44 protein-coding genes (2 of these 44 only partly in view) are annotated in these 52,804 nt (G+C 71.1%); 29 read left to right on the top strand and 15 right to left on the bottom strand.

From position 1 onward, the window contains the following. A protein-coding gene (locus tag ACQ0O7_RS21115; protein WP_430783855.1) for a YbjN domain-containing protein crosses the window boundary here: on the bottom strand, positions 1 to 409 show its 5' portion. 68 nt of this gene lie to the left of the window's left edge; only the first 409 of its 477 coding nucleotides appear in the window; it begins with the start codon at positions 407 to 409; its stop codon lies off the left edge, out of view. A gap of 86 nt (positions 410 to 495) precedes the next feature. Between ACQ0O7_RS21115 and ACQ0O7_RS21110 the strand changes: the two genes are divergently transcribed. Next, positions 496 to 3,027 carry a DNA translocase FtsK 4TM domain-containing protein gene (locus ACQ0O7_RS21110; RefSeq protein WP_430783854.1) on the top strand — a complete coding sequence of 844 codons (2,532 nt, stop codon included), beginning with the start codon at positions 496 to 498 and terminating at the stop codon, positions 3,025 to 3,027. On the opposite strand, the gene ACQ0O7_RS21105 is transcribed toward ACQ0O7_RS21110, so the two are convergent. After that, positions 3,014 to 3,481, bottom strand: a complete 468-nt coding sequence (locus ACQ0O7_RS21105; RefSeq protein ID WP_430783853.1) for a DUF3291 domain-containing protein — start codon at positions 3,479 to 3,481, stop codon at positions 3,014 to 3,016. The genes ACQ0O7_RS21110 and ACQ0O7_RS21105 overlap by 14 nt on opposite strands. A gap of 31 nt (positions 3,482 to 3,512) precedes the next feature. Then, on the bottom strand, positions 3,513 to 4,160 hold the full coding sequence (locus ACQ0O7_RS21100) for a helix-turn-helix transcriptional regulator (protein WP_430783852.1): 648 nt from the start codon (positions 4,158 to 4,160) through the stop codon (positions 3,513 to 3,515). Positions 4,161 to 4,248: 88 nt separating this feature from the next. Between ACQ0O7_RS21100 and rimO the strand changes: the two genes are divergently transcribed. The 9 genes from rimO to ACQ0O7_RS21055 all read left to right on the top strand — a co-directional run bounded on the left by rimO (position 4,249) and on the right by ACQ0O7_RS21055 (position 12,022). Further along, positions 4,249 to 5,709 (top strand): 30S ribosomal protein S12 methylthiotransferase RimO, encoded by a 1,461-nt coding sequence (gene rimO / locus ACQ0O7_RS21095; protein WP_430783851.1) that lies wholly within the window; start codon positions 4,249 to 4,251, stop codon positions 5,707 to 5,709. Beyond that, on the top strand, positions 5,706 to 6,293 hold the full coding sequence (gene pgsA / locus ACQ0O7_RS21090) for a CDP-diacylglycerol--glycerol-3-phosphate 3-phosphatidyltransferase (RefSeq protein WP_430783850.1): 588 nt from the start codon (positions 5,706 to 5,708) through the stop codon (positions 6,291 to 6,293). The genes rimO and pgsA overlap by 4 nt, the downstream gene beginning before the upstream one ends. After that, the gene (locus ACQ0O7_RS21085; protein ID WP_430783849.1) at positions 6,293 to 6,904 is read left to right on the top strand and encodes a CinA family protein; all 612 of its coding nucleotides are present in this window, start codon (positions 6,293 to 6,295) and stop codon (positions 6,902 to 6,904) included. Before pgsA ends, ACQ0O7_RS21085 begins: the two co-directional genes overlap by 1 nt. Positions 6,905 to 7,063: 159 nt before the next feature. After that, complete coding sequence (locus tag ACQ0O7_RS21080) at positions 7,064 to 7,441, top strand: helix-turn-helix domain-containing protein (protein ID WP_430783848.1); 378 nt, start codon at positions 7,064 to 7,066, stop codon at positions 7,439 to 7,441. A gap of 234 nt (positions 7,442 to 7,675) precedes the next feature. Further along, positions 7,676 to 8,536: a PspA/IM30 family protein gene (locus ACQ0O7_RS21075; RefSeq protein WP_430783847.1), complete on the top strand. Its 861-nt coding sequence runs from the start codon at positions 7,676 to 7,678 to the stop codon at positions 8,534 to 8,536. A 30-nt stretch (positions 8,537 to 8,566) separates the two neighbouring features. Then, on the top strand, positions 8,567 to 9,337 hold the full coding sequence (pspM, locus tag ACQ0O7_RS21070) for a phage shock envelope stress response protein PspM (protein ID WP_430783846.1): 771 nt from the start codon (positions 8,567 to 8,569) through the stop codon (positions 9,335 to 9,337). A 230-nt stretch (positions 9,338 to 9,567) separates the two neighbouring features. Next, entirely contained in the window at positions 9,568 to 9,879 is a 312-nt protein-coding gene (locus ACQ0O7_RS21065) for a hypothetical protein (protein ID WP_430783845.1), read from the top strand. Further along, complete coding sequence (locus ACQ0O7_RS21060; protein WP_430783844.1) at positions 9,876 to 11,564, top strand: alpha/beta hydrolase; 1,689 nt, start codon at positions 9,876 to 9,878, stop codon at positions 11,562 to 11,564. Before ACQ0O7_RS21065 ends, ACQ0O7_RS21060 begins: the two co-directional genes overlap by 4 nt. Continuing rightward, positions 11,561 to 12,022, top strand: coding sequence for a hypothetical protein (locus ACQ0O7_RS21055; protein ID WP_430783843.1), 462 nt, complete (start codon positions 11,561 to 11,563; stop codon positions 12,020 to 12,022). The genes ACQ0O7_RS21060 and ACQ0O7_RS21055 overlap by 4 nt, the downstream gene beginning before the upstream one ends. Here ACQ0O7_RS21055 and ACQ0O7_RS21050 read toward each other — a convergent pair. Continuing rightward, a complete protein-coding gene (locus ACQ0O7_RS21050; protein WP_430783842.1) occupies positions 12,005 to 12,808 on the bottom strand; it encodes a DNA-formamidopyrimidine glycosylase family protein in 804 nt (267 codons plus the stop codon). The genes ACQ0O7_RS21055 and ACQ0O7_RS21050 overlap by 18 nt on opposite strands. A 406-nt stretch (positions 12,809 to 13,214) precedes the next feature. Beyond that, a complete protein-coding gene (locus ACQ0O7_RS21045) occupies positions 13,215 to 14,144 on the bottom strand; it encodes an LLM class F420-dependent oxidoreductase (protein WP_430783841.1) in 930 nt (309 codons plus the stop codon). Positions 14,145 to 14,217: 73 nt separating this feature from the next. Between ACQ0O7_RS21045 and ACQ0O7_RS21040 the strand changes: the two genes are divergently transcribed. Continuing rightward, positions 14,218 to 15,006, top strand: coding sequence for an SAM hydrolase/SAM-dependent halogenase family protein (locus ACQ0O7_RS21040; RefSeq protein ID WP_430783840.1), 789 nt, complete (start codon positions 14,218 to 14,220; stop codon positions 15,004 to 15,006). A gap of 173 nt (positions 15,007 to 15,179) precedes the next feature. Here ACQ0O7_RS21040 and ACQ0O7_RS21035 read toward each other — a convergent pair whose 3' ends face one another. Beyond that, complete coding sequence (locus ACQ0O7_RS21035) at positions 15,180 to 19,727, bottom strand: ATP-dependent helicase (RefSeq protein WP_430783839.1); 4,548 nt, start codon at positions 19,725 to 19,727, stop codon at positions 15,180 to 15,182. Between the two features lie 120 nt (positions 19,728 to 19,847). On the opposite strand from ACQ0O7_RS21035, the gene ACQ0O7_RS21030 reads away from it, so the two are divergent. Continuing rightward, the gene (locus tag ACQ0O7_RS21030; protein WP_430783838.1) at positions 19,848 to 22,613 is read left to right on the top strand and encodes a protein kinase domain-containing protein; all 2,766 of its coding nucleotides are present in this window, start codon (positions 19,848 to 19,850) and stop codon (positions 22,611 to 22,613) included. A gap of 474 nt (positions 22,614 to 23,087) precedes the next feature. On the opposite strand, the gene leuE is transcribed toward ACQ0O7_RS21030, so the two are convergent. Both leuE and ACQ0O7_RS21020 read right to left on the bottom strand, forming a co-directional pair. Beyond that, positions 23,088 to 23,741, bottom strand: coding sequence for a leucine efflux protein LeuE (gene leuE, locus ACQ0O7_RS21025; RefSeq protein WP_430783837.1), 654 nt, complete (start codon positions 23,739 to 23,741; stop codon positions 23,088 to 23,090). Positions 23,742 to 23,770: 29 nt separating this feature from the next. Continuing rightward, positions 23,771 to 25,009, bottom strand: a complete 1,239-nt coding sequence (locus tag ACQ0O7_RS21020) for a bifunctional pyridoxamine 5'-phosphate oxidase family protein/GNAT family N-acetyltransferase (protein ID WP_430783836.1) — start codon at positions 25,007 to 25,009, stop codon at positions 23,771 to 23,773. Positions 25,010 to 25,081: 72 nt separating this feature from the next. Here ACQ0O7_RS21020 and ACQ0O7_RS21015 point away from each other — a divergent pair, with 72 nt between their 5' ends. From ACQ0O7_RS21015 to rny, 6 genes are all read left to right on the top strand, one after another. Continuing rightward, positions 25,082 to 26,428 carry an aminotransferase class I/II-fold pyridoxal phosphate-dependent enzyme gene (locus ACQ0O7_RS21015; protein WP_430783835.1) on the top strand — a complete coding sequence of 449 codons (1,347 nt, stop codon included), beginning with the start codon at positions 25,082 to 25,084 and terminating at the stop codon, positions 26,426 to 26,428. 64 nt (positions 26,429 to 26,492) lie between these two features. Beyond that, on the top strand, positions 26,493 to 27,155 hold the full coding sequence (locus ACQ0O7_RS21010; protein ID WP_430783834.1) for a UdgX family uracil-DNA binding protein: 663 nt from the start codon (positions 26,493 to 26,495) through the stop codon (positions 27,153 to 27,155). A 51-nt stretch (positions 27,156 to 27,206) separates the two neighbouring features. Then, complete coding sequence (locus ACQ0O7_RS21005; protein ID WP_430783833.1) at positions 27,207 to 27,407, top strand: DUF3046 domain-containing protein; 201 nt, start codon at positions 27,207 to 27,209, stop codon at positions 27,405 to 27,407. A gap of 195 nt (positions 27,408 to 27,602) precedes the next feature. Next, positions 27,603 to 28,655 (top strand): recombinase RecA, encoded by a 1,053-nt coding sequence (gene recA, locus ACQ0O7_RS21000; RefSeq protein ID WP_317797347.1) that lies wholly within the window; start codon positions 27,603 to 27,605, stop codon positions 28,653 to 28,655. A gap of 437 nt (positions 28,656 to 29,092) precedes the next feature. Further along, entirely contained in the window at positions 29,093 to 29,710 is a 618-nt protein-coding gene (locus ACQ0O7_RS20995; RefSeq protein ID WP_430783832.1) for a regulatory protein RecX, read from the top strand. 1,981 nt (positions 29,711 to 31,691) lie between these two features. Next, positions 31,692 to 33,416, top strand: a complete 1,725-nt coding sequence (rny, locus tag ACQ0O7_RS20990; RefSeq protein WP_430783831.1) for a ribonuclease Y — start codon at positions 31,692 to 31,694, stop codon at positions 33,414 to 33,416. A 4-nt stretch (positions 33,417 to 33,420) separates the two neighbouring features. On the opposite strand, the gene ACQ0O7_RS20985 is transcribed toward rny, so the two are convergent. The 4 genes from ACQ0O7_RS20985 to ACQ0O7_RS20970 are packed head-to-tail and all read right to left on the bottom strand — an operon-like array spanning position 33,421 to position 36,789. After that, positions 33,421 to 34,365 carry an amino acid ABC transporter permease gene (locus ACQ0O7_RS20985; RefSeq protein ID WP_430783830.1) on the bottom strand — a complete coding sequence of 315 codons (945 nt, stop codon included), beginning with the start codon at positions 34,363 to 34,365 and terminating at the stop codon, positions 33,421 to 33,423. Beyond that, a complete protein-coding gene (locus ACQ0O7_RS20980) occupies positions 34,362 to 35,072 on the bottom strand; it encodes an amino acid ABC transporter permease (protein WP_430783829.1) in 711 nt (236 codons plus the stop codon). The genes ACQ0O7_RS20985 and ACQ0O7_RS20980 overlap by 4 nt, the downstream gene beginning before the upstream one ends. Before the next feature lie 32 nt (positions 35,073 to 35,104). Further along, entirely contained in the window at positions 35,105 to 35,992 is an 888-nt protein-coding gene (locus tag ACQ0O7_RS20975) for a glutamate ABC transporter substrate-binding protein (protein WP_430783828.1), read from the bottom strand. A 53-nt stretch (positions 35,993 to 36,045) separates the two neighbouring features. Further along, on the bottom strand, positions 36,046 to 36,789 hold the full coding sequence (locus ACQ0O7_RS20970; RefSeq protein ID WP_430783827.1) for an amino acid ABC transporter ATP-binding protein: 744 nt from the start codon (positions 36,787 to 36,789) through the stop codon (positions 36,046 to 36,048). A 129-nt stretch (positions 36,790 to 36,918) separates the two neighbouring features. Here ACQ0O7_RS20970 and ACQ0O7_RS20965 point away from each other — a divergent pair, with 129 nt between their 5' ends. From ACQ0O7_RS20965 to ACQ0O7_RS20955, 3 genes are all read left to right on the top strand, one after another. Further along, positions 36,919 to 37,392, top strand: a complete 474-nt coding sequence (locus tag ACQ0O7_RS20965; RefSeq protein WP_430783826.1) for a hypothetical protein — start codon at positions 36,919 to 36,921, stop codon at positions 37,390 to 37,392. Positions 37,393 to 37,413: 21 nt separating this feature from the next. Then, complete coding sequence (gene miaB / locus ACQ0O7_RS20960; RefSeq protein WP_430783825.1) at positions 37,414 to 38,901, top strand: tRNA (N6-isopentenyl adenosine(37)-C2)-methylthiotransferase MiaB; 1,488 nt, start codon at positions 37,414 to 37,416, stop codon at positions 38,899 to 38,901. A gap of 166 nt (positions 38,902 to 39,067) precedes the next feature. Further along, positions 39,068 to 39,544, top strand: a complete 477-nt coding sequence (locus tag ACQ0O7_RS20955) for a hypothetical protein (protein ID WP_430783824.1) — start codon at positions 39,068 to 39,070, stop codon at positions 39,542 to 39,544. Between the two features lie 99 nt (positions 39,545 to 39,643). On the opposite strand, the gene ACQ0O7_RS20950 is transcribed toward ACQ0O7_RS20955, so the two are convergent. Then, complete coding sequence (locus ACQ0O7_RS20950) at positions 39,644 to 40,852, bottom strand: DUF349 domain-containing protein (RefSeq protein WP_430783823.1); 1,209 nt, start codon at positions 40,850 to 40,852, stop codon at positions 39,644 to 39,646. Between the two features lie 180 nt (positions 40,853 to 41,032). On the opposite strand from ACQ0O7_RS20950, the gene miaA reads away from it, so the two are divergent. Genes miaA through ACQ0O7_RS20935 form a run of 3 tightly spaced genes read left to right on the top strand, consistent with a single transcriptional unit; the run spans position 41,033 to position 43,514 of the window. Beyond that, positions 41,033 to 41,938: a tRNA (adenosine(37)-N6)-dimethylallyltransferase MiaA gene (miaA, locus tag ACQ0O7_RS20945; RefSeq protein WP_430783822.1), complete on the top strand. Its 906-nt coding sequence runs from the start codon at positions 41,033 to 41,035 to the stop codon at positions 41,936 to 41,938. 8 nt (positions 41,939 to 41,946) lie between these two features. Further along, positions 41,947 to 42,792 (top strand): diaminopimelate epimerase, encoded by an 846-nt coding sequence (dapF, locus tag ACQ0O7_RS20940; protein WP_430783821.1) that lies wholly within the window; start codon positions 41,947 to 41,949, stop codon positions 42,790 to 42,792. Next, positions 42,792 to 43,514 carry a glycerophosphodiester phosphodiesterase gene (locus tag ACQ0O7_RS20935; protein ID WP_430783820.1) on the top strand — a complete coding sequence of 241 codons (723 nt, stop codon included), beginning with the start codon at positions 42,792 to 42,794 and terminating at the stop codon, positions 43,512 to 43,514. Before dapF ends, ACQ0O7_RS20935 begins: the two co-directional genes overlap by 1 nt. 46 nt (positions 43,515 to 43,560) lie before the next feature. Here ACQ0O7_RS20935 and ACQ0O7_RS20930 read toward each other — a convergent pair whose 3' ends face one another. Continuing rightward, a complete protein-coding gene (locus ACQ0O7_RS20930; protein WP_430783819.1) occupies positions 43,561 to 45,060 on the bottom strand; it encodes an NAD-dependent malic enzyme in 1,500 nt (499 codons plus the stop codon). A gap of 125 nt (positions 45,061 to 45,185) precedes the next feature. Between ACQ0O7_RS20930 and hflX the strand changes: the two genes are divergently transcribed. After that, on the top strand, positions 45,186 to 46,598 hold the full coding sequence (hflX, locus tag ACQ0O7_RS20925; RefSeq protein WP_430783818.1) for a GTPase HflX: 1,413 nt from the start codon (positions 45,186 to 45,188) through the stop codon (positions 46,596 to 46,598). Between the two features lie 254 nt (positions 46,599 to 46,852). Beyond that, positions 46,853 to 48,664 carry a hypothetical protein gene (locus ACQ0O7_RS20920; protein WP_430783817.1) on the top strand — a complete coding sequence of 604 codons (1,812 nt, stop codon included), beginning with the start codon at positions 46,853 to 46,855 and terminating at the stop codon, positions 48,662 to 48,664. A gap of 191 nt (positions 48,665 to 48,855) precedes the next feature. Here the strand turns inward: ACQ0O7_RS20920 and lexA are convergent, their stop codons facing one another. Beyond that, positions 48,856 to 49,629, bottom strand: coding sequence for a transcriptional repressor LexA (lexA, locus tag ACQ0O7_RS20915; RefSeq protein ID WP_430783816.1), 774 nt, complete (start codon positions 49,627 to 49,629; stop codon positions 48,856 to 48,858). A 250-nt stretch (positions 49,630 to 49,879) separates the two neighbouring features. On the opposite strand from lexA, the gene ACQ0O7_RS20910 reads away from it, so the two are divergent. From ACQ0O7_RS20910 to ACQ0O7_RS20900, 3 genes are all read left to right on the top strand, one after another. Next, on the top strand, positions 49,880 to 50,017 hold the full coding sequence (locus ACQ0O7_RS20910) for a hypothetical protein (protein WP_430783815.1): 138 nt from the start codon (positions 49,880 to 49,882) through the stop codon (positions 50,015 to 50,017). A gap of 330 nt (positions 50,018 to 50,347) precedes the next feature. Next, positions 50,348 to 50,866, top strand: coding sequence for a transcriptional regulator NrdR (nrdR, locus tag ACQ0O7_RS20905; RefSeq protein ID WP_430783814.1), 519 nt, complete (start codon positions 50,348 to 50,350; stop codon positions 50,864 to 50,866). Between the two features lie 68 nt (positions 50,867 to 50,934). Continuing rightward, on the top strand, positions 50,935 to 52,804 hold the 5' portion of the coding sequence (locus tag ACQ0O7_RS20900) for a vitamin B12-dependent ribonucleotide reductase (RefSeq protein ID WP_430783813.1). It continues 1,028 nt past the right edge of the window; only the first 1,870 of its 2,898 coding nucleotides appear in the window; its start codon is at positions 50,935 to 50,937; the stop codon falls past the right edge of the window.

Here is a 52,804-nt window from a genome sequence, read left to right as displayed (position 1 = left end):
ACCCCGATTTGAGTTCGCCCAGGGCCTCGCCCAGGCGGCAGCCGGTCGCGACCCCGCAGAGCAGCACCTGGTCGAGCTGGTCCAGGGTGACGCCGTGCTCCCAGTCGGTCGTCACCTCGCCCACCACGATGGCCTGGCCCTCGTCGGTCACCTGCACATACGCCTTGGGCCAGAGCTGGTCCCGGTTCCAGGTGTTGCAGAACTCGTAGAGTCTCGTCACGTCCTCGACCGAGAAGACGTGCTGCATCATGGCCCGCACCTGGAGGATCTCCTGCCGCTCACCGAGGCGGAAGAAGTAGATGAGGTTGCCCTGGAAGTTGCCGGCGATGTCGCCGTCGGCATCGACGAAGTACGAGAAGCCGCGCTTGTCCAGCGCGGCCTTGATCAAGTCGTTGCTGAGAGGTTGCACCGTACGATGGTAAATGCCGGGAAAGTGAAAAGCAGTCGCGGTGCGCCTTCTCGGCAGAGCGGCCCCGTCCGGCTACGGTGACATCCATGGCGGGCCGAACTCCTCCGGCGGGCCGGAGCCGCGCCGCGTCCACTACCCGGGGCGCGGCTGTCAGCCGTGCCCGTCAACCGGCGCCTCGCAAGAGCACCGGCAAAGCCGCCGCGCGTAAGCCCGCGGCCAAACGTCCAGCCGCCCGCAAAGCGGTGCCCCCGGCAGTCGCGCCCAGCATCGCACGCGGCATCGGCGGCCTCTGGCTCGGTCTGGCCGGCAGTGTCGGCTGGCTGGCCCGCGGAGCCGGACGGCAGGCGGCCACCGCCCGCAACATCGCTCCCGAGCACCGCCGCGACGGTGCCGGGCTGTTCCTGCTCGGTGTCTCCATCCTGATCGCGGTCGCGGTCTGGGCGGGCGGCGCCGGCCCGGTCGGCATCTGGGTGGCCGACATGGTGCGGCTGTTCCTCGGCAGCCTGGCGGTGCTGCTGCCGCTGCTGATGTTCTACGGCTCGATCCGGCTGATGCGCCAGCCGGCCGACCCGGAGCACCGCGGGCGCACCCTGGTCGGCTGGTCGGCGATCATCATCGCCACCGCCGCGCTGCTGCACATCTCCGGGCCCGACTCGCAGGCGCCCAACCCGACCGTCGACCAGTCCGGCGGGCTGCTCGGCTTCGGCATCGGCGGGCTGCTGGAGCGGGCGGTGAGCGCCTGGGTGGCCGTACCGCTGCTGTTCCTGCTCTTCGCCTTCGGCCTGCTGGTGATCACCGCCACCCCGATCGCCAAGATCCCGGAGCGGGTCGCCCAGCTGACCGACCTGGTGTCCGGGCGGTCCGGGCAGCACATCGAGCGCCCCGAGCCCGAGCCGGAGTACGACGAGGACGAGCCGGCGGAGGAGGCGCCGAAACCGCGGCGCCCGGCCCGGCGACGGCAGGCCGCCGCGGTCGCGCCGTCCCCGCTGGACCAGGATCCGCCGGACGACTTCGACGAAGAGCTGATCCTGCACGACACGGTCGCTCTGCCGAAGATGACGAACGTGCCGAAGAGCCGCAAGAAGCCGGCGCCCGAGCACACCCCGATGCCGCCGACCCGGGCCGAGCAGCTGGAGATCTCCGCGGTCAGCGGCGACTACCGGCTGCCCCCGGCGGACATCCTGGCCATCGGCTCCCCGCCGAAGGCCCGCAGCCGCGCCAACGACGAGATCATGGCCGCGCTGACCGGGGTGTTCGAGCAGTTCAACGTGGACGCGGTGGTCACCGGGTTCACCCGCGGCCCGACCGTCACCCGGTACGAGGTGGAGATCGGCCCCGGCACCAAGGTCGAGCGGATCACCCAGCTGTCCCGCAACATCGCGTACGCGGTGAAGTCCCCGGACGTCCGCATCCTCAGCCCGATCCCGGGCAAGAGCGCGGTCGGCGTGGAGATCCCCAACACCGACCCGGAGAATGTGTCGCTCGGTGACGTGCTGCGCTCCCGGGCCGCCGCGGCCGACCACCACCCGATGCTGGTGGCGCTCGGCAAGGACATCGAGGGCGGGTTCGTCGTCGCCAACCTGGCGAAGATGCCGCATATCCTGATCGCCGGCGCGACCGGCGCGGGCAAGAGCTCCTGCCTCAACTCGCTGCTGGTGTCCCTGCTGACCAGAGCCACCCCCGATGAGGTGCGCCTGCTGCTGGTCGACCCCAAGCGGGTCGAGATGACGGCGTACGAGGGCATCCCGCACCTGGTGACGCCGATCATCACCAACCCGAAGAAGGCCGCGGACGCCCTGGAGTGGGTGGTCCGCGAGATGGACATGCGGTACGACGACCTCGCCGCCAACGGGGTCCGCCACATCGACGACTTCAACCGCAAGGTCCGCAACGGCGAGATCGTGGCGCCGCCGGGCAGCGAGCGGGAGATGAAGCCCTACCCGTACCTCCTGGTGATCATCGACGAGCTGGCCGACCTGATGATGGTCGCGCCCCGCGACGTGGAGGACTCGGTCGTCCGGATCACCCAGCTGGCCCGGGCCGCCGGCATCCACCTGGTGCTGGCCACCCAGCGCCCCTCGGTGGACGTGGTCACCGGCCTGATCAAGGCCAACGTGCCGTCGCGGCTGGCCTTCGCCACGTCGTCGCTGGCCGACTCCCGGGTCATCCTGGACCAGCCGGGCGCGGAGAAGCTGCTCGGCCGGGGTGACGGCCTCTTCCTGCCGATGGGCGCCTCCAAGCCGACCCGCATCCAGGGCGCCTGGGTCGACGAGTCGGAGATCGCGGCGGTCGTCCAGTTCTGCAAGGACCAGCGCGAGCCGGAGTTCCGTGAGGACGTCACCGAGGTCCCGCAGAGCAAGAAGAAGGAGATCGACGAGGAGATCGGCGACGACCTCCAGCTGTTGATCCAGGCCATCGAGCTGGTGGTGACCAGTCAGTTCGGCTCGACGTCGATGCTCCAGCGCAAACTGCGTGTCGGTTTCGCCAAGGCCGGCCGTCTGATGGACCTGATGGAGACCCGCGGCATCGTCGGCCCGTCCGAGGGCTCGAAGGCACGTGACGTGCTGATCAAGCCGGACGAGCTGGAGGAGTCGCTGGCCGCCCTCAAGGTCGACTGAGTGCCGCCTGCGGCGCCGGGAACGGCCGCCGGAAGGTGAACGCGCCCGGCCCCGGCCCCTCCGCGCCGAGCAGCGTCAGCCGCTGGAGGCCGTCCCGCAGCGTCGGGACGCGGCCGGCCTCCACCCACCACAGGACCATCGCGGACCGGCCCGGCACGAACCACTCCCGGCGGCGGCGCAGATAGTCCAGATGGCCGGACTGGTAGACGTAGCCCCGGAGCGCCTCCAGCGACTCCCAGAGCGACAGCGTGGCGATCTGCTCCGGTGGCGCCGGCTGGAGGCCCAGCGCGGCCAGATCGACGTCCTCCTCCTTGAGCCGCCAGATGAAGCCCGGTGAGCGGTCGGCCAGGTCGTTCATCAGGTCGACGCCGGCGGTGAACTCGGCGACCAGTGGATCACCCTCGGGGGCGCGGAGCTGGGCGACATTCATCTGAGCCAGGTGGAAGTCCGTCATACGGTCACTTCACCAGCCCGTACATCTAAAGTCAATCGATTTTGTTTTTAGAAAGCGTGACGCAGCAGCGGCCGGGCGCCGCCTCCATCCGGGCGGTCCACTCCGTGCCCTCCAGCAGCCCGTCCAGCATCGCCAGGCTCATCCCGCAGATCAGCGGTGGGAACTGCTCGGCGAGCCGGTGGAAGGGGCAGTTGCGCAGGACCACCCGGCCCTCCTCGGCCACCGGCGCGTACCCCATCCCGGTGAGCAGCTCCACCGGATCGGACCGATCCTCCGGGGCGAGCCGGCCCTGCTCCCGGGCCACCTCGTAGAGGATCTGCTCGGCGCCGCTGCGCTCGATCGTCTCGGCCAGCATCTCGGCGGCGCCCCGGTAGTGCCGCGGCGGCACGCTCACCGTGTGCTCGCCGGGGGACACCTGGTACAGCTTGGCGGGCCGTCCGGCGCCCGGCCCGGTCCGGCCCGAACGCCGCTGGTAGGACACCGCGAGCAGCCCCGCGTCCACCAGCTTGTCCAGATGGAACGCGGCGAGGGTGCGGCCCACCCCGAGCGTCTCGGCCACCTGATCCCGCCCGACCGGGTCGCCGCCCGCGTCGGCGACCGTCTGGTACGCGGCCCGGCGCACCCCGTCGGCCAGCGTCGCCACCGAGGCGAGATCGTCCAGATTCTCCGAGGTAGTCACCCGTCGATCGTATTACCAACGAGGCTTGGCGCTAGAAGCTGGACGAGTGGAGGAACGCCCCGCTCCGGGAGCCCGCTAACCTTGTCGGGTGTCTGGAACTCCTCCCACCCGCCGTGTCGCTCTGCTGACGCTGGGCTGCGCCCGTAACGAGGTCGACTCGGAAGAGCTGGCCGCCCGCCTCGACGCCGGCGGCTGGGAGGTCGGCACCGACGCCGAGGGCGCCGACGTGGTCGTGGTCAACACCTGTGGCTTCGTCGAGAAGGCGAAGCAGGACTCGATCGACACCCTGCTCGCCGCGGCCGACACCGGGGCCAAGGTGGTCGCCGCCGGGTGCATGGCCGAGCGCTACGGCAAGGAGCTGGCCGACAACCTGCCCGAGGCCAACGCGGTGCTCGGCTTCGACGACTACACCGACATCACCGACCGCCTGGAGAGCGTGCTGCGCGGCGAGGACCACATCTCGCACGTGCCCCGCGACCGGCGCGAGCTGCTGCCGATCACCCCGGTCGAGCGGCACGCCGCCAAGATCGTGGTGCCCGGGCACGCCACCGTGGACGAGCACACCCCCGCCCACCTGCGCAAGGTGCTGCGCCGCCGGCTCGACTCCGGCCCGGTCGCCTCGCTCAAGCTGGCCAGCGGCTGTGACCGGCGCTGCGCGTTCTGCGCGATCCCGGCGTTCCGCGGCGCGTTCGTCTCCCGCGACCCGCAGGAGCTGCTGGCCGAGGCCGAGTGGCTGGCCAAGTCCGGGGTGCGCGAGCTGGTCCTGGTCAGCGAGAACAGCACGTCGTACGGCAAGGATCTGGGTGACCCCCGCCTGCTGGAGAAACTGCTGCCGCAGCTGGCCGCGGTGGACGGCATCGTCCGGGTCCGGGCCAGCTACCTGCAGCCCGCCGAGACCCGCCCCGGCCTGGTCGAGGCGATCGCCGGCACCCCGGGTGTGGCCGCCTACTACGACCTGTCGTTCCAGCACTCCAGTGAGCCGGTGCTGCGCCGGATGCGCCGGTTCGGCTCTACCGAGCGCTTCCTGGAGCTGCTCGACTCGGCGCGCAAGCTGGCGCCCGCGGCCGGTGCCCGGAGCAACTTCATCGTCGGCTTCCCCGGCGAGACCAAGCAGGACGTGGACGAGCTGATCCGCTTCCTCACCGAGGCCCGCCTCGACGCCATCGGCGTCTTCGACTACAGCGACGAGGACGGCACCGAGGCCGCCGGCCTGGACGGCAAGATCAAGGACGCGACCATCAAGCGGCGGTACGACCGGGTCGTCGCCCTCGCCGAGGAGCTCTGCAACCAGCGGGCCGAGGACCGGCTCGGCGACCTGGTCGAGGTGCTCGTCGACAGCACCGACGACGGCGAGGTCGAGGGCCGCGCCGAGCACCAGGCCCCCGAGGTGGACGGCTCCACCACCCTGGTCTCCTCCGAGACCGAGGGTGTCGACCTGTCCGTGCTGCGCCCCGGTGACCTGGTCCGTGCCCGCGTCACCGGGACCGAGGGCGTGGACCTGATCGCGGTGCCGGTGGAGATGATCTCGGCCGCCCCGGTGACCCGGTGACCGACGAGCCGGTGCCCGCGCCGCGCGTGGTGTCGCTCTACAACGCGGCCAACGCGCTCACCGTGGTCCGGATCGTGCTCGTCCCGGTCTTCCTGGCCCTGGTCGTCGTCTCCGGGATGAACGACCCGGACTGGCGGATCCTGGCCTGCCTGGCCTTCTGTATCGCCTCGGCGACCGACTTCGCGGACGGCTGGATCGCCCGCCGCTGGTCGCTGATCACCTCGTTCGGCAAGGTGGCCGACCCGATCGCGGACAAGGCCCTGACCGGGACGGCGCTGGTGCTGCTCTCCGCGTACGGCCCGCTGTCCTGGTGGGTGACCGCGGCCATCCTGATCCGCGAGTGGGGTGTGACCGCGCTGCGGTTCTGGGTGATCCGCTACGGCATCATCCCCGCCTCCCGGGGTGGCAAACTCAAGACCGGGCTGCAGACCGTGGCGATCGCGTGGTATCTGTGGCCCGTTCCGGAGCCCTTCCACCTGGTCGGGGTGGCCCTGATGGGCGCCGCCCTGGTGGTGACCTTGGTCACCGGCGCGGACTACGTGATGCAGGCGCTCCGGTTGCGGCGCTCGCGGACGGAGGCGTGATGGGGCCCTCGGTGGCCGCCGCTGATCCCGAGCCGGTCGCCGCCGCTGGCCCCGAGGCAGTCGCCGCCGCTGGCCCCGAGCCGGTCGTCGCTGGTGACCTCGAACCGCTCGCCGCGGCGAGTCAGCCCGCGTCGGTCGCCTCCGCGGTGTTGCGCGCGCTTCGGGATCGCCGGGAGACCCTGGCCGCCGCCGAGTCGCTCACCGGTGGTCTGGTGGCCGCCACGATGGTCGAGATCCCCGGGGCCAGCGCGGTCTTCCGGGGCGGCCTGGTGGTCTACGCGACCGAGCTCAAGGCGATCCTGGCCGGGGTGCCGCGGGCGCTGCTCGACGAGCGCGGGCCGGTGGACGCGCAGGTGGCCGGCGCGCTGGCCCGGGGCGCCCGGGAGCGCTGCGGCGCCGACTGGGGGGTGGCGACCACGGGGGTGGCCGGCCCGGATCCGCAGGACGGCAAGCCGGTCGGGCTGGTCTACGTCGCCGTCGCCGGCCCGGCCGGGACCGAGGTGCGGGAGTTGCAACTCGCCGGAAATCGATCGGCCATCCGGATCGAAAGTGTGACGGCCGTCCTGCAATTGCTCACCGACTCTCTCCGTGCCCATCCGGTAGCCGTCTGAGCTGCACTTTTCGCCGTGAGTGCGCCTCGTGACCGGTTCTGGTGGCGCCGGGGCGCCCGCTAAATTCGGCGGGGCGGGATGTCGCTGCGGCTCGGGCCAGGTACGGTTGCGGGAAGCCTCCGGCGTCAGCCGGCGGCCTCGCCCGCAGGAGGAGGTGCCATGGTCCTGCTACGCCGTGTTATCGGCGACGCTCTTCGTGCGCGCCGGCAGGGGCAGCACCGCACGCTACGCGAGGTGTCGACCGCCGCGAACGTCAGCCTGGGATATCTGTCCGAGATCGAGCGTGGTCAGAAGGAAGCGTCCAGCGAGCTGCTGGCGGCCATCTGTGACGCCCTCGGCGCCCGGCTCTCCGAGTTGCTCAGCGAGGTCAGCAACACGCTGTCCCTGGCGGAGAACATGGAGGGTGTGCTCGTCCCGATCGACGAGAAGGCGACCGACGGCGGTGACGTCTCCGTCTCGGTGCGCCAGGACTCGCCGCTGAAGGCCACGCTGCACGCGACCCGTAAGCCGAAGCGGGACATCGTCTACGCCGCCTGATCATGAATACGTGGGTGCCGGGCCGCTCCAAGGGAGCGGTCCGGCCCTTTCATGTCTCGCTGCGCCGCTCAGGGGGGCGTAGCCTCGTAGGCCAAGGGACAACCCTGAGATCCCCCGGAGGACCAGTGACGCCGGTGGCGTCCGGCTGTCACGATGGGTTTCGCATTACCCGCATTAGCGTTGGCGACGGCGGTGAAGCATCCGATAGAGCGACATTTGAGGGGACACCACGAGATGGCGAATCCGTTCGTCAAGGGCTGGCACTACATGATGGCGCTCTTCGGCGCGAAGATCGATGAGTACGCCGACCCGAAGGTCCAGATCCAGCAGGCCATCGAGGACGCCCAGCGTCAGCATCAGGCTCTCGTGCAGCAGGCCGCCGCCGTCATCGGCAATCAGCGGCAGCTCGAGATGAAGCTGTCCCGGCAGATGTCCGAGGTCGAGAAACTGCAGGGCATGGCCCGTCAGGCACTCGTGCTCGCCGACCGCGCCCGAGCCGCCGGAGACGAATCCGAGGCCCAGAAGTACGAGTCGACCGCGCAGACGCTGGCCACCCAGCTGGTCTCCGGCGAGCAGTCGATGGAGGACCTGAAGACTCTCCACGACCAGGCGCTCGCCGCGGCCGGCCAGGCCCGCAAGGCGGTGGAGAACAACGCGATGCTCCTCCAGCAGCGCATCGCCGAGCGGTCCCGGCTGCTCAGCCAGCTGGAGCAGGCCAAGATGCAGGAGACCGTCGCCCAGTCGCTGGAGTCGATGTCGCAGCTGGCCGCGCCGGGCAACACCCCGTCGCTGGACCAGGTCCGCGACAAGATCGAGCAGCGGTACGCGAGCGCCATGGGCCGGGCCGAGCTGGCCTCCAACTCGGTCGAGGGCCGCATGCTCGAGGTGCAGAAGTCCAGTCTGGACCTGGCCGGCTCGTCCCGGCTGGAGCAGATCCGGGCCAGCATGGCCGGCGACAAGCTGAGCGCCGCGCCGGCCCAGCCCGCCGTCGAGCAGCCCGGCACGGCCGCCGCCGACGCGGCCGGTGTCGCCCGTCTCGACGAGATCCGGGCCAGCCTGAACCAGAAGCGCGGCGACACCTCGGCCGCCGGCTGACAGCTGACGTGACGTAAGGGGGAGCGGACGGTGGACGAGCGGGCCAGATACTTCCGGCGCCTCAAGCGGCTGCGGGGCTCCGCACGACGGTGGAGTGTTCTAGGTGGGGGCCTGACCGCCGCGGCCGCCGTCCTCACCCCCTATGCCGGGATCGGCCTGGCCGATGCCGCCTGGGCGGCCGGGGCCGGTGCCTCGGCGGTGCTCGCCTGGTGGCGCTGGAGCGATCTGCGCGAGCTGGCCGCCACTCCGGCGCCGCCGCCCGCGATCCCGCAGGACAAGCTCACCCAGGCGTTGCAGCGTTTCCCGGCCGGGCAGACCGTGCTGCGGGAGGTCCGCCGCCAGCGCGACCGATACCAGTTGCGCGGTTCGGCCATCGCCGACGGGTGGGAGCGGCTGGACCGGGCGTCCACCACGATGACCGGGCTGGCCGGCCGGCTCACCGGTTCCGGTGAGGCGGCGCTGCTGGAGGCCGCGTCGGCCGAGCAGTGGCTGCGCGATCTGGGGCAGCGGGCGGCCAGCGTGGAGCGGGCCATCCCGATGAGCGGTCCCGGCAAACGGGACACGCTGTCCGAGTCGCACGCCGGGCTCACCGAGCAGTTCATCGAGGGCGTGGGGGCCTACGAGGAGCTGGTGGTGGCCGCGGCGAGTTATGTGGCCGAGGACGGGCATCCGGTCACCGACACCCGGCATCCCGGTTATTTCGCCCTGATCGACGCGACGGACCGGCTGCGGGGCATCGCCGACGGCCTGGCCGAGTTGCGCACCACCCAGATCCCGCGGCCCGCGGCCGAGGCCGGCTGACGCCCTCGCTGCGGCAGAGGCGCGCACCACCCGGATCCCGTGGCCCGCGCCCGAGGCCGGTCGACGCCCTCGCTGCGGCCCCTCACCGCTCGACGCCGGGCCCGATCTGCCGTTCTGTCTGCTGTGTGCCTGTCTAGGTGCGGGGTGGCCGGTCTGATGGCGGGGCAGTGCAGGTTTCCCGATTCGCCTAATCTGAGCCTCCGGCGCTCCGGCAGGAGGAGGAATCGGCGATGGGTCATCCCACGGCACCGCTCTCGGTCGATGTTCCGGCGCTGACCGCGTGTGGCTCGGGTGCCGCCGAGGCGGGCGAGACACTCCGGGCCGCGGCGGCCGCGGCCGCGTTCCGGCTGGCCGTCACCGAGCAGCCCGGCTGGTCGTCGGCGACCGCGATCCGGGCCGCCGAGAGCCTCTGGGACACCCATGTGCGCGCGCTGGCCGACGAGGTCCGCATCTTCGGCGAGGGCCTGACCGCGTCGGCCCGGGAGTTCCAGGCCGCCGACCGCGCGTCCGCCGACGGCATCCGCGCCGCCGGGCCACGATGAGCTCGCTCACCCTGGAGCAGCTGCTCAAGGCGTACGACACCCCCTGGCACCAGGCCGCCGAGGCGTGGCGCGGGCTGGCCGACCAGGTCGACGAGGCGGCTGAGCAGCTGATCCGTGGCACCCGTGACCTGCCGGACGCCTGGCCGTCGGGGGAGGGTTCCCGGGCCGCCCACGCGAGGGCGACGATGTTGCGGGCCGAGGTCAGCAACACCTACAACCCGGCCCGGCGGATCCACCAGGCGCTGGCGGATCTGGCGTACGGCGTGCGTGGTTTCCGCACCCGGGCCGAGCAGATCGTCGCCTCGGCGCGTCAGGCCGGCTACACGGTGGACGCGGTGACGGGCACGGTGACCGGCCCGGCCGTGATGGTCGTCGGCGACAGTGCCCGGATCGCCGCCGACGGTGCCCGGATCGCCGCCGAGAGCGCCCGGATCGCCGCCGACCTGGCCGAGGAGCTGGCCGGGGCGCGGGCCCTGGACGACGCCACCGCCAACGTGATCACCGTGAACCTGCCGTCCGCGGAGGCCGGTTTCGGGTGGTCCCGGATGCGCGACGTCAGCGCCGCCGAGCTGCGGGCGCAGGCCGGCCGGCAGCCGCGGGAGATCGGCGAGTGGTGGGCGTCGCTCACCCCGGAGCAGCAGGAGCAGGCCATCCTGGCGCACCCGGAGCTGGCCGGGCGCCTGGACGGGCTGCCGGCCACCGACCGGGACACCGCGAACCGGATCGTGCTGGACCGGGAGGTGACCGCGCTGAACCAGGAGCGGCAGGATCTCGACGCCCGGGAGAGCCACCTGCGGTCGATGGCCGAGCAGGGGCGGATCGCCGAGGTCTACCCGGACGCGGCGAACCCGGGCGGCCGTCTCCTGGACGAGCTGGGCCGGATCGAGGACCGGCGGGAGAGCCTGGCCGGGCGGTCGGCCGGCCCGCTCGCCCTGCACCAGCGTCTCCGCGATCCGAGTCAGCCGCCCGCCTTCCTGCTCGGCTATTCGTCGGCGGACGACGGCCGGGCGATCGTGGCGGTCAACAACCCCGACGAGGCGGACAACGTGGTCACCTACGTGCCGGGGACGATGGCCGACCTGGCCGGCATCAAGGGTGATGTGGAGCGGGCCGACAAGATGGTGCTCGACGCCACCCGCCTGGATCCGTCCGGCCGGACCACGTCGGCGATCACCTGGCTCGGCTACGACGCGCCGGACTTCTTCCACAACGCGGGCTCCTCGTCGTACGCGGAGAACGCCTCGGCCGACCTGTCCCGCTTCCAGAACGGTCTACGCGTCAGTCACGACGGTGACGCCTCGCACAACACCGTCCTGGGCCACAGCTACGGCACCACCACGGTCGGCATCGCGGCCCGGGACAAGGGTCTGGCCGTCGACGACGTGATCTTCGTGGGCAGCCCGGGAGTGGGTGCCGGTTCGGCCTCCGAGCTGAACATCCAGGGTGACGCGAGCAACGTCTGGTCCAGCACCGACGCCAACGACGTGATCCGGCACACCGGTTTCGACGACACCATGCGGTTCGGTGAGAACCCGTCCGGTGCGGCGTTCGGCGGGCGGATCTTCACCAGCGACTCCGACGAGTGGAGCCCGGTGGCCACCCACTCCGGCTACTGGGACGCCAACAATCCGTCCCGGCGCGGCATCGCCTACATCGTCACCGGGCAGGAGGGAAGAGTGTCATGACATCACCGGTCCGGATCGCCCTGACCGTCGCCGCCGGCCTTCTCCTCACAGGATGTGGACTCATGAACCCCGCACCGGACATCAGCCGGACCGACGCCGCGGAGCGGGTCGCCCGGCAGGCCGAGGAGGCCTTCGCCCAGCTGCCGCCGGGGGCCACCCTGCGGACCCTGCTGGACCATCCGGAGTCGAAGTGCGACGAGGGTGATCTGGTGTTCGCCGAGCGGCAGTACCAGATCGACTATCCGCAGGGCTGGCCGGTCGCGCGGGCGGTGCCGACCCTCGCCGGGTATTGGACCGGCGCCGGCTGGGAGACGCTGCGCGACGAGCGGGCCGATCCGAAACTGCCCAACTTCGCGGCCCAGGACCCGGACGGCTTCCGGATCAGCATCGAGATCACCAACCGGGACTCCGGAGTGGTCGACGCGTACCTGGTCAGCAGCTCACCCTGCGTCGCCTGACCGTTCCGGCTGGCAGCGCGGGCACCAGAAGGTGATCCGTTCACCCTGGTCGGCCTTACGGATCGCCGAACCACACCGTCGGCACGGCTGGGCTCGACGCCCGTACACATAATTGGCCTCGCCTTTGAAAAGCGAACCGGTGGTGGTCTGCAGCCAGCGGCCGCGGTTGGACGCCACCAGCCGCTGGGCCAGCTCCACGGTGGCCGGCAGATCAGGCACGTCGGCGACCGCGGTCCACGGCCAGAGCCCTCGCAGGAACAGCGTCTCCGCCTTGTAGAGGTTGCCGACCCCGGCCAGGTTGCGCTGATCCAGCAGCGCCTCGGCGATGCTGACCGACGGTCTCGCGGCGATCCGGCGGACCGCCTCGGCCGCGTCCCAGTCGTCGCCCAGCAGGTCCGGGCCCAGATGGCCGACCAGCGAACCCTCCTCGGCGGTCGGCGTCAGGATCACCTCGTGCAGGTGAAAACCGACGGCCACCGACCGGGCGGTCCGCAGCACGACACGGATCAGGTGGGCCGGGCGGCCGGACCAGCGTTCCCTCGGGGCGTAGGTCCGCCAGGCCCCCTCCATCCGCAGATGCGAGTGCAGGGTGTGCGGCGGCCGGCCCTCCCGGGTCAGCCGCAGCAGCAGATGCTTGCCGCGGCTCGCCGACTCGGCCACCGTCCAGCCGGTCAGGTCGGTGGTGGCCAGCCTCGGCACCCGGAAATCACAACCGGTCAGGGTCTCGCCGGTCAGCGCCTTCTCCAGAACCCGGGCGGTGTTCCAGACGGTGTCCCCTTCCGGCATGCCCTCCATTCTGCCCACCGTCCGGCCGGGAAAACGTCCCGCCGCCCGGCGATCTGGTCACGGCGGTGCGCCCCATCGGCAAGATCAAGATCAATGAGCCGATTGACGTGTACGCCCGGAGCACCCGCCCCGACGGCCTCCCCGTCGATCCGTGGTCACGCGTCCACGTGCGGGCCGGCCTCCATGGCGTTTCCGCAGGTGGGCAGCTTTCCTTCAGCAACCGTCGGGGTCGGCCCCACCCACGGCGAACGCGCACACCGCCCGGCTCGAACGCAGCCGTCCGGCATCACACCCCGCCGGCGTCACACACGCCGGACGGTGAGCACACGCCGGGCCCGGGACGCCGACACGAGCCATGTCGTCTTACCTCGGCCACGGAAGCCCGCGTCGGCCCGGCCGTGTTCGCTCAGAGCTGCGGCGCCACCGCGGAGGCGACCAGGTCCAGATGATCCAGATCGGACAGGTCGAGCACCTGGAGGAAGAGCCGGGACGCGCCGGCGTCGGCGTACCGCTTGATGGTCGCGACAGCCTCGTCCGGGGTGCCGACGATGCCGCCGTTCTCGCGCATCTCGTCGGCTTCCCGCCCGATGGCGGCGGCCCGGCGGCCGACCTCAGCCTGGTCCCGGCCCACGCAGAGGACAGCGGCCGCGGAGAAGGCCGGGTGCTCGGTGCGGCCGAGCGCGTCGGAGGCGGCACGGACCCGGTCGTACTGGGCGGGAATGTCCTCGATCTTGGAGAACGGGACGTTGAACTCGGTCGCGTAGCGGGCCGCCAGGTAGGGCGTGCGCTTCTTGCCGTGGCCGCCGACGATGACCGGCGGGCGCGGGGACTGGGCCGGCTTGGGCAGCGCGGGCGAGTCGCTGACCTGGTAGAACTTGCCGGCGAAGTCGTAGGTGGAGCCGACCGGCGTCTCCCACAGCCCGGTGATGATCTCCAGCTGCTCCTCCAGCCGGTCGAAGCGCTCACCGACGGCGGGGAACGGGATCCCGTACGCGGTGTGCTCGCTCTCGAACCACCCCCCGCCGAGGCCGAACTCGATCCGGCCACCGCTCATCTGGTCGACCTGGGCGACGGCGATCGCCAGCGGGCCGGGGAGCCGGAAGGTGGCCGAGGTGACCAGGGTGCCGAGGCGGATCCGGGACGTCTGAACGGCCAGTGCGGCGAGGGTGATCCAGGCGTCGGTGGGGCCGGGCAGGCCGGAGCCGTCGCCCATCTTGAGGTAGTGGTCGGAGCGGAAGAACCCGTCGTATCCGCCGTCCTCGGCGGCTTTGGCGACCCGCAGGAGATCGTCGTGGGAGGCACCCTGCTGGGGTTCGGTGAAGATCACGAGACGCATGGCTCAACACTGCCATGCCGCCTCGGCGTGCCCGCGCCGCATCGAACAACGACAGGCAGTAACCTTGCGCACCATGGCCGGTTATGGATGGATCAGTTTCACGACCGATTACGGCACGTTTGATGGCTTTGTCGCCGCCTGTCATGGCTCGATCGCCCGGGTCGCCCCCGACGTTCGCGTGATCGACGTCACCCACCATGTGCCGCCGGCCGATGTCACCCGGGGCGCCGCCGTCCTCGCGCAGACCGCCCCGCACCTGCCCGCGTCGGTGCACCTGGCGGTCGTCGACCCGGGTGTCGGCACGGCCCGTCGCGGCGTGGTCCTGACCACGCCGAACGGTCTGCTGGTCGGCCCCGACAACGGCCTGCTGATCTGGGCGGCCGAGGCGCTCGGCGGGGTGACCGGGGCGTTCGAGCTGGAGAACGAGGACTGGCGCCTGGGCGATGTGTCCCGGACCTTCCACGGCCGTGACCTGTTCGCTCCGGCCGCGGCCCGGCTGGCGGCCGGCGCGGATCCGGCCGAGGCCGGCCCGGCCGTCGACCCGGCGACGCTGATCCGCCTGCCGGATCCGGCGGTCACGGTCGGCGACGGCTGGATCGAGGCGGAGGTCCTCACCGTCGACCGTTTCGGCAACGTGCAGCTCGCCGCCGACGCCGCGGCGCTCTCCGGTCTCGGCCCCGACCTGCTGATCAACGGCGGCGTCCGGGCCCGCCTGGGCACCACGTTCGCCGACGTCAGCGTGGGCGAACTCCTGGTCTTCCCGGACTCGGCCGGCCGCGTGGCGATCGCGGTCAACAACGGCCGCGCGGTCGTCCTCCTCTCGGTGGTCCCCGGCGACACGGTCCGCATCACCGCACGCTGACCCCTTTCCGGTACGGACCACCGAACGGTCCCGCGCCCACGGCCGGCCAAGGCGCCCGTCCCGTCCCGGCCGTCCCCGGCCGCCGGCTCATGCATGCCCCGGACGGCCACCGCGTCCCCGTCTCCCATAGTCGTCACCCCGTCTCGCCGCGCCCGTGATCCGGGCCGTTGTCCTTACGCGCGGAGGCGCAAGCCTCGCGGCGTGGCCCGGAAGCCGGCTGCCGTCAGTGCCTCCCGCAGCGGCGACGTGTGCACGGACTCGCCGTCGGCCCGTTCCACCGACATCGCGCCCATCGCCCCCGACCGCACCGCCCCCGCCAGCCCGTGTGCCGCCCGGGTGAGCGCCTCGATGTCATCGGTGAACGACAGCAGGGTCCGCCCGCCCCGCTCCACGTAGAGCACCAGGTCACCGCCGGCCAGCACGACCAGCGCCCCGGCCTTGCGCCCGGCCCGGTGCCCGGACTTGGCGCCCGGCTCCCCGTCGCCGCTGTCGACAATCCGGTCCGGCCAGGGGAGGGCCGCGCCGTACGGATTGGCCGGATCGGTGGCCGCCAGCACCACCGCCGGTGGCCCGGCCCGGCGGTCCTCGTCGGGTTCGGCGAGGGCCCGCAGCCGGTCGACGGCGCCCGGCACCGCGAACTGTGCCGCGCCGAGCCCTTCGACGAAGTAACCGCGCCGGGCCCCACCGCGCTCCTCCAGCGCGGCCAGCACCGGGTAGACCGCCGCGAACCCGCCGGTCACCCCCTCGGCCACGGCCGCGCCCCGGGTCACCACACCGTGCCGTTCCAGCAGCAGGTCGGCGGTGGCGGCGGCCCGCCGGGTCGGGTCGAGGTCCCGCTCGGGCAGGCGTGACCAGCGCCCGGCCATGTTGGGTGGCCCACCGCGGGCGGGCATCGCCGGGCGGCCGGGGCGACGGTACCGGGATCGGGCCGGGACGGCCTTGGCCCGGTGCGCCCCACTGCCCCCGAGCAGCGCCCGGAGCGGGGCGAACGTGTCGTTGGTCAGATGCCCGGCCCACACCAGATCCCACACCGCTGCGGAGAGCTCGGTGTCGTCGGTCGAACCGGCCCGGTCGGACAGGGACCGGAAGAACAGGGCCTGACCGCCGTCCAGCGCGGCCAGCACCGCCTGATGCAGCGGCCCGGCCGCGAACTCGTCGTCCGGGGGCGGCAGCAGGAGCGGGGCGCTGTCCGCGTATGCCAGAGTGACCCACCCGTCCCCGCCGGTGATCGACCCGGAACCGGCCCACAGCACCTCGCCGGACGCGCACAGCTCGTCGAGTTGCGGGGCCGCGTAGTCGGCCACCCGGGCGGGCAGCACCAGCCGCTCCCACGCCGACGCCGGCACCGCGACACCCTGCACCTGCTCGATGGTGGCGGCCAGCGCGTCCACCCCGCGAGCGTTGCCGCCGACCTGCTGCCACCGGGGCAGGAAGGTGGCCAGCACCCGTGGGGGCACCGGCTCGATCTCGCGGCGCAGCGCGGCCAGCGACCGCCGCCGCAGCATCCGCAGCACCTCGGCGTCGCACCACTCGGAGCCGGCGCCGCCGGGGGAGAACTCGCCGGAGGTGACCCGCCCGGTCGCGCCGAGCCGTTTGAGGGCCTGCTCGACGACGAAGACACCGAGACCGAACCGGGCCGCGCAGGTCGCCGCGGCGAACGGCCCGTGGGTCCGGGCGAAGCGGGCGACCAGGTCACCGAGCGGGTCGGCGACCGGCTCCAGGTAGGCCTCGGGGATGCCGACCGGCAGTGCCACGCCCAGCGCGTCCCGGTAGCGGCCGGCGTCGTCGATGCCGATCCACCGGTCCTCGCCGGCCACCCGGATCCGGATCGCCCGCCGGGCCGCCCCGAGCTCGGTCACCCACTCCTCGGGCACACCCCGGGCGGCCAGCTCGGCCGGTGACAGGTCGCCGAGGAGCCGGAGCAGCTCGGCGGCGTCCTCGGCGTCGCGGGGGGTCCGCTGGGTGGTCAGCCACTGCAGTTGCGCCTCGGTCTCGGCCACCACCGCCGGGTCGAGCAGTTCCCGCAGGTCGACCCGGCCGAGCAGTTCACCGAGCAGCGTCGAGTCGAGTGCCAGCGCGGCGGCCCGGCGCTCGGCCAGTGGGGCGTCCCCCTCATACAGGAAAGCGCCCACATATCCGAACAGCAACGACCGGGCGAACGGTGACGGCCGGGCGGTCTCGGTCTCGACCAGCCGGACCTTGCGGCCGGCGATCTCCCGCATCAGCCCGACCAGCCCCGGCACGTCGAAGACATCCTGGAGGCACTCGCGGGCCGCCTCCAGCGTCACCGGGAAGTCGGCGAACTCGCGGGCCACATCGAGCAACTGGGCCGACCGCTGCCGCTGCTGCCAGAGCGGCTGGCGGCGTTTCGGGTCGCGGCGCGGCAGCAGCAGCGAGCGGGCCGCGCACTCCCGGAACCGCGACGCGAACAGCGCCGACGTGCCGACCGACTCCTCGACGATCTGGACGATCTCCTCCGGGTCGAAGGCCACCAGATCGGTGCCGGGCGGCTCGTCCGCGGTGTCCGGCAGGCGCACCACGATGCCGTCGTCGGAGGGCATCACCTGGCCGTCCACCCCGAACCGCTCGCTCAGCCGCCGGGCGATCGCCAGCGCCCACGGCGCGTTGACCTTGGCGCCCAGCACGCAGTGCACGGTCATCCGCCAGTCGCCCAGCTCGTCGCGGAACCGCTCCACCACGATCGTCCGGTCGTCCGGCAGATGACGGGTGGTCTCGCGCTGCTCCCGCAGGTAGGCCACCAGGTTGCCGGCCGCCCACTCGTCCAGCCCGGACTCGCGCAGCGCGGTGGTGGCGGCGTCGTCCCCGGCCCGGGTCAGGGCCCGCAGCCGGGCGCCGATGGCCCGGCCCAGCTCGATCGGCCGGCCGGGGGAGTCGCCTTTCCAGAACGGCATCCGGGCCGGCGCTCCCGGAGCGGGGGAGACCAGCACCCGGTCCGGAGTGATGTCCTCGATGCGCCAGGACGTCGACCCGAGCAGGAAGACATCGCCGACGCGGGATTCGTACACCATCTCCTCGTCCAGCTCGCCCACCCGCGACGCACGCTCGGAACCGGCCAGGAAGACCCCGAAGGTGCCCCGGTCCGGAATGGTGCCGCCGCTGGTCACGGCCAGGCGCTGGGCGCCGGGGCGACCGGTGAGCTGATCGGTGGACCGGTCCCAGACCAGCCGTGGCCGCAGCTCGGCGAAGGCGGTCGACGGATAGCGGCCGGACAGCATGTCGAGCACCGCGTGCAGTGCCGACGACGGCAGCTCGGCGAACGGCGCGGCCCGCCGGACCAGCGCCGCCAGGTCGTCGACCTGCCACTCGTCCAGGGCGACCATCGCCACGATCTGCTGGGCCAGCACGTCGAGTGGATTGCGGGGACAGCGCAGCTCCTCGATCGCGCCCTCGCCCATCCGCTCCGCCACCACCGCGCAGGACAGCAGGTCACCACGATGCTTGGGGAAGACCACCCCGCGCGAGACCGCACCCACCTGGTGCCCGGCCCGGCCGATGCGCTGCAGTCCGGCCGCGACCGACGGCGGCGCCTCGATCTGGACCACCAGATCGACCGCGCCCATGTCGATGCCCAGCTCCAGGCTGGAGGTCGCCACCACCGCCGGCAGCTGCCCCGACTTCAGCGCCTCCTCGATCTGTTTGCGCTCCTCACGGGAGACGCTGCCGTGGTGGGCGCGGGCCACCACCGGCGGCGCGCCCCGGGTGCCACCGGCCTGGGCCATGATCTCCGCAGGCAGCCGGGAACCGGCGGTGACCAGCGCGGACTCCGGATCGGCGCGCTCCGCGGCCAACTCGTTCAGCCGGGCGCAGAGCCGCTCGGCACCCCGCCGCGAATTCGTGAACACGATCGTCGACCGATGGCCCTCGATCAGGTCGAGGACCCGCTCCTCGACCGCCGGCCAGATCGACGGGGTGTGCCGGCCGGCCCCCGGATCGTCCTGATCGGGGTCGGGCCGCTCGTCCAGCCGGGTCATGTCCTCCACCGGGACCTCGACGGTCACCTCGATGGTCTTGGCGGTGCGCGGCTGCACGATCTCGACATCCCGTGAGCCGCCCAGGAAGCGGGCCGTCTCGTCGATCGGCCGCACCGTGGCGGACAGCCCGATCCGCTGTGCCGGGGTGTCCAGCAGCGCGTCCAGCCGCTCCAGCGAGAGCGCCAGGTGCGCGCCCCGTTTGGTGGCGGCGACCGCGTGCACCTCGTCCAGGATCACCGTCCGGACACCGCGCAGCGACTCCCGCGCCGCCGAGGTCAGCAGCAGGAACAGCGACTCGGGTGTGGTGATCAGAATGTCCGGCGGGGTGCGGGCGAACCCGCGCCGCTCCTCCGCCGGGGTGTCGCCGGTGCGCATCCCGACGGTGATCTCCGGCGGGGGCAGGCCGAGCCGCCCCGCGGCCTGCCGGATCCCGGTCAGCGGCGCCCGCAGGTTGCGCTCCACGTCGACGGCCAGAGCCTTCAGCGGGGAGACATAGAGCACCCGGCAGCGGCGTCGTGGCTCCTCGGGCGGCGGCTCGGCGGCCAGCCGGTCCAGGGACCACAGGAAGGCCGCCAGCGTCTTGCCGGATCCGGTCGGCGCGACCACCAGCGCGTTGCGCCCCGCCCCGACCGCCCGCCACGCCCCCGCCTGGGCTGCGGTGGGCGCGGCGAAGGCGGCCGAGAACCACTCCCTGGTGGCCGGCCCGAACTTCTCCAACACCTCTCGCATGCCTCACATCCTGCCCTCGGGGTACGACAAAAAACGGCCCACGCGGCGACCGGGTGATCGTCGTTCCGTGGGCGGTCTGTGCCTGATTATCCTGATCCCCGACGTGATGGGTGGGTGCCGATGGCGGTCAGGCAGAGACTCGTCGCCGATCGGTACCGCCTCCTGGAACCGGTCGGTGCGGGCGGAATGGGCCGGGTCTGGCTGGCCCGCGACGAGATGCTGCATCGTGACGTGGCCGTCAAAGAGGTCGTCCCACCCGAGTGGATGACCGACGCTGAACAACACCGTCTCCGCGGGCGCACCCTGCGGGAGGCACGCAGCGCGGCCCGGCTCAACCACCCGCACGTGGTCCGGATCTACGACGTGGTGTACGCCGACGGCCAGTCCTGGATCGTCATGGAATACGTCCCGTCCCGCTCGTTGCAGCAGGTCCTGCACGAGGACGGCCCGTACGGCCCGGCCGAGGCGGCCCGGATCGGCCTGGCCGTGCTGGACGCGCTGGCCGCCGCCCACCGGGCCGGCGTGCTGCACCGCGACGTGAAGCCGCACAACGTCCTGATCGGCACCGACGGCCGCGTGGTGCTGACCGATTTCGGCCTGGCCACGTTCGTGGACGACGGCACGGTGACCGCACCCGGCCTGATCGTGGGCTCGCCCCAATACGTCTCCCCGGAACGCGCCCGCGACGGCGCCTCCACCGTCGAATCGGACCTGTGGTCCCTGGGCGCCACGCTGTACGCGGCGGTCGAGGGCCGTTCGCCGTACGCCCGGGAGACCGCGATGGCCACCCTGGCCGCCCTGGCCACCGAGCCCCCCGACCCACCGGTCCGGGCCGGCCCACTGGCCCCGGTCCTCAGCGGCCTGCTCCGCTACCGCCCGGCCAGCCGCCTGACCGCCCCCGAGATCGAACGCCGCCTCCGCATGATCGTCGCCGCCGATCCCCGCGAGATCCCACGCCTGCCCACCCAGCGCACGTCCCCTCGACCCCGTTCCGCCGGTCACCGTCCGCCCATGCCGGTCCCCGAGACACCGGAAACCACCAGACCCCGGAGACCCGCTTTCGGTACGAGGAACAAGCCCCACCCCTCCCCAAGCCCCGAGCCGCCGCCCACTCCACCGGCCCCGACCCCTGACCGGGCCCCCACCACACCACCGGTCCCGCCCTCCACGACACCGCCGGCCCCGCCCTCCACGACACCGCCGGTCCCGAGCCCTGGCTCGGCGCCCATGAGCCCACCCGTCCCACATTCCGGCCCGGTCTCCGAAGTCACCCCCGCACCCGCACCTGCCACCGTGGTCGTGCCGGCGCCCGTGTCCACATCTGAGCCCCCGCACAAGTCCGCGGTGCCGGAGACCGCTCACCCGGAGCGGTCACCCGGTCAGGACCTGGTTCTCGCCGGCCCTCAGCCGAAATCGGCCGTGACGGAAAAGACCCCGCATGACTCTGAGGCAGCACATGCCTCTCATCCAATGCATGTCTCTCGTCCCGCGCATGCCTCCGATACCACGCATGCCTCTCATGCCCCGGGGCCGCCGGGCCGCCGGGCCAGGCGATTCCGAATGACCAGGGCTCGTCTGCTGCTCACCGGCCTGGTCGTGCTGCTGCTGGGAGGCAGCCTGACAGCCGGTTACCTGGCGAAACTGAACCAAACGGGCGTCCAGGTCTTCCTTCCGACCGCACCCGAAAGCGCGACTATGTCGACCCCCGGTGACCGGGCGGTACCGGAACCGCCTCCCGGTTCGCCCACCAGCCATCCGAAGGGGGGCGAACCGCCTGGAACCGGCTCGGCTAGTTCGCCCTCGGGTAAGGGCAGCCCGAACGGGACCAACCCGGTCAGCCCGAAGGGGCCCACCGCAGGGAGCCCAAAGGAGAACATTCCGGGCAGTCATCGCCCAGGCGAAGGCCAGCCGAGCGGCCCGGACGCCGCTGTCGGCCAACCCGCGATGCCTACGGAGTCAAAGCCGCCGACAGCCCTTTCCGGATCCCCACCTTCAGGAACCACGCCCTCGCGTGCCTACCCCTCGGAAACCACGTCCGCGGGAATCGCACCCTCAGGAATCCCATCCTCGGGAACCGCATCACCAGGAACCGCATCACCAGGAACCGCATCATCGGGGGCGACGTCATCGGGGGCGGCACCGCCGGATTCGGCCTCGCCGCCCTCGGCGAAGCCGCGAACCGCGGGTCCAGTGCCGACCTCGCCACCGACATCACGGCCGACCTCGCCGGCCACATCACGGCCGGAGCTCCGGCCGCCGGCGAGCGGGCAGCCGTCTGCGGGGACCGGCTCCCGGAATCCGTCCGCCTCGAAACCCGCGACGCCCGGACAGAGCCCCCGCTACTCACCGGTCCTCTGCGACGCCGCCCCACCCGCCGGCCTGCCGAAGACTCCGCAGAAGGGCGCCACCCGGGGAGTCAACGGCTGGACTCTGCAGTCCGGTTGGTCGTATTTCAGGGACGGCTCCGGTTTCCATCTGGCGGTCCCCGACGGTTGGACCTACCAGCGGATCGGCGGTACCTACTGTTTCCGGAGCCCGGCCAACGCCCGGGTGTTGAGCCTCGACCCGAGCCGTGATCCCGCCTCCGATCCTCTGACGGCGTCCCGTGCCGAGGAGCGCCGGGTGTCCCGCTCGGGCAACCCCGAGGGCTACGACCTGGTCCGTATCGCCGCTGTGCCACTACTGAACAAGGCCGCCGACTGGGAGTTCCGCTACCGCTCCAGAACCGGTGCGCTCCGGCACTCCGGGATCCGCTGGTTCGTGATCGACGGGCGGGCCTACACGCTCGGCTGGAGCACTCCGGCCGAGAACTGGAAGGCCGACCTGGTCAAGATCCAGATGATCCGGGGCACGTTCTACGCCAACCGGAACTCCCCGCCCCGGTGACCACTTGAACGCGGTCCGACTCCGCCCCGCGAGGCGGTGCAAGGGGGTGCGAGACGGTGCGGTGCGAGGTGAAGCGGGGCGGTGCGGGGCGAGGTGCGGTGAGGTGAAGCGAGGCGGTGCGGGGCGAGGTGCGGTGAGGTGAGGCGCGGTGAGGTGAAGTGGTGCGAGACGGCGCGGTGCTAGGTGAAGCGGGGCGGGGGCGGTCAGGCGAGGTGGTGCGAGACGGCGCGGTGCGAGGGAAGCGGGGTGAGCGGTGCGAAGCGAGTACGGGACGAGGCCGGGTGGGGCGGGGTGAAGCGAGCGCGGGATGAGGCTGGGGTGGCGGGCAGGGAGCGGGATGTGGCGAGAGCGAGGCAGGGCGGGGCCGGCAGGGCGGGGTGTAGCAGGGCGAGTTAAGACCGGGCCGCGGTGTGGCAGGCCGGGTGAGGAGGGGTGAGGCGGAACGTGAGAGGCGAGTGGGGTGAGGCGGGGCGGTCAGCTGAGGCTTGCCGTCGCCAGTTTGACGCCGAAGCCGACGAAGAGCGCGCCCACCGCGGTCGTCGCCCCGGCGGTCAGTTTGCGCCGCTGCCGGAACTGTCCCGCGAGGTAACGCCCGCCGAAGATCAGCGCTGACAGGTACAGCGCGCTGAAGAACTGCACGACCGCGCCGAGGACCAGGAACGACAATGCGGGATGTGGGTAACCCGGCTCGACGAACTGGATGAAGAACGACACGAAGAACAGGATCGCCTTCGGGTTGAGCAGGCTGATCACCGCGGCTCTCCGGAACGGCCGCTGCATCCCGGGTGGCGTCTCCCCGGTGGTGGCGGAGGCGATCTCCGAGCGCTGCCGCCAGGTCCGCCAGGAACTGCGGATGATGTTGAGCCCCACCCAGGCCAGGTAGGCGGCGCCCGCCCACTTCAGGACGAGGAACAGCGGCGGATAGGCGTGCAGCAGCGAGGCGACACCCGTGGCGGACAGGATCATCAGCACGGCATCGCCGACGAAGACGCCGAACGCCGCCTGATAGCCCGCCCGGATCCCGCGCTGAGCGCCCACCGAGAGCACGAAGATGGAGTTGGGGCCGGGCAGCAGGATGATCGCCACGACGCCCAGCACGTACGTCCAGAAATCGGTGATGCCGAGCATCGGTCAGCCTCTCCCGGGTCGTGGGCGGGTCATCCGGCCGTCAGTCGTTCGCGCAGCCGCCGGGCCGCGGCCGGCCATTCGTCCGCGGTCATCGCGAACAGTACGGTGTCGCGCCAGCTCCCGTCCGGCCGCTGCCTCTGCCGGCGGATCAGCCCGTCCCGGCTGGCCCCTAGCCGGGCGATGGCGCGCTGGGAGCGCTCGTTGCGAATGTCCGTATACCAGAACACCCGCTCGGCGCCGAGCACGTCGAAGGCCCTCTCCATCAGCAGGAGTTTGGCCTCGGTGTTCACCCCGGTCCGCCACCACCGGCGGCCGACCATGGTGTGGCCGATCCCGAGTGCGCGCTGGGTGGTGTCGATGTCGTGGTAGGTGGTCATCCCGATCACCGCACCGGTGGCCGGGTCGACCTGCGCCCACCCGGAGCGCTGGCCCAGCCACTGGCCGCGCAGAACCCCCTCGACGTCGGCGGCGAACTCCTCCGCCGTACGCGGCCGGGGGGTGGGAATGTGTCGCCAGACCTCCTCGTCGTCGAGGGCATCGAACAGCGCGGGCACATGCCCGGGGGTGAGTGGTTCGAGCCGGACGTGGCGGCCCTCCAGCACGACCGGCGTCTGCCACTCGGACGGGTGGCCGGGCAGATAGGCGGGCGGGGCGGCGGCGACCCCCGGCTCGGTCACCGGTGGGCCGGGCACCACTCGCAGCGGGAGCACCCCCGCCCAGTGCGGCAGCTCCATGTCCTCCGGGTCGTCGATCACCCCGCCGGACCTGGTGCGCACGGACACCTCGGCGAGCGGCAGCGCCAGCACGATGGTCTGGGCGAGCTCCTGACGGTCGGGTGGCCGGCTGTCCGCGGCGCGACCCCGGCCGATCTTGTCGGCCAGGGCGAGGAGCACCCGTAGTTTCTCCGCCTCGTCGGTGACCGGCCGCGCGGTGCCGAGCGCGACCACGGACCGGTAGTTGGCACTGTGACTGAATTGGGAGCGGGCGTAGACCAGACCATCCAGCAGGGTCACCGTCACACACACCGGGACACCGTCGCCACGAGCGGTCAGCCCGAGCCGGGAGCCGGTGGAGCCGTGCAGGTAGAGGGTGTCGTCCACCCGCACGTGCAGGTCGGGCAGGACGCGAGGCTCGCCGTCGACCACAAAACCCACCGCGCAGTCGTACGCCTCGTCGAGGATGGCGTGTGCGGCCTCACGGTCGTAGCTCATCCGCTTGCGGTACCGCGTCGCAGTAGTGCGCGGGGTAGGTGGGTAGAGGGCGGTCATCGAGGCCTCCTCGGGATGACTCCGCTGGTGGAATGCTTGATTTAGCTGTTGTACTAGTACAGAATCCCTCGTGTGGCAGAACAATATCAGGTGAGCGGTGACAGCGCCGCCGAGATTTCGGCCAGCATCGAGTCGGGCATCGTCCGGGGCGACTGGGTGGCCGGCGCCGCGCTGCCCCCGGTCCGGGTCCTGGCCGGTTCCCTGCACGTCAGTCCCGCGACGGTGGCCAAGGCGTACCAGGATCTGCGCCTGCGCGGGGTGATCGAGACCGAGGGGCGGCGTGGCACCCGGGTCCGGTCCCGGCCGGCGGTGGCGGTGTCCCGGGCCGATCTGCGCCCGCCGGTCCCGTCCGGGCTGCGTGATCTCTCCTCCGGAGAGCCCGATCTGCGGTTGTTGCCGTCCCTGGCGCCCGCGCTGACCGCCGCGGGAGAGGAGGAGCGACCACCCCAGGGGTACGCCTCCGCGGTCACGATGCCGGAATTGGTGGATGCCGCAAGACTCCGTCTGCTCGCCGAGGGCATCCCGATCGACATGTCGGATCTGGTGGTCACCTCCGGCGCGCTCGACTCGATCGAGCGGGCACTGGCCGCCCACCTCCGCCCCGGCGACGTCGTGGCGATCGAGGATCCCGGCTGGGCCGCCCTGATCGACCTGCTCGCGGCACTGGGCCTGCGGCCGGCCCCGGTCGCCGTCGACCGGCACGGCCCTGACCCGGTGGCACTGGAGGCCGCGTTGCGGGCCGGCGCCCGGGCCGTGATCGTCACGGTCCGCGCGCAGAACCCGACCGGCGCGGCGGTCGACGCCGAGCGTGCCGAGCGGCTCCGGACTCTGCTCGTCGCCTATCCGGGCGTGCTGGTCATCGAGGATGATCACGCCGCCGAGCTGGCCGAGAACGAGCCGCACTGCATCGGCCCGGTGACCGGTTCCTGGGCGTTCGTCCGCTCCGCGTCCAAGCCGTTCGGTCCCGATCTGCGCATCGCGGTCCTCGCCGGGGACCGGACCACGGTGGCCCGGGTGACCGGGCGGATGCGGATCGGCATGGGCTGGGTCTCCACGATCCTTCAGCGGATGCTGCTGCGACTCTGGCAGGACCCGGCGGTGACCGACCTGGTGGCGGGGGCCGCCCGGACGTACGGCAGGCGCCGCCGTGAGTTGACGGCGGCGCTGCGGGCACAGGGGGTGGAGTCGTTCGGCGACACCGGCATCAACGTGTGGGTCCCGGTGCCGGACGAGACCCGCGCCGTCACCGTGCTGCGGGACCGGGGCTGGGCGGTGGCGCCGGGAGCTATCTTCCGGATCGGTTCCGCGCCGGGGATCCGCGTCACGATCAGCACGCTCGCGCACGAGGAGACGGCTGACCTGGCCCGGGCGATCGCGGCGGCGGTCCAGCCGGCCGGCACCGGCCATCCGATGCGATGACCGGGGTACGCCGTACGGGGCGGCCCGCCCGCGTTCTGTCGGAGGCGGCGGGTAGAACGGTGCCATGCAATGGACGGGAGCGCCGGTCGGCGCGCAGCAGTGGGTGCCGCCGCACCCTCGGGGCATCGATGAGCTGAAGTCGTCGGCGGCCGATTGTCACGGCTGTGAGCTGCATCAGGACGCGACCCAGACGGTCTTCGGCCGGGGCGCGCCGCACGCCCGGATCGTCTTCGTGGGCGAGCAGCCCGGTGATGTCGAGGACCAGCGGGGCCTGCCCTTCGTGGGTCCGGCCGGGCGGCTGCTCCGCGAGGCGGTGGACGACGCCGGGATCGATCCCGCTGAGTTGTACATCACCAATGCCGTCAAACACTTCCGGTTCGAGGCGCGGGGGAGCCGGCGGATCCACCAGACGCCCGGGCCGGCCCACATCACCGCCTGCCGGCCCTGGTTGGTGGCCGAGTTCTCGCTGCTCAAGCCGGAGCTGGTGGTGATCCTCGGCGCGACCGCGGGCAAGGCCCTGCTCGGTCCGTCGTTCCGGGTGACCCGGGCGCGCGGGCAGTTGATGCCGTGGCCGGCCTCCGCGCAGCACCCGGAGGACTTCCCGGTGGCCGACATCCAGGCGCTGGCCACCATCCACCCGTCCGCGGTGCTGCGGGCGGACGACCGCGAGGCGGCGTACGGCGGCCTGGTCGACGATCTCCGGATCGCGGCGCGGGCGGTCGCCTGACTCCGATTCGCGAGGCGTGATCGTCCGGTGGTGCGTGGGTACCCTTTTCCGGTGCGTCTGACAGATTTCTGGGAACGACTGGAGCAGAGCTTCGGGCCGGCCTACGCCCGCAGCATCGCCGCCGATCACGCCTTTACGGAACTCGGCGGCCGGACGATAGACGAGGCCATCACTAAGGGTGTTGAAACGGCTACGATCTGGCGCGCGGTGGTTGCGGCATACCCCGATCGGGTGCCCTCGCAACTACGCTGAGCTGCTTTCGAACATCCGTTCTGGCGTGTCGGTCGATCGTCGTACAGGTGTTCGGCTATTGTCCACAGCGGCTCGGTCATCCACAGCACACGACGGGGCGGAGGATTTTTGTCGTACCCCTCGCCTACCGTGGCGACCGTGGTGAACAAAAGCTCGTCGACGAAGAACGCGAAGTCGAATACAGGGGTGGCGGGAATGGCGGCAGGAACACCTGATCGGGAGAAAGCGCTCGAGCTAGCGCTGGCACAGATCGACAAGCAGTTCGGCAAGGGCTCGGTGATGAGGCTCGGGGAGCGGCCGGTCCAGCAGATGGCCGTCATCCCCACCAGCTCCATCGCCCTCGATGTGGCGCTCGGCGTCGGCGGTCTGCCGCGCGGTCGTGTCATCGAGGTCTACGGTCCCGAGTCGAGCGGTAAGACGACGGTGGCCCTGCACGCCGTGGCCAACGCGCAGAAGGCCGGCGGCCTGGCGGCGTTCATCGACGCCGAGCACGCCCTCGACCCGGAGTACGCACGCGCCCTCGGTGTCGACACCGACGCCCTGCTGGTCTCCCAGCCGGACACCGGTGAGCAGGCGCTCGAGATCGCGGACATGCTGATCCGCTCCGGAGCTCTCGACATCATCGTCATCGACTCGGTGGCCGCCCTCGTGCCGCGTGCCGAGATCGAGGGTGAGATGGGCGACAGCCACGTCGGTCTCCAGGCCCGCCTGATGAGCCAGGCGCTGCGGAAGATCACCGGTATCCTCAACAACTCCGGGACCACCGCGATCTTCATCAACCAGCTCCGCGAGAAGATCGGCGTGATGTTCGGCTCGCCCGAGACCACGACCGGTGGTCGCGCGCTGAAGTTCTACGCGTCGGTCCGTCTCGACGTCCGGCGCATCGAGGCCCTGAAGGACGGCACCGACGTCGTCGGCAACCGGACCCGCGTCAAGGTCGTCAAGAACAAGGTGGCCGCGCCGTTCAAGCAGGCCGAGTTCGACATCATGTACGGCAAGGGCATCTCCCGTGAGGGTTCGCTCATCGACGTCGGTGTGGAGCAGAGCATCATCCGCAAGTCCGGTGCCTGGTACACGTATGACGGCGACCAGCTCGGCCAGGGCAAGGAGAAGGCCCGGGAATTCCTCAAGGAGAACCCGGACGTCGCCGCCGAGATCGAGAAGAAGATCCTGGAGAAGCTCGGTGTCGGCCAGGCCGGCGCCGGCGATGCGGCCGGTGGTCCCGAGCTGCCGCCGGTCGACTTCTGATCCGGTAACCCGCGATGGCCGGACGACGTGGTGCACGGTCGGGGCGAGGATGGGATGCCATTCCGCCCCGGCCCAGCATCGATCCAGAGGGTGACGACACCGGTGAGCCTCGGCGCGCCTCCGCGCGCCGGGGTCGCCGCGATCTTCCAGGCTCGGGCCCGTCCGCGGAGCCCGGCCAGGAAAGCTCTGGCGGGCGGGTGCGCGCGAGTCTGCCCTGGTCCAACGCTTCAGGCCGATCCGCTGCGGGTCTGTCCGGAGCCGAGGTCTCCGGCGGATCCGGTGTGGGCTTGCCCTGGGGCGATGCTTCCGATGGGGCTGGTGCCGGCCCACCCGGGGCTGAGCGTTCCGGCCGAGCCGGTGCCGGCCTGCCGTGGAGCGACTCTCCCGGCGGCTCCGGTGCCGGCCTGCCGTGGAGTGACTCTCCCGGCGGATCCGGTGTGGGGCCGTCCCGGAAGGAGGCTTCCGGCGGGGGTGCTCGTGGTGGAGGTGCTCGTGGTGGGGGCGCGGGCCGGAATGAGCCGCCACGGAGCGAGTCCGAGATCGCGCGGGAGATCTGTCTGCGGCAACTCGCGGTTCGGCCGCGGACCCGCGCCGAGCTGACCAAGGTCCTGATCCGCAAGGAGATCTCGGAAGAGGTGATCGCCGAGGTTCTCGACCGGTACGACGAGGTCGGCATCATCGACGACGCGGCCTTCGCCCGTGCCTGGGTGTCCAGCCGGCATCACGGCAAAGGGCTGGCCCGGCGGGCGCTCGCCAACGAGTTGCGGCAGCGTGGTGTCGACGCCGAGGTGGCCGACGAGGCTCTGGAGACGGTTGACGAAGAGGCCGAGGCGGCTGCGGCACGGGCGCTTGTCGACCGCAAGCTGCGCACCGCGCGAGGCGAACCGGACGCGATCTTCCGCCGGTTGGTGGCGATGCTCGCGCGTAAGGGCTATCCGGCCGGCATCGCGATCCGGGCCGTGAAAGACGCGCTGGCCGCCCGGGACGCGGAGGCGGCCGAGTTCGCCGACGCGCTCGACGCCGACGCCCTGGCGGACGAGTCCACCGGCCTCTGAGCCGCGGGACCGAGGCCGGTTGGCGGCGCGGGATCAACCCGGAGACGCGGGTCCCCGAGGTCCAGGACTGCCCGGGAGATCCGGACTGCCCGGGAGATCCGGACTGCCCGGGAGATCCGGACTGCCCGGGAGATCCGGACTGCCCGGGAGATCCGGACTGCCCGGGAGATCCGGACCGCCGGGAGTTGCGGGACTGCCTGAAGAGGTGGGTCTCACGGCCGTGGAGACGGTGGCGGTGGGTGTTGTGGGCTTGATTACCCCGTACCGCGGCAGGGGTTGGCGTTGCGGTCGGGTCTTGGGGGCGTCGCCGATATAGTTCCGATGTGAGGAATGCTCCTCTGGTACCTATTCGGCGGGATATCACTCGGCGGTTTTGTGGGCGGGATGACTGATACGCTCCGTCACCACCTTCATCTGTCACGCTCCGTGTCGCCGACGTTGGTGCGGCGGAGATGGCGATGATGGTCGCGGCGAGATCAACGTGGCGTGATCACACGGTACGTCGGGAATGTCCCGTGGGATCGTGAGCTGGGCGTAAGCAAGTCTGTGCCGTACGTCCCATCCGCTGCCGAATCATGAGTCCTTGACCGAACCGGTGCTTGCGACCTAACCTCGCGTTACACAAGGTTTGTTCGACCATCGCATGCAACAGGCACAACATAGATCGCATTACATTACGGCATCACTTGAGCGGTCAGCCGCTCGGGCGATGCCTCTGTCAGCCGCTGACCGCGCGGCTGACGGCGCGACATACCGGCGGTCAACCCCACAACTCCACACACTCCTGATCGAGCGGCTGACGGCCGGCTCACCGGTGGGCGATTCGTGCCGGACCGGGGGAATCACCGGGCGTCTCGGGCGGCGACATCCGCCCGAGGCATCGCTGTATCCCACGGACGGTAACGAACCATCCCGTTCGGTGAGACGACTGCCAAGGCGTGGCTACGCAGGGAGACATCGCACGGGCGATCACTCGGTGATCTTCGGGCGGTGTCGACCGGGTGGTGGCCTCGGCGGGCGGAGCCGGGGCGAACGTCGAGACAACGGCGTTCGACCAGGCACCACAAGTCGGGCATCCGGTGGCGACGAGGCGTCCGGCCGGTTCACACCGGATCGAGCCTCAGCCCGTCGGCCGAAGGCGAACGCGACAAGCGTGAGCCGATGGCTGATAAGCGACCCGCCGGAAGCCGGAAGCCGGAAGCCGGAAGCCGGAAGCCGGAAGCCGGAAGCCAGCAGCCGGAAGCCAGCAGCCGGAAGCCAGCAGCCGGAAGCCAGCAGCCGGAAGCCAGCAGCCGGAAGCCAGCAGCCAGCCGAAAGCCGGATGGAAGCAGGATGCCGAAAGGCAGCCGGAAGCCAGGGCTGCGGCCAAAGGCAGCCGGTTCACCGGACGCCGGACGACCGGCAGGTGATCCACCGGATGCCGGCCGAAAGCTGACGGGTGCCGCCGACCGGTAACGGTCAGGCGATCCACCAACCGGCGGGTGATCCACCAACCGGCGGGTGATCCACCAACCGGCGGGTGATCCACCAACCGGCGGGTGATCCGCGGGCTGGCGGGTGATCTGCAAGCTGGCAACCGGTGGGTGGCCCAGCGGGCGGACCGCTCGAACGTCCCGGACGTGCCGAAGTCAGGCCGGGCGACGCCGGATGGTGTCGGCCGACCAGCCTGGCCCGGAGCGACCGGACAGCTGTGACCGGGACGGTCGCGGCCGGACGGCGCACGTCTGCGGCGGCGCCTGGGACAGCCATGGCCGGAGATCGGCCCGGATCGGGCGGGAACCGCACCGGCTGTGCGATCGCGGTGATCGCGAGCCGGGCGGGCGAGGCCGTTCGGACGGAGACTGGAGGCTCGGGGTGGCCGAAGGCGGGTCGCGTACGTAAGGGCCCGTTGCCGCCCGCGGTCAGCTGCCTTGGTCGGGCATCCCGTAGAGATGCTCGCGCGCGTGTGCACCGCGCCGGCGGCGAAGGGAGACGCGGCGACATGGATCCCGTGGACTGGGTGCTCGTGGTTGCGATCATCGTGCTTGCCGCACTGGTGATAGCCGGGCTGTTCCTCGGTACCCGGGCGCTGCGCCAGCTCCGCTCCGACCGCCAGGTGGCCCAGGAGCGTCAGGACCAGGCGGTCGGCGACGCCCAGGCGAAGGTCGAGGACGCGAACGCCAAGGCCGCTTCGGTACGGGCGGAGACCGCCGCCGCGAAGGCCGAGGCCAGTGCCGCACGGGCGGAGGCGCGCCGGGTGCTGGAGACGGCGCACGGTGAGGCCGACACGATTCTGGAGCACGCCCACCGGCAGGCCGAGACGGACGCCGAGCAGTTGCGGGCGGCCGCCCGCCGGTCCGGTGAGCGGGAGATCGCCCTGCTGAACGCCACCGTGAAGGAACAGTCGGCGGAGGTGGAGCGCCGGGCGGCGCGGATCGACGAGCGGGAGCGCCTGCACGGCGAGGAGGTGGAGCGCCTGGTGGAGCGGGAGCGCCGCCTGGCCGCCCTGGAGTCGGATCTGTCGAAGCGGGAGTCGGCCCTGTCGCGTCGTGAGGCGGAGCTGGCGAAGGCGGAGGAGGCCAAGCGCCGGGAGCTGGAGCGGATCGCCGGGTTGACGGTGGAGACCGCGAAGGGCGAGCTGATCGAGGCGATCGAGGGCCAGGCGAAGCGGGAGGCGGCGATCCTGGTCCGGGACATCGAGACCGAGGCGAAGAGCACCGCGGACACCCGGGCCCGGCACATCGTGGTGGACGCGATTCAGCGGATCGCGAGTGAGCAGACCGCGGAGAGCGTGGTCAGTGTGCTGCATCTGCCGAGTGACGAGATGAAGGGCCGGATCATCGGCCGTGAGGGCCGCAACATCCGGGCGTTCGAGTCGACCACCGGGGTGAACCTGATCATCGACGACACTCCGGAGGCGGTGCTGCTGTCCTGCTTCGATCCGGTGCGCCGGGAGGTGGGCCGGCTGACGCTGGAGAAGCTGGTGCTGGACGGGCGGATTCACCCGCACCGGATCGAGGAGGTTTTCGAGAGCGCCAAGAACGAGGTGGACCGGCTCTGTGACCGGGCCGCCGAGGAGGCGCTCGTCGATGTGGGGATCACCAGCATCCACCCGGAGATGGTGAAGTTGCTGGGCCGCCTGCGGTACCGGACGAGTTACGGCCAGAACGTGCTGAAGCACCTGGTGGAGACCGCGCACATCGCCGGGATCATGGCGGCTGAGCTGCGGCTGGACGTGCCGACGATGAAGCGGGCGGCGTTCCTGCACGACATCGGCAAGGCGCTTACCCACGAGGTGGAGGGCTCGCACGCGCTGATCGGCGCTGATCTGGCCCGCAAGTACGGCGAGCACGAGGACATCGTGCACGCGATCGAGGCGCACCACAACGAGGTGCCGCCGCAGACCATCGAGGCGGTGCTGACGCAGGCGTCGGACGCGTGCTCCGGGGGCCGGCCGGGTGCCCGGCGGGAGAGCCTGGAGGCGTACGTCAAGCGGCTGGAGCGGATCGAGGAGATCGCCGGCGGCAAGCTGGGCGTGGAGAAGGTCTTCGCCATGCAGGCGGGCCGGGAGATCCGGGTGATGGTGCGGCCGGACGACATCGACGACATCGGCGCCGCGGTGCTGGCCCGGGATGTGGCCAAGCAGATCGAGGAGGAGCTGACCTATCCGGGCCAGATCCGGGTCACCGTGGTCCGTGAGTCCAGGGTGACGGAGCTGGCCCGGTAGCGGGTCAGACGGCCGCGCCGGTTTCGACGGTGGCGGGAGCAACCGGCAGGTCGGCGGTCTTGCGGCCGCGGGCGAGACGGTGCTGGACGTACTGGGCGAGTTTCGACAGCGAGTAGTTGACCAGGATGAACAGCACCGCGATCACCACGTACACCTGGATCGGGTTGCTCAGCACGCCGATGATCTGCTTGCCGATGTTCAGCGTCTCCTCGTAGGAGATGATGAAGCCGAGCGAGGTGTCCTTGAGGACCACCACGAGCTGGCTGATCAGCGCCGGCAGCATGATCCGGAACGCCTGCGGCAGCAGGATCAGGCTGGTCGTCTGGAACGGTGAGAGCCCGATCGCGACGGCCGCCTCGCGCTGGCCGGGCGGCAGGCCCTCCATGCCGGAGCGCAGGATCTCGGCGATCACCACGCCGTTGTAGATGGTCAGGCCGATCACCAGATACCACAGGGTGTCCATGGTGATGCCGAACTCGGGGAAGCCGCGGGCCACGAAGAAGATCGTGATGACCACCGGGAGGCCCCGGAAGACCTCGACGCAGACCCGGGTGAGCCCGGCCAGGCCGACGCTGAGCCCGCGCAGCAGGTACGACAGGGGCAGCGCGGAGCCGGTGAACCTGCGGGTGGCCAGGCTCTTGAGCTGGATCCGCAGGATGGCCACCAGGGTGCCGATGATCAGCGACGCGATGATCGCCAGTACGGCGGCGATCAGGGTGTTCTGCACGCCGACCCAGATCCGGGCCCAGACCAGGCTGAAGTTCTCGTTCGAGGGGTCGATCAGCGGACCCCACAGTTCCATGTCCAGCTGCCCCTTCTCGTCGAGGGGCTGGTAGACCAGGAAATACCCGCCGGCCAGCACGAGCAGGGTGGCCAGCACGCTGATGATCAGGGTGAGCCGCCGCTGCCGGGGGCCGGGGATGTCGTAGAGGACGGTCTGCTGGCTCATCGGGCCGCCACCGCCTGCCGCCGCTCGATCCGGTCCAGGAGGGCCCCGAGGGGGACGGTCATGATCAGGTATCCGATCGAGATGCCGATGGCGACGGGGACGAAGGGGTAGCCCTCGGCTCCGGTGAGCTGGTCCGCGCTGGCGGAGAGGTCGCCCACGACGCCGAAGAAGCCGATCAGCGCCGAGTTCTTGATCATCGCGATGATGACCGAGCCGAGCGGCACGATCGAGGCCTTCCAGGACTGCGGCAGCACCACATACCGCAGGTTCTGGCCGAAGGTGAGGCCCAGCGAGCGGGCCGCCTCGGCCTGGCCGGGCGAGACCGCGTTGACGCCGGAGCGCAGCGCCTCACAGACGAACGCGGCGGTGTAGAGCACCAGCGCGATCAGGGCGAAGCGGAAGTACGGCAGGTCGGTGCCGAGCCGGGTGAAGATCTGGTCGATCACCGGGATGCGCAGGAAGTCGGCGTTGGAGCCGAGCACCGGCAGCCCGAAGGCGGCGAAGAACATCACCACGGTCAGTGGCATGTTCCGGAAGATCGTGACGTACGCGGTGCCGATGCCCCGCAGCGGGGGCACCGGCGAGATGCGGAGGACCGCCACGACGGCGCCCAGGACGAGGGCGCCGATCGCAGCGAGCACGCAGATCTGGAAGGTGAGCCAGAAACCGCCCGCGAAGACGTCGAACTTGTCAACTAACACACTCACGGGCGGAAACTCCCCGGATCAGCTGGTGAGGATCAGTAACGGTTGACGGCGGGAGCGGTGCCGAGCTCGGCGCCGAACTTGCCGGCGGTGTCGTCCCAGGCCTTCTTCCAGCTGCCGTCGGCGTACGCCTTCTCCAGCGTGTCGTTGATGAAGTTGCGGAAGTCGGTGTCGTCCTTCTTCACGCCGATGCCGTACGGCTCCTTGGTGAAGTTCTCACCGGCCAGCTTGTACTTGCCCTCGTTCTTGGCGATGTAGCCGAGGAGGATGACGTTGTCGGTGGTCACCGCGTTGACCTGGCCACCGTCGAGAGCGGCGACGCACTTGTCGTAGGTGTCGAAGAGCACCAGCTGGCTGGCGACGTCCTTGACCGAGGTCTTGATCGTCTCGGCCGGGGTGGAGCCGGTGACCGAGCAGACCTTCTTGTCGCCGGCCTTGAAGGAGTCCGGGCCGGTGATCGAGGTGTCGTCCGCCTTGACCAGGATGTTCTGGCCGGCCTCGTAGTACGGCCCGGCGAACGCGATGCGCTCCTTGCGGAGGTCGTTGATCGTGTAGGTGGCGACCACGAAGTCGACCGTCCCGTTCACGATGACGTCCTCGCGGACCTTCGACGGGGTCTCGACATACTCGATCTTGTCGTCGGAGATGCCGAGCTCCTTGACGATGATCTTCGCGACCTCGACGTCGAAGCCCTCGGGCTTGCCGGACAGGCCCTTGAGGCCGAAGCCGGGCTGGTCGAACTTGGTGCCGACCTTGATCGCGCCGGCCTTGTTCAGCCGGTCCATGGTGCTGCCGGCGGTGAAGCTCTTGGTCTCGCCGCCGGTGGAACCGGTGTCACCCGACTCGCTGTCGCCACCACAGGCGGTCATACCGAAGGTCAGAGCCGCGGCGGTCGCCAGGGCGGCTACACGAGTGAAACGCATACATATCTCCTTCTTCGATCGGGTCCGCCGTCGTGTGGCGGACCCGAGGGCGCTCAGTGCGTGAGGATTTTGGAGAGGAAGTCCCGCGCCCGCTCACTGCGCGGGTTGGCGAAGAACTCCTCCGGAGCGGCCTGCTCGACCAGTTGACCGTCGGCCATGAAGACGACCCGGTCGGCGGCGTGGCGGGCGAAACCCATCTCATGGGTGACGACCACCATGGTCATGCCCTCGCGGGCCAGCGACGTCATCACGTCCAGCACCTCGCCGACCATCTCCGGGTCGAGCGCGCTGGTCGGCTCGTCGAACAGCAGCGCCTTGGGCTGCATGGCCAGCGCCCGCGCGATGGCGACACGCTGCTGCTGCCCGCCGGAGAGCTGAGCCGGGTACTTGTCCGCCTGGTTGGCGATGCCGACCCGCTCCAGCAGGGACATGGCCCGCTCGCGGACCACCGCCTGCTTCTCCTTGCGGACCTTCATCGGGCCGAGCATGACGTTCTCAAGGATCGTCTTGTGCGCGAAGAGGTTGAAGGACTGGAACACCATCCCCACCTCGCTGCGCAGCTTGGCCAGTGCGCGGCCCTCGGCCGGCAGTGGCTGCCCGTCGAAGACGATGGTGCCGGAGTTGATCGGCTCCAGCCGGTTGATGGCGCGGCACAGCGTGGACTTGCCGGACCCGGAGGGCCCGATCACCACCACCACCTCGCCACGCGCCACAGAGAGGTCAACGTCCTGCAGCACGTGCAAGGGCCCGAACCACTTGTTGACGTTCTCCAGAACGATGAGAGCCTCGCCTGTCACCCCTGGTCCATCCACTCGTTGTCGGTTCACTCGAATGGACACACCCTATGGGCAGCTCCGTATCGGAACGTGTCGAGAATGGTCACGGAGCGGTAACTCCGTTCCTGCGCCGAGGAAGGGATCTGGACCATGGACCTCATGGCGGACGGCCCGTGGAACTGGTGCATCGCCGGCTGGATCGAGCCCGCACGCGTGACAGGAGCGCTGGCCGGCGCGCTGGAGCGCCCGGTGCACGGCATGGTGCCCGGCGCGGATCTGCTGTGCGACGTCTACCACGTCGGCGGTGACTTCCCGACGACGCTCGACGTCTACCTGACCCCTGCCGGGGTGGCCGAGGAGACCGTCGCCAGCGCCGTCGCGGTCCGGTTGCGGTCGGCGGTGCTCCTGCCCGACGACACCCTCAACCCTTCCCGGTACGTGCTGGCGGAGCCGGACGGCACCCTGCGCGCGGTGCACGTCGAGGAGCGCGAGACCGACGACGGCACCGAGCGGTGGGGCCTGCGGCCGTGCACCGGCGCCGACCCGGCCTGTGCCTCGGCGGCCGGGTGTGACCGATCGCGGTTCAAACCCGGCCCGACGCCGGAGCGGCCCGCCGCCGCGTAACGGGTAGCCTCGTTAGTTGCCATGACTACCGAGATGACCGGCGCCCCGCGCACTTACGACGTGCGCACCTACGGCTGCCAGATGAACGTGCACGACAGCGAGCGGATCTCCGGCCTGATGGAGGACGCGGGCTACGTGCGCGCCGCCGTGGCCGACGCGGCCGACGTGGTCGTCTTCAATACCTGCGCGGTCCGGGAGAACGCCGACAACCGCCTCTACGGCAACCTCGGCCACCTGCGCCCGACCAAGCTGAAGAACCCCGGGATGCAGATCGCGGTCGGCGGCTGCCTGGCTCAGAAGGACAAGGGCGACATCGTCAAGAAGGCCCCCTGGGTCGACGTCGTCTTCGGCACCCACAACATCGGCTCCCTGCCGGCGATGCTGGAGCGCGCCCGGCACAACGAGGAGGCGCAGGTCGAGATCCTCGAGTCGCTCGAGGTCTTCCCGTCCACGCTGCCGACCAAGCGCGAGTCGACCTACGCCGGCTGGGTCTCCATCTCGGTGGGCTGCAACAACACCTGCACCTTCTGCATCGTGCCGAGCCTGCGCGGCAAGGAGAAGGACCGCCGGCCCGGCGACGTGCTGGCCGAGGTGCGCGCGCTGGTCGCCGAGGGTGTCTCCGAGGTGACCCTGCTGGGGCAGAACGTGAACTCGTACGGCGTGGAGTTCGGTGACCGGCTCGCGTTCGGCAAGCTGCTGCGCGCCTGCGGCGAGGTGGAGGGCCTGGAGCGGGTCCGGTTCACCAGCCCGCACCCGAAGGACTTCACCGACGACGTGATCGCCGCGATGGCCGAGACCCCGAACGTGTGCCACTCGCTGCACATGCCGTTGCAGTCCGGCTCGGACCGGGTGCTCAAGGCGATGCGCCGCAGCTACCGCCAGGAGAAGTTCCTGGGCATCATCGAGAAGGTCCGGGCCGCCATGCCGGACGCCGCGATCACCACCGACATCATCGTCGGCTTCCCCGGGGAGACCGAGGAGGACTTCGAGCAGACCCTGGAGACGGTCCGTAAGGCCCGGTTCTCCAGCGCCTTCACCTTCCAGTATTCGATCCGCCCCGGCACCCCCGCCGCGACGATGCCGGACCAGATCCCGAAGAAGGTGGTGCAGGCCCGCTACGAGCGGCTGATCGCCACCCTGGAGGAGATCACCTGGGCCGAGAACAAGAAGCTGGTCGGGGAGAAGGTGGAGGTCCTGGTCGCGGTCGGCGAGGGCCGCAAGGACGAGCGGACCGGCCGGATGAGCGGGCGGGCCCGGGACGGCCGGCTGGTGCACTTCGCCACCGGCGACACCACGCCGCGGCCCGGCGACGTCGTCGAGACCGTCATCACGTACGCGGCGCCCCACCACCTGAACGCGGACGGCGACCCGATCGGCCATCGCCGGACCAGGGCCGGTGACGCGTGGGAGGCCGGGCGGACCCCGAAGTTGAAGGGGGTGTCCCTGGGCCTGCCGACGATCGGCGTCCCGGCGCCGCTCCCGCCCGCGACCGAGGGCTGCGCGCTCTAGACGGTCCCCGTTCGTGTGCCGGCTTGCGGCTCGCATCGAGCCGCAAGCCGGTGCACGAACTGACCGGGATTCCGCAGATCCCTGACATCCGGTGTTGCGTTGAGCTACGGCTGACGCACACTGGGTGAGCCGGGGGGTGGCCTCCGGCCGGCGATCGGAGGCGTGTGTGACGAGGATCGGGGTCACCGGCCACATCCACCTGGAGCCGCTCGCGCACCGGCTGATCCGCGACGAGCTGGTCCGGGTGCTCTCCGCCCATCCACGCGTGCACGGGGTGACCTGCCTGGCCGAGGGCGCCGATCAGCTCTTCGCGCGGGCGGTGCGGGAGTGCGGCGGGACCTTTGAGGTGATCCTGCCGGTGCCGCTGTCGGCCGGGCCGGCCGAGATGCCGCCGGCCGGTCTGCTGGGCCAGGCCCGGCGGGTGTCCCGGATCGCGGTGGGCGGTCCGGTCGAGGCCGCGTACGAGGCGGCCAGCCGTGCCGTGGTCGACCGCACCGACATCCTGATCGCGGTCTGGGACGGCGAGGTGTGCGGCGCCCGGGGCGGGACCGCGGAGACCGTCGCCTGGGCCCTACGGCGAGGCCGTGAGGTGCTGCGGGTCTGGCCGGACGGCGCCCGGCGCCTCACCGTCGCGGTGGCCTGACCCCATCAGGAAGCCAGCCGCGGAGGAAAGCCGCCGAGGAGCCGGGCACAGCCGGAGAGGGACGGCCGGCGGTGAGCCGGCCGTCCCGTTCCGGAACCCTCAGTTCGCCTGCTCGGCGAGGGCCAGGAACTGCTTCTTCGAGGCGAGCGCCTGCTCGGCCTCCTTGATCCGGCGGTTGTCGCCGGCCGCCTTGGCCCGCTCCAGCCGCTGCTCGGCCTCGGCCACCTGGTCGCGCATCTGGCGCAGCAGCGGGTTGTCCTGCGGGGCGGTCTTGCGCCACGCCGAGTCCATCGCCACCCGGATCCGCTCCTCGGCGGCCCGCCAGCGACGGTCCAGCCCGGCGGAGGCCTCGCGGGGCACCCGGCCCGCCTCGTGCCACGCGGCCTGGGCGTCGCGCAGCTTGTTCTGCGCGGCCCGGGAGTCCGCGTCGACGTCGACGGCCTCCAGCTCGGCCAGGATGGCCTGCTTCTTCTCCAGGTTCCCCTGGTACTCCGCGTCACGGGCGGAGAAGACCTCGCTGCGCCGGGTGAAGAAGGCGTCCTGCGCGGCCCGGAACCTCTCCCAGAGGCGCTGCTCGGCCTCCTTGGCGGCCCGCGGCGCGGCCTTCCACTCGGTCATCAGGTCCTTGAGCCGGTTGGCCGTGCTCGACCACTCGGTCGAGGACGACAGGCTCTCCGCCTCCTTGACCAGGTCCTCCTTGGCGGTCTGCGCCTGCTTGCGCTGACCGTCGAGGGTGGCGAAGTGGGCGCCCCGGCGACGGGTGAAGCCGTCCCGGGCGGCGGCGAACCGCTTCCACAGCTCACCGTCGGTCTTCTTGTCGACGCCGCGGATGCTCTTCCACTCGTCGAGGATCTCCTTGAGCCGGTCGCCCGCCGACTTCCACCCGGTGGCGTCGGCGGCGATCGTCTCCGCCTCCTCGACCAGAGCGGTCTTGCGGGCCAGAGCCTCGGTGCGGGCCACCTCGCGGGCCGCCCGAGCCTCCCCGGCCTTCTCCTCGGCGAGGCCGGCGAGCCGCTCCAGGCGGGTCACGAGACCGTCGATGTCGCCCACCACATGGGCCTCGTCCAGCTGAGTCCGCAGGCGCTTGACGCTCGTCAGCGAGTGCGACGCGTCGGCCGCGCCGGACTTGAGGCGAGCCTCGACGAGGTCGACCTCGGTCACCAGGTCGGCGAAGCGCCGGGCGAAGTGGGCCAGCCCCTCCTCCGGGGTGCCCGCCTGCCAGGAGCCGACCACCCGGTCGCCCTCAGCGGTCTTCACGTACACGGTGCCGTCGGCATCCACGCGCCCGAAGGCCGTCCAGTCGTTCATGAGCTCATCCTCGTTCTCCCGGCCCCGACAAGTCCAACCGGACCCGCGGCCACCGCCACAGCGCAGTCTGAATGCCGACTTCTCACCGGCATTGTTTCTCGCGCATTGTCACAGGTCCAACCCGGTCGGGGGAAAGCTCCCGCTGACGACCGTGACACAACGGTGTCCTACGGTTGCTTCGTGCGGTTCCGGACAGGTCAACGAGTGGTCACCGTCGTCGGCCCGACAGCCGCCGGCAAGTCGGCCCTGAGCATCGCACTCGCCCACGAGCTGGGCGGCGAGGTGGTCAACGCCGACTCCATGCAGCTCTACCGGGGCATGGACATCGGCACCGCGAAACTGACCGTGGCCGAGCGCGACGGTGTTCCGCACCATCTGCTCGACATCTGGGACGTGACCGAGCCCGCGGCGGTCGCCGAGTACCAGCGGCTGGCCCGCGCCGCCATCGACGACATCCTGGCCCGCGGCCGCGTACCGCTGCTGGTGGGTGGGTCCGGTCTCTATGTCCGCGCGGTGCTGGAGGATTTCGAGTTCCCCGGCACCGACCCGGCGATCCGGGCCCGGCTGGAGGCGGAACTGGCCGAGACCGGGCCCGGGGTGCTGCACGCCCGGCTGGCCGAGCGCGATCCGCTCGCCGCCGCGAAGATCCTGCCGGGCAACGGCCGCCGGATCGTGCGCGCGCTGGAGGTGATCGAGCTGACCGGCCGGCCGTTCACGGCGTCGCTGCCGGACCCCCGGCCGGTGTACGAGTCGGTGCAGATCGGCGTCGACCGGGAGACCGCCGCGCTGGACGAGCGGATCGCGCTGCGGGTCGACCTGATGTGGGCGGCCGGGCTGATCGGCGAGGTGCGCGGGCTGGCCGGGATCCGGGACGGCCGGACCGCCGCCCGGGCGCTCGGCTACCAGCAGGCACTGGCCCAGATCGACGGCGAGCTGACCGAGGAGCAGGCGAAGGCGGACACCGTGCAGGGCACCCGGCGGTTCGTCCGGCGGCAGCGGTCCTGGTTCCGCCGCGACCCGGCGGTGCACTGGCTGGACGGGGCGGACCCGAAGCTGTTGGCGGCCGCTCTGGACCTTGCGGGATGATGGGCGGCGTGCGTTTCACCAAAGGACACGGAACCGGCAACGACTTCGTCATCCTCCCGGACCCCGACGGCGAGCTGACGCTGACGCCCGCGCTGGTCGCGGCACTCTGCGACAGGCGGCGGGGGATCGGCGGGGACGGCGTGATCCGGGTGGTGCGCAGCGCCAAGCACCCGGAGGCCGCCGGGCACGCCGGCGAGGCCGAGTGGTTCATGGACTACCACAACAGTGACGGCTCGATCGCCGAGATGTGCGGCAACGGGCTGCGGGTCTTCGTCCGCTACCTGCTCGCCCACGGTCTGGCCACGCCCGGCCCGGCGGGCCTGCCGGTGGCGACGCGGGCGGGGGTCCTGGTCGCCGAGATCGGTGACGGCACGATCCGGGCCCGGATGACCACCCCGCGGGTGTACGCGGGAAGCACCGCCACCCTCGGCCACCTGACCCTGCCCGGTGTCGCCGTCGACTGCGGCAACCCGCACCTGGTCTGCGGCCTGCACGACGGGGTGGCGCTGACCTCGCTCGACCTGACCACCGCCCCACGGCACGACGCCGGGGTCTTCCCGCACGGGGTGAACGTGGAGTTCGTCGAGCCGGCCGAGCCCTTGGACGGCCTGGACGGGCACGTCCGGATGCGGGTGCACGAGCGCGGCTCCGGCGAGACCCAGTCGTGCGGCACCGGCGCGCTGGCGGTCGGCGCGGTGGCCCTGCGCGACGCCGGCCTGGACACCGGCTCGATCGCGGTGGACGTGCTCGGCGGCCGTCTGGTGGTCACCCACGACGAGGCCGGCGGGTGGTGGCTGGAGGGCCCGGCGGTGCTGGTCGCCGACGGCGAGATCGACGTGGAGGCGGTGCTCTGATGGTGCACGTCGTCGCGCACCGGGGTTACCCCACGGTCGCCCCGGAGAACACCCTGCCCGCCTTCACCGCCGCGATCGAGGCCGGCGCCACGATCGTCGAGTTCGACGTCCGCTGCACCCGCGACGGCGTGCCGGTGGTGATCCACGACAAGACCGTGGACCGCACCACCGACGGCACCGGCCAGGTCTGGGATCTGACCGCCGGCCAGATCGCCGGGCTGGACACCGGCCCCCGGTTCGGCGCCGGGTTCACCGGGGTGCGGGTGCCGACCCTGGCCGAGACGCTGGACCTGCTCGCCCCGGCACCGGTCGAGTTGCTTGTCGAGATCAAGCCGCCGGCCACCCGGGACGAGGTGAAGTCGATCCTGGCCGCGCTGACCGAGCGGGACCTGCTGGACCGGTCGGTGGTGCAGAGCTTCGACGCCGACGTGGTGCGCAAGGTGCGGGACACCGCCCCGGACGTACGGCGTGGGCTGCTGCTGTTCCGGTTCGACGCGGACACCGTCGAGCTGTGCCGGGAGCTGGGTGTCGCCTACTGCAATCCGTCGGTGGCCGACGTGCTGAACGGGCCGGAGACGATGGCCGCGCTGGCCGCGGCCGGGATCGGCGTGATGCCGTGGACGCCCAACGACGTCACGCAGTGGCGTCCACTGGTCGACGCGGGCGTCGCCGGGCTGATCACCGATCTGGTCGGTGAGCTGGCCGGATGGTCCGTCGAATGAGGGGTACGAACAGGGCCTGCCCCGCTCGTACCCCCGCAATCGGCTTCTAGAAGGTCGTCTCCGGAGCCTCGTCGAGCGTGGTCTCCGGAACCGCCGCCGGGTTGGCCGGGGCCGGAGCGCCCTTGACCACGGCGCGGATCGCCGCGGCCACCGCCGGGGTGACCCGCTGGTCGAACACGCTCGGGATGATCACCGTGGGGTTGAGCTTGTCCTCACCCACCACGTCGGCGATCGCCCGGGCCGCCGCGAGGGCCATCTCCTCGGTGAACTCCTCGGCGGCGGCGTCCAGCATGCCGCGGAAGACGCCGGGGAAGGCCAGCACGTTGTTGATCTGGTTGGGCTGGTCGGAGCGCCCGGTGGCGACGATCGCGGCGTGCTTGCGGGCCTCCCGCGGGTCGACCTCCGGGTCCGGGTTGGCCATCGCGAAGACGATCGCCTTGTCCGCCATCTTCGCGATGTCGTCGCCGGTCAGCAGGTTCGGGGCGGAGACGCCGATGAAGACGTCCGCGCCGACGATCGCGCCGGGCAGGTCACCGGAGTAGTTCGCCTTGTTGGTGTGGTCGGCCAGCCACTGCATCGACTCGTTCAGGTCGGGCATGCCGCGGTGCAGGGCGCCCTTGCGGTCGTACGCGATGATGTCGCCCACACCCTGCCGCATCAGCAGTTTCATGATCGCGGTGCCGGCCGCGCCCGCGCCGGAGACCACCACCTTGACGTCCTCCATCCGCTTGCCGACCACCCGCAGCGCGTTGGTCAGCGCGGCCAGCACACAGATCGCGGTGCCGTGCTGGTCGTCGTGGAAGACCGGGATGTCCAGCTGCTCACGCAGCCGCGCCTCGATCTCGAAGCAGCGCGGGGCGGCGATGTCCTCCAGGTTGATGCCGCCGTAGGCCGGGGCGATCGCCTTGACGATCCGGACGATCTCGTCGGTGTCCTGGGTGTCCAGCACCACCGGCCAGGCGTCCACCCCGCCGAACCGCTTGAACAACGCGGCCTTGCCCTCCATCACCGGCATCGCGGCGGCCGGGCCGATGTTGCCCAGGCCCAGCACCGCCGAACCGTCGCTGACCACGGCCACCGTGTTGCGCTTGATGGTCAGGCGGCGGGCGTCCTTCGGGTTCTCGGCGATCGCCATGCAGACCCGGGCCACCCCCGGCGTGTACGCCCGGGACAGCTCGTCCCGGTTACGCAGCGCGACCTTGGAGCTGACCTCGATCTTGCCGCCCAGGTGCAGCAGGAAGGTCCGGTCGGACACCTTGCGGACGTCCACCCCGTCCTGGTCCTCCAGCTGCTTGACGACCTGGTCGGCGTGCGCCGCGTCGGCGGTGTCGCAGGTCAGGTCGACCAGCACCCGGGTGGGGTCGGAGTCCACCACGTCCAGTGCCGTCACGATGGCCCCGGCCTCACCCACGCAGGTGGTGAGCCGGCCGATGGACGAGGCGTCCGCGGTAACGGCGATACGAATCGTGATCGAGAATCCTGCGCTCGGCAGGCGGGTGGTCACCACGGTGTCCCCTTCGACGTCGGTGGTTTGAGTACTCCGCATTGTCGCTTGTTCGGAAATGCGATGTCCGGTCCGGTGGTTACTGAGGGGTCACCGTCACGCGGCGCGCATATGTGGATGCGCCGTCGAGCGGGACGTGCCACGATCGAAGGCGGAGGAGGTCACTTTTGCGAAACACTTACCAGACACCCGTCCTCGACGAGCTGGATCCCACCACCGGAGACCTGGAGCTCGAGGAGCGGCACTCGCTCCGGCGGGTGGCCGGTCTGTCCACCGAGCTGACCGACGTCACCGAGGTCGAGTACCGGCAGCTGCGACTCGAACGGGTCGTGCTGGTCGGGGTGTGGACCGAGGGCAGCGTGGAGGACGCCGACAACTCGCTGACCGAGCTGGCGGCCCTCGCCGAGACCGCCGGTTCCCAGGTGCTCGAGGGCCTGATCCAGAGACGGAGACAACCCGACGCCGCCACCTTCATCGGCCGCGGCAAGGTCGACGAGCTGCGCGACGTGGTCGTGATGACCGGCGCCGACACGGTGATCTGCGACGGCGAGCTGTCGCCCTCCCAGCTGCGCAAGCTGGAGGAGCAGATCAAGGTCAAGGTGGTCGACCGGACCGCGCTGATCCTGGACATCTTCGCCCAGCACGCCAAGAGCCGCGAGGGCAAGGCCCAGGTCGAGCTGGCCCAGCTTCAGTACATGTTGCCCCGTCTGCGCGGCTGGGGTGACTCGCTGTCCCGTCAGGGCGGCGGCGCCGGTGGCGGTTCCGGCGGCGGCGGTGTCGGCACCCGTGGTCCCGGTGAGACCAAGCTGGAGACCGATCGCCGGCGGATCAACACCCGGATCGCGAAACTGCGGCGCGAGATCAAGGCCATGAAGACGGTCCGGGAGACCAAACGGTCCCGCCGTGCCGCCAGCGGTGTGCCCGCGGTGGCCATCGCCGGTTACACCAACGCCGGCAAGTCCAGCCTGCTCAACCGGCTGACCCAGGCCGGGGTGCTGGTGGAGGACGCGCTGTTCGCCACCCTGGACCCGACCACCCGGCGCACCGCCGCGGAGGACGGCCGGGTCTTCACGCTCTCCGACACGGTCGGATTCGTCCGGCACCTGCCGCACCACATCGTCGAGGCGTTCCGCTCGACGCTGGAGGAGGTGGCCCAGGCGGATCTGCTGGTGCACGTCGTGGACGGCGCCCACCCGGATCCGGAGGGCCAGGTCGTCGCGGTCCGTGAGGTCCTCGGCGAGGTCGGCGCGGACCAGCTGCCCGAGCTGCTGGTGGTCAACAAGCTGGACGCGGCCGACGAGGAGACGGTGCTCCGGCTCAAGCGGGCCTGGCCGGACGCGATCTTCGTGTCCGCGCGGTCCGGCGCCGGCATCGCCGAGCTGCACCAGGCGATCGCGGACCGGCTTCCGCGCCCGGCGGTGGAGATGCGGGTCCTGATTCCGTACGACCGGGGCGACCTGGTCGCCCGGGTGCACCGGACCGGTCAGGTGATCCAGTCCCGCCACCTGGACGACGGGACCGAGCTGCTGGCCCGGGTCGACGAACAGCTGGCCGCCGAGCTGGAGGCGTACCGGAGCTGAATCAGCCGTCACGTGAGGGCCGTACCGGTGTGCGGCCCTCATCCCGACGGCCTGCCGGGTCTGTCCGTTCTCACAGCCTTGATCCACGCGTAATGCCGTGGAGTGACTTCGCGTGCGACACTGTGCGGATGCGCCGTCTCGTGTATTCGACCATCATTGCGTTTGGTCTCGTGATGGTTGGCTCCTCCAGCGCGTACGCCGAGGATCCAACGCCTGCGCCGACGGTCAGTGCGAAGGCGACGGCGGGTAAGAAAATGTGCAAGATCGCCGATCCGGACCTCATCGAGTTGTCCGGCCTGGCGGTGCTGGAGAAGGGGTACGCCGTCGTCAACGACGGCAAGGAGGACAACAGCGGGGCGCGGGTCTACTTCCTCAACAGCTCCTGCAAGAAGGTCGACGAGGTCTCCTTCCCTACCGACCCGAAGGACCCCGAGGACCTGGTCCTCTCCCCGGACGGCAAGACCCTCTGGATCGCCGACATCGGCAACAACGGTGTCCGGGAGACCCCGGCCAGCCCGCGCGCCACCATCGCGCTGTGGAGCATGCCGGTCGACAAGTCCTCGAAGCCGAAGATCCACCGGCTCAGCTATCCGGACGGCGACAGCCATGACGCCGAGGCGCTGCTCTTCAAGCCGGACGGCACCCCGCTGATCGTGACCCGCGAGTTCGGCAAGTCGGCGTTCATCTACCAGCCGACCGGCCCGCTGAAGGCCAACAGCACCGCCGGCGTCCCGATGGAGCGGGTCGGTGAGCTGACCCTCCCGGCCACCGAGACCCCCGGCAACCAGCTCGCCCGGGTCGGCAACCGGATCATCACCGGCGGCGCGGTCAACCGTGGCGCCACCAAGGTCGTGCTGCGGACCTACACCGACGCTTTCGAGTGGGACGTCGCCGGTGGCGACGTGGTCGCCGCTCTGAAGAAGGAGCCGCGCACCACCGGCCTGCCCAACGAGCCCTTCGGTGAGGCGATCGGCTACAGCACCGACGGCAGCCTCTTCTACACCGTCTCCGACATGAGCGGCGACACCGAGGCGGCCAACCACATCCGGCAGTACACCCCGGCCACCTCGGTCGCGGCCGAGTCGAAGAAGTCCGCCTCGCAGGACAGCGGCTCCGCGTGGTACCTCGACCCCGACAACCTGGCCTACGCGGTCGGCGGTGTCGGGCTGTTCGGCCTGATCCTGGTCGGCGCCGGCATCTTCGGCATCGTGCGGTTCCGGAAGTCGCCGCAGGCCGCGGCCGTGACAGCGGCCGACCGCGCGCCCTCCGGCGGCATCGCCACCGGCGACCCGGAGACCGAGCTGATCGGGGTGGGCGGGGCGCCGCAGCGCGGGGCCTCCTACTCCGGCCGGCCCTCCGGCGGCGGTCCTGTCTACGGGGCGAAGTCCGGACCCGGCGGCGGACCGCAGCGCGGCAACGGCCCGGCCGGTGGCCCGCAGCGCGGCAACGGCCCGGTCTACGGCGGTCAGGGCGGCGGTCCGAAGGGTGGCGGTCAGCAGGGCGGCGGTCAGCAGGGCGGTGGGCAGCAGGGCGGTCGCCCCGGCGGCCAGCAGCCGCCGCGTGGCCCGCAGCAGCCCGCTCGTGGCCCGCAGCAGCCGGGGCAGGGTCCGCGCAACCCGCAGCAGCCGCCCCGCGGTCCGCAACAGCAGCCCGGCCGTGGCGGTCCGCAGCAGCCGCCGGCCCGTGGTCCGCAGCCGCCCGCCCGCGGTGGTCAGCAGCCTGCTCGCGGTGGTCAGCAACCTGCTCGTGGTGGTCAGCAGCAGCCGCCGCCCTCGCGTGGCCCGCAGCAGGCGCCGCGTAGCCCGCAGCCGCCCGCCCGGGGTGGTCAGCAGCCGCCGGCCCGGGGTGGTCAGCAGCCGCCGGCCCGTGGTCCGCAGCAGGCCCCGCCGCGCAACCCCCAGCAGCCGCCCCGCGGTCCGCAGCAGCAGCCGGGCCGGGGCGGTCAGCAGGGTCCGCCACCCGGTCGTGGTGGCGGCGGTGGCAACTACGGCGGTCCGCAGGGCGGCCCGCCGCGTGGTCCGCAGCAGGGCGGTGGCGTCTACGGCGGCGGTCCCGGAGGCCGCTGAACCATCCGGATCCGGCCGGCGGAAGTCACTCGACCATCCGCGCCGGTTGGCGGGTCGACGCCGCACCGGCCGGACCGTTGATCGGTTGATTTGCGGTTCTGCGCTGGGCGGGCTCTCCGGGCGTACCACCGCAAGGGTTTGATCGGCCGGTTCCGTCTGCCGGAACCGGCCGTCCCGCGTCGAGAGCCGGGTCAGACGCGGCGCAGCACCGCCACCACGCGGCCCATGATCGTCGCGTCGTCGCCGGGGATCGGGTCGAAGGCCGGGTTCGCCGGCATCAGCCAGACGTGCCCGTCCCTCTGGCGGTAGCTCTTCACCGTCGCCTCGCCGTCGATCATCGCGGCCACTATGTCGCCGGCCTCGGCGTTGGGCTGCTGGCGGACCACCACCCAGTCGCCGTTGCAGATCGCCGCGTCGATCATCGAGTCGCCCTTGACCTCCAGCATGAAGACGTCGCCCTCGCCGACCAGCTCGCGCGGCAGCGGGAAGAAGTCCTCGACCGCCTGCTCGGCGAGGATCGGGCCACCGGCGGCGATCCGGCCGAGCAGCGGCACGTAGGCCGGCTGTGGGCGGGCGGCGCGCATCGTCTCGTCGTCGACCATCTCGCCGGGCGCGCGGACGTCCACCGCCCGTGGCCGGTTCGGATCACGCCGCAGGTAGCCCTTGCTCTCCAGAGCCTTCAGCTGGTACGCCACGCTGGAGGGGGAGACCAGGCCGACCGCCTCGCCGATCTCGCGGACGCTGGGCGGGTAGCCGTACTTCTCCACCCAGTCCCGGATGAACTCCAGGATCCGGCGCTGCCGGGCGGTGAGGTCGGTGGCGACCACCTCGGGCACGTTGCCGACCGGGGTGACCGACCGCAGCTGGGGTGCGTCGCCGGTGCGGGACCGGCTCGTCGTGCGGCGCCGGGCGGTCTCGGGCTTCCTGATCTGATGCTGCTGGCTAGTCCGGTCGTCGGTCGACACGTCCGCCCTCCCTGTCGGCCAGTGCCTGGTCGGCACGTGGTGCGTCGCGGAGCCGGGCGGCGCCGTGGGGATGGCGACCGATCCGGCTGACCCCTCTTCCCGCAAAACTTAGTGCGCGGGTCCGACATATTCAAACATCTGTACGAGATTTCCCCGGCGTGTCGCTCCGAAAGGCTCGACTTCCGTACCTGTGTTCTGATAGACCGTCGTACGGGCGTTCTATCGAACGGGTGTCCGAAAGGGGATAGTCATGACGATCAGTGGCGTGCGCCACGCCGAGCCTCCGCTGCGCCTCACCCGTCGTGGTCGCGCGGTGCTGCTGGGCCTGTTCCTGATGACCTCCGTCATGGCCAGTGTCATCCTCTTCACCACCGCCTCCCAGGGCTGATTCCGCGCCCGGATTTGATCTCCGTCGGGTGTGCTGTCCGAGTCTCCGGCGCGTCGAGCCGCCCGATCCGGCCGCTCCGCGTGATCGTGACATCACCCCTGGTGGCGAGGTGGAAAATCGCGGCGCGTCGGCACACTGCTGAACTTGCATCGGCGTCCGGCTGGGCCTAGCGTCTACCCCAACATCTAGTGGTCACACGGATGTAAGTCATCCACAGGTTGGGTTTCCTTCTTCCTGGTTATCCACATGTCGTTCACAGCGAAACCGATGGTTCCGCTGTATTTCGGCATGCCTGGAGCCCGTCGAGAAGGTGCCGGAGGGAGATCCACGGTGCGCTGCCCGTACTGTCGCCATGCCGATTCGCGCGTGGTCGACTCGCGTGAGGCCGACGACGGTCAGCTGATCCGTCGCCGCCGCTCGTGCACCGAGTGCGGCAAGCGGTTCACCACCGTCGAGGAGGCCGTCCTCGCGGTGGTCAAGCGCAGTGGTGTCACCGAGCCCTTCAGCCGGACCAAGATCATGAGCGGGGTCCGCAAGGCCTGTCAGGGCCGGCCCGTCGACGAGGACTCGATCGCTGTGCTCGCGCAGCGGGTCGAGGAGGCCGTCCGGGCCCGCGGCGCCGCCGAGATCCCCAGCCATGAGGTCGGCCTGGCCATCCTCACGCCGCTGCGTGAGCTCGACCAGGTGGCTTACCTCCGGTTCGCCAGCGTGTACAAGTCGTTCGACTCTCTCGACGAATTCGAGAAGGAGATCGCCGCGCTGCGCGACGCCGCCCCCGTCCGGGAAGCCGGGACGCGACACGCCGTCGCGCCACGGTCCGGGGGACGCGCACCCAAGCTCAACGGCTGAGCGCCTCAGCCCTGAGCACTTCTTACCGACACGTTTGTAGCGGTACCTACGAGGGGGAGCACATCCATATGGCCGGAGACGGCATCACAGCAGGTCGTCAGCGCAGCCGGAACAACGGTGGCAACAGCGCGTCGACCGGGGGGCTGCGTGTGGAGCGGGTGTGGACGACCGAGGGCGTTCACCCGTACGACGAGGTCGAGTGGGAACGCCGCGACGTCGTCATGACGAACTGGCGCGACGGCTCGATCAACTTCGAGCAGCGTGGCGTCGAATACCCCGCGTTCTGGAGCGTGAACGCGGCCAACATCGTCACGACCAAGTACTTCCGGGGCGCGGTGGGCACCCCCGAGCGTGAGTGGTCGCTGAAGCAGCTCATCGACCGGGTCGTGCAGACCTACCGCAAGGCGGGCGAGGAGTACGGCTACTTCGCCTCCGCGGCCGACGCCGAGCTGTTCGACCACGAACTGACCTGGATGCTCCTGCACCAGGTGTTCAGCTTCAACTCGCCGGTCTGGTTCAACGTCGGCACCTCGTCGCCGCAGCAGGTCAGCGCGTGCTTCATCCTCTCCGTCGACGACTCGATGGACGCCATCCTGGACTGGTACAAGGAGGAGGGGCTGATTTTCAAGGGCGGCTCCGGCTCCGGCGTCAACCTCTCCCGGATCCGCTCCTCCAAGGAACTGCTCACCTCCGGTGGCACCGCCAGCGGCCCGGTCAGCTTCATGCGCGGCGCCGACGCCAGCGCGGGCACCATCAAGTCCGGTGGCGCCACCCGGCGTGCCGCCAAGATGGTCATCCTCGACGTCGACCACCCGGACATCGAGGAGTTCGTGCAGACCAAGGCGCGCGAGGAGGACAAGATCCGCGCGCTGCGGGACGCCGGCTTCGACATGGACCTGGGCGGCTCCGACATCGTCAGCGTTCAATACCAGAACGCCAACAACTCGGTACGCGTCAGCGACGAGTTCATGACGGCGTACGAGAACGGCACCGAGTTCGGCCTGCGCGGCCGGCTCAACGGCGAGGTCATCGAGACCATCGACGCCAAGAAGCTGTTCCGGGACATCGCCAAGGCCGCGTGGGAGTGCGCCGACCCGGGCCTGCAGTACGACGACACCATCAACGACTGGCACACCAACCCCGAGACCGGCCGCATCACCGCGTCCAACCCCTGCTCGGAGTACATGTCGCTGGACGACTCGTCGTGCAACCTGGCGTCGCTCAACCTGATGAAGTTCCTCAAGGCCGACGGTGGCTTCGAGGTGGAGAAGTTCGTCAAGAGCGTCGAGTTCATCATCACCGCGATGGACATCTCGATCTGCTTCGCCGACTTCCCGACCGAGAAGATCGGGGTCACCACCCGGGCGTACCGTCAGCTCGGCATCGGCTACGCCAACATCGGCGCGCTGCTGATGGCCTCCGGCCTGCCGTACGACTCCGAGGGTGGCCGTAGCGTCGCCGCGGCGATCACCTCGCTGATGACCGGCACCGCGTACCGCCGCTCGGCCGAGCTGGCCGGCATCGTCGGCGCGTACGAGGGCTACGCCCGCAACGCCGAGGCGCACCAGCGGGTCATGCGCAAGCACGCCGCCGCCAACGACGAGGTCCGCCCGCAGGGCGCCGTCGCCACCGAGATCCTTCGCGAGGCGACCCGCCAGTGGCAGAACGGCAACAAGATCGGCGCCAAGAACGGCTGGCGCAACGCGCAGGCCTCGGTGCTCGCCCCGACCGGCACCATCGGCCTGATGATGGACTGCGACACCACCGGCATCGAGCCCGACCTGGCCCTGGTCAAGTTCAAGAAGCTGGTCGGCGGCGGCTCCATGCAGATCGTCAACCAGACGGTCCCGCGGGCCCTGCGCAGCATCGGCTACCCGGAGGAGCAGGTCGAGGCGATCGTCGAGCACATCGCCGAGCACGGCAACGTGGTCGACGCGC

The sequence above is a fragment of the Actinoplanes sp. G11-F43 genome, assembly GCF_050589265.1.
Classification (GTDB): Bacteria; Actinomycetota; Actinomycetes; order Mycobacteriales; family Micromonosporaceae; genus Actinoplanes.
This window is presented reverse-complemented; position numbering and strand designations above follow the sequence as displayed.

What these genes read in the sequence shown, in the direction of transcription:
- ACQ0O7_RS21110 (WP_430783854.1), top strand. Translation starts at nt 496, where the DNA reads ATGGCGGGCCGAACTCCTCCGGCGGGCCGGAGCCGCGCCGCGTCCACT.
- ACQ0O7_RS21105 (WP_430783853.1), bottom strand. Translation starts at nt 3,481, where the DNA reads ATGACGGACTTCCACCTGGCTCAGATGAATGTCGCCCAGCTCCGCGCC.
- ACQ0O7_RS21085 (WP_430783849.1), top strand. Translation starts at nt 6,293, where the DNA reads ATGGGGCCCTCGGTGGCCGCCGCTGATCCCGAGCCGGTCGCCGCCGCT.
- ACQ0O7_RS21080 (WP_430783848.1), top strand. Translation starts at nt 7,064, where the DNA reads ATGGTCCTGCTACGCCGTGTTATCGGCGACGCTCTTCGTGCGCGCCGG.
- ACQ0O7_RS21075 (WP_430783847.1), top strand. Translation starts at nt 7,676, where the DNA reads ATGGCGAATCCGTTCGTCAAGGGCTGGCACTACATGATGGCGCTCTTC.
- ACQ0O7_RS21065 (WP_430783845.1), top strand. Translation starts at nt 9,568, where the DNA reads ATGGGTCATCCCACGGCACCGCTCTCGGTCGATGTTCCGGCGCTGACC.
- ACQ0O7_RS21060 (WP_430783844.1), top strand. Translation starts at nt 9,876, where the DNA reads ATGAGCTCGCTCACCCTGGAGCAGCTGCTCAAGGCGTACGACACCCCC.
- ACQ0O7_RS21055 (WP_430783843.1), top strand. Translation starts at nt 11,561, where the DNA reads ATGACATCACCGGTCCGGATCGCCCTGACCGTCGCCGCCGGCCTTCTC.
- ACQ0O7_RS21050 (WP_430783842.1), bottom strand. Translation starts at nt 12,808, where the DNA reads ATGCCGGAAGGGGACACCGTCTGGAACACCGCCCGGGTTCTGGAGAAG.
- ACQ0O7_RS21045 (WP_430783841.1), bottom strand. Translation starts at nt 14,144, where the DNA reads ATGCGTCTCGTGATCTTCACCGAACCCCAGCAGGGTGCCTCCCACGAC.
- ACQ0O7_RS21040 (WP_430783840.1), top strand. Translation starts at nt 14,218, where the DNA reads ATGGCCGGTTATGGATGGATCAGTTTCACGACCGATTACGGCACGTTT.
- ACQ0O7_RS21035 (WP_430783839.1), bottom strand. Translation starts at nt 19,727, where the DNA reads ATGCGAGAGGTGTTGGAGAAGTTCGGGCCGGCCACCAGGGAGTGGTTC.
- ACQ0O7_RS21030 (WP_430783838.1), top strand. Translation starts at nt 19,848, where the DNA reads ATGGCGGTCAGGCAGAGACTCGTCGCCGATCGGTACCGCCTCCTGGAA.
- leuE (WP_430783837.1), bottom strand. Translation starts at nt 23,741, where the DNA reads ATGCTCGGCATCACCGATTTCTGGACGTACGTGCTGGGCGTCGTGGCG.
- ACQ0O7_RS21020 (WP_430783836.1), bottom strand. Translation starts at nt 25,009, where the DNA reads ATGACCGCCCTCTACCCACCTACCCCGCGCACTACTGCGACGCGGTAC.
- ACQ0O7_RS21010 (WP_430783834.1), top strand. Translation starts at nt 26,493, where the DNA reads ATGCAATGGACGGGAGCGCCGGTCGGCGCGCAGCAGTGGGTGCCGCCG.
- recA (WP_317797347.1), top strand. Translation starts at nt 27,603, where the DNA reads ATGGCGGCAGGAACACCTGATCGGGAGAAAGCGCTCGAGCTAGCGCTG.
- rny (WP_430783831.1), top strand. Translation starts at nt 31,692, where the DNA reads ATGGATCCCGTGGACTGGGTGCTCGTGGTTGCGATCATCGTGCTTGCC.
- ACQ0O7_RS20985 (WP_430783830.1), bottom strand. Translation starts at nt 34,365, where the DNA reads ATGAGCCAGCAGACCGTCCTCTACGACATCCCCGGCCCCCGGCAGCGG.
- ACQ0O7_RS20975 (WP_430783828.1), bottom strand. Translation starts at nt 35,992, where the DNA reads ATGCGTTTCACTCGTGTAGCCGCCCTGGCGACCGCCGCGGCTCTGACC.
- ACQ0O7_RS20965 (WP_430783826.1), top strand. Translation starts at nt 36,919, where the DNA reads ATGGACCTCATGGCGGACGGCCCGTGGAACTGGTGCATCGCCGGCTGG.
- miaB (WP_430783825.1), top strand. Translation starts at nt 37,414, where the DNA reads ATGACTACCGAGATGACCGGCGCCCCGCGCACTTACGACGTGCGCACC.
- ACQ0O7_RS20950 (WP_430783823.1), bottom strand. Translation starts at nt 40,852, where the DNA reads ATGAACGACTGGACGGCCTTCGGGCGCGTGGATGCCGACGGCACCGTG.
- ACQ0O7_RS20935 (WP_430783820.1), top strand. Translation starts at nt 42,792, where the DNA reads ATGGTGCACGTCGTCGCGCACCGGGGTTACCCCACGGTCGCCCCGGAG.
- ACQ0O7_RS20930 (WP_430783819.1), bottom strand. Translation starts at nt 45,060, where the DNA reads ATGCGGAGTACTCAAACCACCGACGTCGAAGGGGACACCGTGGTGACC.
- ACQ0O7_RS20920 (WP_430783817.1), top strand. Translation starts at nt 46,853, where the DNA reads ATGTGCAAGATCGCCGATCCGGACCTCATCGAGTTGTCCGGCCTGGCG.
- ACQ0O7_RS20910 (WP_430783815.1), top strand. Translation starts at nt 49,880, where the DNA reads ATGACGATCAGTGGCGTGCGCCACGCCGAGCCTCCGCTGCGCCTCACC.